The 46,094-nt window shown below is 74.5% G+C and carries 40 protein-coding genes and 3 tRNA genes; 23 read left to right on the plus strand and 20 right to left on the minus strand.

Going from position 1 to position 46,094, the window contains the following annotated elements:
• Nucleotides 1–226, minus strand: a 226-nt coding sequence (locus tag AB0L34_RS13190; protein WP_363704589.1) for a GntR family transcriptional regulator, incomplete at its 3' end; no start/stop codon positions are given.
• On the opposite strand from AB0L34_RS13190, the gene AB0L34_RS13195 reads away from it, so the two are divergent.
• Nucleotides 129–2,486 (plus strand): pyruvate dehydrogenase, encoded by a 2,358-nt coding sequence (locus tag AB0L34_RS13195; protein WP_363704591.1) that lies wholly within the window; start codon nucleotides 129–131, stop codon nucleotides 2,484–2,486. The two genes, AB0L34_RS13190 and AB0L34_RS13195, sit on opposite strands and share 98 nt — an antisense overlap.
• Nucleotides 2,487–2,538: 52 nt before the next feature.
• Here AB0L34_RS13195 and AB0L34_RS13200 read toward each other — a convergent pair whose 3' ends face one another.
• Both AB0L34_RS13200 and AB0L34_RS13205 read right to left on the minus strand, forming a co-directional pair.
• Nucleotides 2,539–4,098 (minus strand): metallophosphoesterase, encoded by a 1,560-nt coding sequence (locus tag AB0L34_RS13200; protein ID WP_363704593.1) that lies wholly within the window; start codon nucleotides 4,096–4,098, stop codon nucleotides 2,539–2,541.
• Nucleotides 4,099–4,156: 58 nt separating this feature from the next.
• The gene (locus AB0L34_RS13205) at nucleotides 4,157–5,332 is read right to left on the minus strand and encodes a PQQ-dependent sugar dehydrogenase (protein WP_363704595.1); all 1,176 of its coding nucleotides are present in this window, start codon (nucleotides 5,330–5,332) and stop codon (nucleotides 4,157–4,159) included.
• A 112-nt stretch (nucleotides 5,333–5,444) separates the two neighbouring features.
• Between AB0L34_RS13205 and AB0L34_RS13210 the strand changes: the two genes are divergently transcribed.
• On the plus strand, nucleotides 5,445–6,371 hold the full coding sequence (locus AB0L34_RS13210) for a 2-hydroxyacid dehydrogenase (RefSeq protein ID WP_363704597.1): 927 nt from the start codon (nucleotides 5,445–5,447) through the stop codon (nucleotides 6,369–6,371).
• Between the two features lie 19 nt (nucleotides 6,372–6,390).
• On the opposite strand, the gene AB0L34_RS13215 is transcribed toward AB0L34_RS13210, so the two are convergent.
• On the minus strand, nucleotides 6,391–6,768 hold the full coding sequence (locus AB0L34_RS13215) for a PH domain-containing protein (protein ID WP_363704599.1): 378 nt from the start codon (nucleotides 6,766–6,768) through the stop codon (nucleotides 6,391–6,393).
• Between the two features lie 205 nt (nucleotides 6,769–6,973).
• Here AB0L34_RS13215 and AB0L34_RS13220 point away from each other — a divergent pair, with 205 nt between their 5' ends.
• Nucleotides 6,974–9,340: a bifunctional diguanylate cyclase/phosphodiesterase gene (locus AB0L34_RS13220; RefSeq protein WP_363704601.1), complete on the plus strand. Its 2,367-nt coding sequence runs from the start codon at nucleotides 6,974–6,976 to the stop codon at nucleotides 9,338–9,340.
• A gap of 45 nt (nucleotides 9,341–9,385) precedes the next feature.
• On the opposite strand, the gene AB0L34_RS13225 is transcribed toward AB0L34_RS13220, so the two are convergent.
• The 6 genes from AB0L34_RS13225 to AB0L34_RS13250 are packed head-to-tail and all read right to left on the minus strand — an operon-like array spanning nucleotide 9,386 to nucleotide 14,367.
• Nucleotides 9,386–10,129 carry a copper homeostasis protein CutC gene (locus tag AB0L34_RS13225; protein ID WP_363704603.1) on the minus strand — a complete coding sequence of 248 codons (744 nt, stop codon included), beginning with the start codon at nucleotides 10,127–10,129 and terminating at the stop codon, nucleotides 9,386–9,388.
• Nucleotides 10,129–11,142 (minus strand): asparaginase, encoded by a 1,014-nt coding sequence (locus AB0L34_RS13230; protein ID WP_363704605.1) that lies wholly within the window; start codon nucleotides 11,140–11,142, stop codon nucleotides 10,129–10,131. The genes AB0L34_RS13225 and AB0L34_RS13230 overlap by 1 nt, the downstream gene beginning before the upstream one ends.
• Nucleotides 11,139–12,011, minus strand: a complete 873-nt coding sequence (locus AB0L34_RS13235) for an amino acid ABC transporter permease (RefSeq protein WP_357453581.1) — start codon at nucleotides 12,009–12,011, stop codon at nucleotides 11,139–11,141. Before AB0L34_RS13235 ends, AB0L34_RS13230 begins: the two co-directional genes overlap by 4 nt.
• Nucleotides 12,008–12,652 (minus strand): amino acid ABC transporter permease, encoded by a 645-nt coding sequence (locus AB0L34_RS13240; RefSeq protein ID WP_357453578.1) that lies wholly within the window; start codon nucleotides 12,650–12,652, stop codon nucleotides 12,008–12,010. The genes AB0L34_RS13235 and AB0L34_RS13240 overlap by 4 nt, the downstream gene beginning before the upstream one ends.
• Nucleotides 12,653–12,667: 15 nt before the next feature.
• Complete coding sequence (locus AB0L34_RS13245) at nucleotides 12,668–13,621, minus strand: glutamate ABC transporter substrate-binding protein (protein WP_363704607.1); 954 nt, start codon at nucleotides 13,619–13,621, stop codon at nucleotides 12,668–12,670.
• Between the two features lie 17 nt (nucleotides 13,622–13,638).
• Nucleotides 13,639–14,367 (minus strand): amino acid ABC transporter ATP-binding protein, encoded by a 729-nt coding sequence (locus tag AB0L34_RS13250; protein ID WP_363704609.1) that lies wholly within the window; start codon nucleotides 14,365–14,367, stop codon nucleotides 13,639–13,641.
• A gap of 194 nt (nucleotides 14,368–14,561) precedes the next feature.
• Here AB0L34_RS13250 and AB0L34_RS13255 point away from each other — a divergent pair, with 194 nt between their 5' ends.
• Complete coding sequence (locus AB0L34_RS13255; protein ID WP_363704611.1) at nucleotides 14,562–15,755, plus strand: ROK family transcriptional regulator; 1,194 nt, start codon at nucleotides 14,562–14,564, stop codon at nucleotides 15,753–15,755.
• A gap of 136 nt (nucleotides 15,756–15,891) precedes the next feature.
• Here AB0L34_RS13255 and ilvD read toward each other — a convergent pair whose 3' ends face one another.
• Nucleotides 15,892–17,739, minus strand: coding sequence for a dihydroxy-acid dehydratase (gene ilvD, locus AB0L34_RS13260; RefSeq protein ID WP_363704613.1), 1,848 nt, complete (start codon nucleotides 17,737–17,739; stop codon nucleotides 15,892–15,894).
• Nucleotides 17,740–17,850: 111 nt separating this feature from the next.
• Between ilvD and AB0L34_RS13265 the strand changes: the two genes are divergently transcribed.
• The 5 genes from AB0L34_RS13265 to serA all read left to right on the plus strand — a co-directional run bounded on the left by AB0L34_RS13265 (nucleotide 17,851) and on the right by serA (nucleotide 26,085).
• Nucleotides 17,851–20,313, plus strand: coding sequence for a bifunctional diguanylate cyclase/phosphodiesterase (locus tag AB0L34_RS13265; RefSeq protein WP_363704615.1), 2,463 nt, complete (start codon nucleotides 17,851–17,853; stop codon nucleotides 20,311–20,313).
• Between the two features lie 188 nt (nucleotides 20,314–20,501).
• Nucleotides 20,502–22,388: an acetolactate synthase large subunit gene (locus tag AB0L34_RS13270; protein ID WP_350704741.1), complete on the plus strand. Its 1,887-nt coding sequence runs from the start codon at nucleotides 20,502–20,504 to the stop codon at nucleotides 22,386–22,388.
• 73 nt (nucleotides 22,389–22,461) lie between these two features.
• Nucleotides 22,462–22,977, plus strand: coding sequence for an acetolactate synthase small subunit (gene ilvN, locus AB0L34_RS13275; protein ID WP_363704617.1), 516 nt, complete (start codon nucleotides 22,462–22,464; stop codon nucleotides 22,975–22,977).
• A gap of 123 nt (nucleotides 22,978–23,100) precedes the next feature.
• Nucleotides 23,101–24,114 carry a ketol-acid reductoisomerase gene (gene ilvC / locus AB0L34_RS13280; protein WP_363704619.1) on the plus strand — a complete coding sequence of 338 codons (1,014 nt, stop codon included), beginning with the start codon at nucleotides 23,101–23,103 and terminating at the stop codon, nucleotides 24,112–24,114.
• A 372-nt stretch (nucleotides 24,115–24,486) separates the two neighbouring features.
• Nucleotides 24,487–26,085, plus strand: coding sequence for a phosphoglycerate dehydrogenase (serA, locus tag AB0L34_RS13285; RefSeq protein WP_357453554.1), 1,599 nt, complete (start codon nucleotides 24,487–24,489; stop codon nucleotides 26,083–26,085).
• A 160-nt stretch (nucleotides 26,086–26,245) separates the two neighbouring features.
• Here the strand turns inward: serA and AB0L34_RS13290 are convergent, their stop codons facing one another.
• Nucleotides 26,246–26,602 carry a hypothetical protein gene (locus AB0L34_RS13290; RefSeq protein ID WP_357453551.1) on the minus strand — a complete coding sequence of 119 codons (357 nt, stop codon included), beginning with the start codon at nucleotides 26,600–26,602 and terminating at the stop codon, nucleotides 26,246–26,248.
• A gap of 383 nt (nucleotides 26,603–26,985) precedes the next feature.
• Nucleotides 26,986–27,831: an FAD:protein FMN transferase gene (locus AB0L34_RS13295; protein WP_357453548.1), complete on the minus strand. Its 846-nt coding sequence runs from the start codon at nucleotides 27,829–27,831 to the stop codon at nucleotides 26,986–26,988.
• A 221-nt stretch (nucleotides 27,832–28,052) separates the two neighbouring features.
• Here AB0L34_RS13295 and AB0L34_RS13300 point away from each other — a divergent pair, with 221 nt between their 5' ends.
• Together AB0L34_RS13300 and AB0L34_RS13305 are read left to right on the plus strand one after the other, a co-directional pair.
• The gene (locus AB0L34_RS13300; protein WP_363704622.1) at nucleotides 28,053–29,084 is read left to right on the plus strand and encodes a 3-isopropylmalate dehydrogenase; all 1,032 of its coding nucleotides are present in this window, start codon (nucleotides 28,053–28,055) and stop codon (nucleotides 29,082–29,084) included.
• 193 nt (nucleotides 29,085–29,277) lie between these two features.
• Nucleotides 29,278–30,375, plus strand: coding sequence for a branched-chain amino acid aminotransferase (locus AB0L34_RS13305; protein WP_363704624.1), 1,098 nt, complete (start codon nucleotides 29,278–29,280; stop codon nucleotides 30,373–30,375).
• A 72-nt stretch (nucleotides 30,376–30,447) separates the two neighbouring features.
• Here the strand turns inward: AB0L34_RS13305 and AB0L34_RS13310 are convergent, their stop codons facing one another.
• The 4 genes from AB0L34_RS13310 to AB0L34_RS13325 all read right to left on the minus strand — a co-directional run bounded on the left by AB0L34_RS13310 (nucleotide 30,448) and on the right by AB0L34_RS13325 (nucleotide 33,024).
• Nucleotides 30,448–31,185: a tyrosine-protein phosphatase gene (locus tag AB0L34_RS13310; protein ID WP_363704626.1), complete on the minus strand. Its 738-nt coding sequence runs from the start codon at nucleotides 31,183–31,185 to the stop codon at nucleotides 30,448–30,450.
• Nucleotides 31,186–31,239: 54 nt separating this feature from the next.
• Nucleotides 31,240–31,698 (minus strand): PRC-barrel domain-containing protein, encoded by a 459-nt coding sequence (locus AB0L34_RS13315; RefSeq protein ID WP_357695361.1) that lies wholly within the window; start codon nucleotides 31,696–31,698, stop codon nucleotides 31,240–31,242.
• A 232-nt stretch (nucleotides 31,699–31,930) separates the two neighbouring features.
• Nucleotides 31,931–32,461, minus strand: coding sequence for a carboxymuconolactone decarboxylase family protein (locus AB0L34_RS13320; protein ID WP_350704754.1), 531 nt, complete (start codon nucleotides 32,459–32,461; stop codon nucleotides 31,931–31,933).
• 2 nt (nucleotides 32,462–32,463) lie between these two features.
• Complete coding sequence (locus AB0L34_RS13325; protein ID WP_350704756.1) at nucleotides 32,464–33,024, minus strand: peroxiredoxin; 561 nt, start codon at nucleotides 33,022–33,024, stop codon at nucleotides 32,464–32,466.
• Between the two features lie 340 nt (nucleotides 33,025–33,364).
• Between AB0L34_RS13325 and cimA the strand changes: the two genes are divergently transcribed.
• Nucleotides 33,365–34,945: a citramalate synthase gene (gene cimA, locus AB0L34_RS13330; protein WP_357453533.1), complete on the plus strand. Its 1,581-nt coding sequence runs from the start codon at nucleotides 33,365–33,367 to the stop codon at nucleotides 34,943–34,945.
• A gap of 82 nt (nucleotides 34,946–35,027) precedes the next feature.
• Here cimA and AB0L34_RS13335 read toward each other — a convergent pair whose 3' ends face one another.
• Nucleotides 35,028–36,023 (minus strand): endonuclease/exonuclease/phosphatase family protein, encoded by a 996-nt coding sequence (locus AB0L34_RS13335; RefSeq protein WP_363704629.1) that lies wholly within the window; start codon nucleotides 36,021–36,023, stop codon nucleotides 35,028–35,030.
• A 413-nt stretch (nucleotides 36,024–36,436) separates the two neighbouring features.
• Here AB0L34_RS13335 and AB0L34_RS13340 point away from each other — a divergent pair, with 413 nt between their 5' ends.
• The 7 genes from AB0L34_RS13340 (at nucleotide 36,437) to arfB (ending at nucleotide 41,956) form a co-directional block, all read left to right on the plus strand.
• Nucleotides 36,437–36,964 carry a hypothetical protein gene (locus AB0L34_RS13340; RefSeq protein ID WP_363704631.1) on the plus strand — a complete coding sequence of 176 codons (528 nt, stop codon included), beginning with the start codon at nucleotides 36,437–36,439 and terminating at the stop codon, nucleotides 36,962–36,964.
• Nucleotides 36,965–37,182: 218 nt separating this feature from the next.
• Nucleotides 37,183–38,232 carry a MoxR family ATPase gene (locus AB0L34_RS13345; protein WP_357453526.1) on the plus strand — a complete coding sequence of 350 codons (1,050 nt, stop codon included), beginning with the start codon at nucleotides 37,183–37,185 and terminating at the stop codon, nucleotides 38,230–38,232.
• Between the two features lie 29 nt (nucleotides 38,233–38,261).
• Nucleotides 38,262–39,248, plus strand: coding sequence for a DUF58 domain-containing protein (locus tag AB0L34_RS13350; protein ID WP_363704643.1), 987 nt, complete (start codon nucleotides 38,262–38,264; stop codon nucleotides 39,246–39,248).
• A complete protein-coding gene (locus AB0L34_RS13355) occupies nucleotides 39,245–40,204 on the plus strand; it encodes a VWA domain-containing protein (RefSeq protein ID WP_363704633.1) in 960 nt (319 codons plus the stop codon). Before AB0L34_RS13350 ends, AB0L34_RS13355 begins: the two co-directional genes overlap by 4 nt.
• 43 nt (nucleotides 40,205–40,247) lie before the next feature.
• The gene (locus AB0L34_RS13360; protein WP_363704635.1) at nucleotides 40,248–41,108 is read left to right on the plus strand and encodes a trypsin-like peptidase domain-containing protein; all 861 of its coding nucleotides are present in this window, start codon (nucleotides 40,248–40,250) and stop codon (nucleotides 41,106–41,108) included.
• 110 nt (nucleotides 41,109–41,218) lie between these two features.
• Nucleotides 41,219–41,521, plus strand: a complete 303-nt coding sequence (locus AB0L34_RS13365) for a hypothetical protein (RefSeq protein WP_363704637.1) — start codon at nucleotides 41,219–41,221, stop codon at nucleotides 41,519–41,521.
• Between the two features lie 9 nt (nucleotides 41,522–41,530).
• Entirely contained in the window at nucleotides 41,531–41,956 is a 426-nt protein-coding gene (gene arfB, locus AB0L34_RS13370; protein WP_357453514.1) for an alternative ribosome rescue aminoacyl-tRNA hydrolase ArfB, read from the plus strand.
• Between the two features lie 63 nt (nucleotides 41,957–42,019).
• Here the strand turns inward: arfB and AB0L34_RS13375 are convergent, their stop codons facing one another.
• Together AB0L34_RS13375 and AB0L34_RS13380 are read right to left on the minus strand one after the other, a co-directional pair.
• Nucleotides 42,020–42,889: a 3-methyladenine DNA glycosylase gene (locus AB0L34_RS13375; RefSeq protein WP_363704639.1), complete on the minus strand. Its 870-nt coding sequence runs from the start codon at nucleotides 42,887–42,889 to the stop codon at nucleotides 42,020–42,022.
• A gap of 33 nt (nucleotides 42,890–42,922) precedes the next feature.
• Nucleotides 42,923–44,242, minus strand: a complete 1,320-nt coding sequence (locus AB0L34_RS13380) for a hypothetical protein (RefSeq protein WP_363704641.1) — start codon at nucleotides 44,240–44,242, stop codon at nucleotides 42,923–42,925.
• Between the two features lie 286 nt (nucleotides 44,243–44,528).
• On the opposite strand from AB0L34_RS13380, the gene AB0L34_RS13385 reads away from it, so the two are divergent.
• From AB0L34_RS13385 to AB0L34_RS13400, 4 genes are all read left to right on the plus strand, one after another.
• Entirely contained in the window at nucleotides 44,529–45,332 is an 804-nt protein-coding gene (locus AB0L34_RS13385; protein ID WP_357453505.1) for a fumarylacetoacetate hydrolase family protein, read from the plus strand.
• Between the two features lie 107 nt (nucleotides 45,333–45,439).
• Nucleotides 45,440–45,511, plus strand: a tRNA-Gln gene (locus tag AB0L34_RS13390).
• 136 nt (nucleotides 45,512–45,647) lie between these two features.
• Nucleotides 45,648–45,720 (plus strand) — tRNA-Glu (locus AB0L34_RS13395).
• A gap of 264 nt (nucleotides 45,721–45,984) precedes the next feature.
• Nucleotides 45,985–46,057, plus strand: a tRNA-Glu gene (locus tag AB0L34_RS13400).
• Nucleotides 46,058–46,094: the final 37 nt, after the last annotated feature.

The following is a 46,094-nucleotide window of genomic DNA, read 5'->3' on the forward strand; positions in this document are numbered from 1 at the left end:
CGTGCTCGACCCGGGGTTCGGCCACGTACGTACCGTCGCCCTGCCGCCGGTTAACGAGCCCGTCGCGTTCGAGGCGGGTCAGCGCCTCGCGGACCCAACGGTGACGTGCCGGACCCCTGGAGCCGAACGTGAACCGAACCGACCTCGACCTCCTCGACGAGATCCAACAGCGGGTGCTCTGGCTCGCCACCCGGATCGTCGACGCGGCCAACCACGACCGCGACACCGGCGACGGGGTGAAGGTCGGCGGGCACCAGGCGTCCAGCGCCTCGCTGGTCACCGCGATGACGGCGCTGTGGTTCGCGCACCTGGACGCCGAGGACCGGGTGGCGGTCAAGCCGCACGCCTCGCCGGTGTTCCACGCCATCCAGTACCTGCTCGGCAACCTGGACCGGTCGTACCTGACGACGCTGCGGGCCCGGGGCGGGCTCCAGTCGTACCCGTCGCGTACCAAGGACCCGGACGAGGTGGACTTCTCCACCGGCTCCGTCGGGCTCGGCGCGGCGGCGCCGCTCTTCGCCGCCGCGACGCGGCGCTACGTCGACGCGCACTTCGGCGCCCGCCCGCACTCCCGGTTCGTCGCGCTGATCGGCGACGCCGAGCTGGACGAGGGGAACATCTGGGAGGCGGTCGCCGACCCGGCCACCACCGGCCTGGGCAACGTGATGTGGCTGGTCGACTTCAACCGGCAGTCGCTCGACCGGGTGGTGCCCGGGGTGCGGATCAACCAGTGGCGGGGCCAGTTCGAGGCCGCCGGCTGGCACGTGGTCGAGGTCAAGTACGGCCGCCGGCTCGCCGAGGCGTACGCCCGGCCGGGCGGGGAGCGGCTGCGCGACTGGATCGACGCGATGCCGAACGAGCAGTACCAGTCGCTGTTCGGGCTCGCCGGGCCGGCGCTGCGCAAGCAGTTCCTCGACGGCGCGCCCGACGGGATCGAGGCGTTCATCGCCGACATCGGCGACGACGAGCTGGGGCCGCTGGTCACCGACCTGGGCGGGCACGACATGGCGGCGATGCTCGACGCGTACGCCCAGTGCGACGCCGTCACCGACCGGCCCAGCGTGGTGTTCGCGTACACGGTGAAGGGCTGGGGGCTGCCGATCGCCGGCAACCCGCGCAACCACTCGGCGCTGCTCACCACGGAGCAGGTCGACGCGCTGCGCGCCGCGCACGGCCTGACCCTGCAGACCGAGTGGGACCGCCTCGACCCGGCGTCCCCGGCCGGCATCCGGGCCGGCGAGCGCCGGGAGGCGCTGTCCCGCGCGCCCCGCGAGCGGGCGCTGGGGGTCACCGTCCCGGAGGGCACGCGGGTACGCGCCAACAAGCCCATCTCGACTCAGGAGGTCTTCGGCCGGGTGCTGGTCGAGTTGGCCCGCAACCCCGAGGTCGGCCGCTACCTGGTCACCACCGCGCCGGACGTGGCCACCTCCACGAACCTCGCCGGGTTCATCAACAAGACCGGCGTCTTCGCGCCCACCGAGCAGCGTTCCTGGACCGAGGACCGGATGCTGCGCTGGACGGAGAGCCCCGCCGGCCAGCACATCGAGCTGGGCATCTCGGAGATGAACCTGTTCCTGCTGCTCGGCCAGCTCGGCCTGGCCTGGGACCTGTCGGCCCAGCCGCTGCTGCCGGTCGGCACGGTCTACGACCCGTTCGTGCTGCGCGGGCTCGACGCGTTCCTCTACGGCACCTACTCCGGCTCCCGGTTCGTGGTCGCCGGCACCCCGTCGGGCATCACCCTCGCCCCCGAGGGCGGGGCGCACCAGTCGACCATCACCGCGTCGGTCGGCCTGGAGCTGCCGGGGGTGACGTTCCTCGAACCCGCGTACGCGGCCACGCTGGACTGGCTGCTCTGCGACGCGCTCGGCCAGATCGCCGGCGGGTCGGCCCCGTCGGCGACGGCCGCGCCGGCCGAGGACGGGGCGTACTACTTCCGGCTCAGCACCCGCCCGATCGACCAGGCGCCCTTCGAGGCGGCCCGGGCCCGGCTCGGCGACGCGGTGCTCCGCCGGCAGGCGGTCGCCGGGGCGTACCGGCTGGTGGACGCCCACCAGGCGTACCCGCACCTGGCCGACGCCCCGGTCGTGCAGCTCGCCGCCTCCGGCGCGGTGCTGCCGGAGGTGCTCGTCGCGGCGGCGGAGCTGGCCGAGGAGGGCATCGCCGCGCACGTCGTCGACGTCACCTCGCTGGACCGCCTCTACCGGGCCTGGCAGCGCACCCTGCGCCAGGGCGTCCGTACGGCGACCGTGCCGAGCGTGCCCGGCGCGCTGCGTTCGGCGTTCGCCGACCGGGTGCCGGTGGTGACCGTGCACGACGCCGCCTCGCACGCGATGGCGTGGCTCGGCTCGGCGGTCGGCGCCCCGGCGGTGCCGCTCGGGGTGGACGAGTTCGGCCAGTCCGGCAGCGTCCACGAGCTGTACGAGCTGCACGACCTGCTGCCCGGCAGCATCGTCAACGCCGCTCTCGCCGCCCTGTCCCTGCGCTGATCCGGCCCGGGTCGGGTGTCGCGGGCGGTCGTCCGGCACCCGGCCCGGCGGGTCAGCGGGTCGGGGTGGGGGTGACGGGGGCCGGGACGCCCACCTTCGGGTTCTCCACGATGTGCCGCTCCAGGTTCACCTGCGCCTGGCCGGTGCCGCCCACGGTGATGTCGTCGTACGCCTGGAGCAGCTTGTCCTTGTCGAAGTAGAGGACGCTCATCGTCAGCGGGGTGGGCTTCTCGCCCTCCAGACCGCGCAGCCCGGCACCGCCCGTGGAGCCCTGCACGAGCAGCTGGGTCGGCATCTGCCCGGGCGCCTCCGGCAGCTTCGACACCTGCCGGCTGTGGGTGTGCCCGGCGAGCACCAGCGGGCAGGCGCCCGACAGCGGGCCGGCCGAGGCCGGGTCGTGCACCAGCGCGATGTTCACCGGCTGCGGCGAGCTGCGCACCGTGGCGGCGAGCTGGTCGCCGGCACCGATCACCTGGTCGGCGACCTGCTTGGTGAGGCCGCTGCCCGCCGGCGAGGTGTTCTTGTCGGGCGTGAAGCGCGGGTCGCCGATGCCGGCGATGGTCAGCCCGGCGACCGTGGTGGTGGTGTTGTTGAGCACGATCGCGTTCGGCTGGCGGGCCACCGCCGCCGCCGTCCGGCCCGAGTCGTGGTTGCCGCGGATGTAGACGTACGGCTTCTTGAGCAGGCCGATCGAGCCGACGTAGGAGGCCTCCGGCTCGCTGCCCCAGTCGGTGATGTCCCCGGTGTCGATCACCACGTCGATGCCGAACTGCTCCACGACGGTGCGGATGAGCTGCCAACCGGTCGGGTTGAGGTGCATGTCGGAGACGTGCAGCACCCGGGTCGTGCCGGGGGCCGGCTCGTAGACCGGCAGCGACGACACGGTGGTGTAGAGCTGGCTGACGTTGCCGACGATGTGCTGGAGCTGCTCGGCGTAGCGGGTGTAGTCGTTGGCGATCCGCCGGGCGTCGCCGACGATCGCGGGGGCGTTGACCAGCAGCCCCTCGTAGCGTGGCTCCTCGATGGCCTGCGGCCGGAGGGTCGCCGCGGCGGCGCCGAGGCCGCCGGCGGTGATCACCAGCGCCAGCCCGCCGGCCCAGGCCGCGCGGCGGGCGTCGCGGAAGACCAGCAGGGCCAGCAGCAGGGTCACCAGCACGGCCGACGCGAGCGTACGCAGACCGAGCCGCATCACCCCCTCGCGGACGTCGTCGACGGCGGTCTGGCTCGCCCGGTTGATGCTGGCCGGGTCGTCGATCAGCGCCTGGACGCGGCTCTGGTCCAGCGCGCCCAGCTCGACCGTCAGGTGCGTCGGCCCGTCGTGGCTGTCGAGCAGCAGCGCGCCCAGCGGCGGGATGTCGACGGTGGTGCTGCCGCTGACGGCCGGGGCCACCGTGAGGTCCGCCTGGAACGGGCCGATGTCGGTGCTCACCCGGCCGCCGGCGAGCACGCCGACGACCACCCCGACCAGGGCGACGACCAGGACCGCCAGCGTCACCCCGGTCGCACGGAGCGCGCGCCGGCCGGCCCGGTCGGGGTCGCCCCGGCGGGCACCACCGGTCACCGGGGCGTCCTCGTCCCGGTGCTCGTGCTGCTCGTTCTCCTGCCCGTCCATGTTGAGATTCTGACCTGCCCAGTGAGGGATCTTGGTAAACCCGGCCGAGCCCGTCGGGTCAGCTCCGGCCGGCGCCGCCGTCGGCGAAGACCAGACGCAGCAGCCGGTCGTCCTCGGGCGCGGGGTCGCCCCGCCCGTCGTGGTTGGAAGTGCTCACCCAGATCGAGCCGTCGGGCGCGGCGGCCACGGCCCGCAGCCGCCCGAACCGCCCGGTCAGCAGCTCGCGCGGCTGGCCGAGCACCGTGCCGGTGTCGGTCAGCTCGACCAGCCACAGCCGCTTGCCGCGCAGGCACGCGGTGACGAGCAGCCGGTCCGCGGCGGCCAGCCCGGAGCAGGAGGCGTCCGACGTCGGCCACTGGGTGATCGGGTTGACGTAGCGCTTGTCGTCGTCGCGCCCCTCGACCTGCGGCCAGCCGTAGTTGCGCCCCTTGGTGACCTGGTTGATCTCGTCCCAGGTGTTCTGGCCGAATTCGACGGCGTACATCCGTTTGCCCGGGTCCCAGGCGAGCCCCTGGACGTTGCGGTGGCCGAGGGACCACACCGGGGACTTCGGGAACGGGTTGCCGGGCGCGGGCTTGCCGTCCTTGGTGATCCGCAGGATCTTCCCGCCGAGATGCTTGACGTCCTGCGCCTGCGGCCGGTCGCCGGCGTCGCCGGTGCTCGCGTAGAGCAGGCCGTCCGGGCCGAAGGCGAGGCCGCCACCGTTGTGGATGCCCGCCTTGGGGATGCCGGTGAGGATCGGGGTGGGCGTGCCGCCGAGTTCCAGCCGGGCGATCCGGTTGTCGCGCTCCGTCGTGTAGTAGACGAAGACCGACTTGTCGCGCTGATAGTCGGGGGAGACGGCGATGCCCATCAGCCCGCCCTCGCCGGACGCGGCCACGTCGGGGACGGTCTGCACCGGGGTGACCTTCAGCCCGTCGGGCCCCGACTCGGGGCCGACCCGCAGGATCCGGCCGCTGTCCCGCTCCGTGACCAGTGCGGCGCCGTCGGGCAGGAAGGCGATGCCCCACGGCACCCGCAGGCCCTTGGCCAGCACGGTGGTGACCACCTCACTGCCGGCGCCGCCAGCGCTCGCCGTCGTCGAGGGGGTCGGGAAGGTCGGCGGCTCGCCGGCCGGGTCCGGCTCGGGCTCGCCGAAGCTGCAACCGGCGGCCGCGAGCAGCAGCGCCGCGCACGACGCCGCCAGGGCCGCCCGGAGGCGGCGGGTGCGAGGGTACGGGGGACGGGCGCTCACCCGGCCCAGGGTAGCCCGCCGGGGCGCCGTACCGGGGCCGACGGATCGGACCGGGTGACGCGATGCGCCCCGCCCGGCCGGCGGCCCGGCCGGGGGCCTATCGTCGGCGGGCGTGAAGGTATGGATCCCGCACGAGTCCGGCCGCGCGCTCCTCGGGGAGCTGCCCCGGGACATCACCGTCGAGGTGGTCGAGGACCCTGCCCGGCTCCCCTCGGAGGCGGCCGGTGTCCGGTTCTGGGTGCCGCCGTTCCTGGCCGGCGGCGACGCCACCGCGCTGCTGGGCGAGCTGCCCGACCTGGCGGTGGTACAGCTCCTCTCCGCCGGGGCGGACGCCTGGGCCGGCCGGATCCCGGAGGGGGTGACGCTCTGCGACGCCCGGGGCGTGCACGATCCGTCCGCCGCCGAGTGGGTGGTCGCGGCGATCCTGTCCCAGCTGCGGGCCTTCCCGGCGCTGGCCCGGGCGCAGGCCCGGCGCGAGTGGGCGTACGGGGAGGTGGCCCCCACCGACGAGCTGGCCGGCAAGCGGGTGCTGATCGTCGGGGCGGGCTCGATCGGCTCGGCGGTACGGGACCGGCTCGCGCCGTTCGAGGTGAGCTTCACCCTGGTGGCCCGGACCGCCCGCCCGGATCAGGGGGTGCACGGCGTCGAGGAGCTGCCGGGCCTGCTGCCCGAGGCCGACGTGGTGGTGCTGCTGGTGCCACTGACCGAGCAGACCCGGGGGCTGGTCGACGAGACGTTCCTTGCGGCGATGCGGGACGGCGCGCTGCTGGTGAACGCCGCGCGCGGGCCGGTGGCCCGCACCGAGGCGCTTGTCGCCGAGCTGCGGACCGGCCGGATCTCGGCCGCGCTGGACGTCACCGACCCGGAACCGCTACCGGCCGACCACCCGCTGTGGGCGATGCCGAACGTGCTGCTCACCCCGCACGTGGCGGGCTCGGTGCGCGGCCTGCTGCCACGGGCGTACCGGCTGGTCGGGGAGCAGGTCCGGCGGTTCGCGGCCGGCGAGCCGTTGGTCAACGCGGTCGTGGACGGCTACTGACCGGCGGCGGCGTGGCGGGTCAGCCGGCCGCGTCGGGCAGGTCCTGGCCGGTGGCCTCGACCAGCCGCGGCAGGTCGGCGCCGCGGACGGCCGGCAGCAGCACCGCCTGGCCGTCGTCGAGTCGGGCCACCGCCCGGCCCCGTGCGTCCGGGGCCAGCTCCACGACCCGGTCCCAGCTGATCCGGCGCTGCCCGACCAGCGCCCGCAGGCGCAGCTCGCGGGCGTCCACGTCGGTGCCGGCCCGCCACGCCCAGACCCCGACGGCGAGCGGGACGAGCAGCACCGGCAGCAGGTACCACCGGGCGCCGGCCAGCGGCAGGGCGCCGATGAAGGCGATGATCGCGGCGGCCAGGATCGCCTGGTTGTGCCGGAAGCGGACGGTGTCGGAGCTGCTCACCTCCCGATGATCCCACCCCCGCCGCCCCCGGTACGCGTCGGGCGGCGCCGGGCCCCACCCGACGGCTGGCAGTGACGAGGGCCACTGTCGCCTCGGCGTCACCGCGCGCCTGCGCGCTCGTTGGCGATAGATGGGCAGCGGACCCACCTCGTTCCGGCGCCCCGCACCGCCGCACCGCCCGTGCCCCCTCACGAAGGCGACCGCCGTGCCCCTCGCGTACCCGTCCCACGCCCCCGCCCGCCGTCCGGCCGTGCCGGAGACCCTCGTCCTCGCCGCCGTCGCGCTGCTCCTGCTCGCCGGCGCGACCGGTCGCATGCCGGCCCCGGCCGTCGTGGCGCTGGCGGGCGCCGCCGGCTCCGCGCTGGCCGGCGCGCGGCTGTCCCGGCTGGCCGCCGGCCCGCCCACGCCGGCGCCCAGCCGTTCCCGGGCGGCCCGCCGCGCGGCGCCGCCCCGTCGCGTCGCCGTGCTGCTCGACGCCGCCGTGGTGACGGCGGGGCTGGCCGCCGCCGTCCTCCCGCTCGCCGACCCCCGCCACCGGCCCGCCGTCGCCGTGGCGGGGCTGGTCGTCGCCGCCCCGCTCTTCGCCGCCGGGCTGCCTTCGCAGGCACGGACGCCGCACCCGGCCGCCCGGGTCCGGCTGCGGCGGGCCCTCGACGCGACCGCCGCCGGCCTCGGGCTGGTCCTCGCCGGTTGGCTGCTGCTGCCCCGCGACCGCCTCGACCCGCCGGCCCGGCTCGCGGCGGCGGTGGCCCTCGGCGGGCTCGCGATCGCGGTGCTCACGGCGCTGACCGGGCCGCACCGGCGCTCCGGCGCCGCCCGGTGCCGGGGCGGCGCGGCGCTCACCCTGCTCGGGTTGGCGTTGCTGGCCGCGCTTCCGGTCGGGACGTCGCCGGTCCGGGCGGCGCTGCTGGCCGTACCGCCGCTGGTGGGCGGGGTGCTGCTGACCGCGGCGGGGGCGCGGCGGACGGCCCGGCCGCAGCCCGACCCGCCCGCTCTGCCCACCCTCGTGTGGCCCCGGGCGGTGGTCCCGGCCGCCGCGGCCGTGGCGGCCACCGGCTGGGAGCTCCGCTCCGACGGGCCGCCGGACCTCACCGCCGTGCTGCTCGCGCTCGCGGTCGCGCCGCCGCTCGTGCTCCGCGACCTGCTCCGGGCGGGCGAACCGCCACCGTTGCCCCCCGCTGCCGTCCCGCCGGGGCCCGCCGAGGCGCCGGGGCCCGCCGACGCCGCGGCGACCTGCGCCGGGGCGGCACCGGCCCGCGTCGACACCATGCCCACCTGCGCCGAGGCGCCGGCGGCCCGGCACCGTTCGCCGGGGACCGGCCGGTCCGGCGGGCCGGCGGGCCGCGCCGAGCTGCTGCGGGCCCTCGCCGCGCTGCGGGACGCGCCGTCTCCCCGCGGCGCGCTGCTCGTCGTTGACCTGCACGTCCCCGGCGCCACCGCCGAGGGGCCCGGCCACGCTGACCGGGAGGCCGTGACGGCCGAGGTCGCCCGTCGCGCCCGCGCCGTCGTCGGCCCCGGGGACCTGCTCGCCGACCTCACCGCCGCCGGCTTCGCGGTGGTCACCGGGACCGGTTCCGTGCTGGCGTACGCGCTGGGCACCCGGCTGCTCGCCGCGCTCACCCAGCCCTACCAGGTGCCGGGCGGGGTGCTGCGGCTGCGGGCCAGCATCGGGCTGGCCGAGGTTGCCGGCACCGCCCCGGAGGACCTGCTGCGCCAGGCCGACCTGGCCCGGCGGCGGGCCGTGCAGCTCGGCCGGGACCGGGTCGAGTGGTACGACGCCTACCTGGAGGAGCAGCTCGTCCGCCGACTGGACCTGGAGCGGGAGCTGCCCGGGGCGGTCGCCCGGGGCGAGCTGGACCTCGTCTACCAGCCGGTGCTCGACCTGGCCGACCGGCAGCCCGTCGGCACGGAGGCGCTGCTGCGCTGGCGCAGCCCGGTGCTCGGCACGGTGCTCCCGGCCGAGTTCCTGCCGGTGGCGGAGGACCTCGACATCGTGGGCGAGCTGGGCTGCTGGGTGCTGGACCGGGCCTGCCGGCAACTCGCCGCCTGGTCGGCGGGGAGCCGGCAGCTCTGGATGGCGGTCAACGTGACCGTCCGGGAGCTGGCCGCGCCCGACTTCGTGCCCCGCACGGCGGCCGTGCTGGACGCGTACGGGGTGCCGCCCGACCGCCTGGTGGTCGAGGTGGCGGAGCCGAGGGTGGCCGGCGAGCTGCCGACCGTGGTGGCCCGGCTGGCCGGGCTCCGTTCGCTGGGCATCCGCACCGCGCTGGACGACTTCCGGGCCGAGCACGCCTCCCTCGCCCAGCTCCGCCGGCTGCCGATCGACCTGCTCAAGGTCGGCCCGCAGCTGGTGGACCCGGCGGACCCGCAGCGCCCGCTGATCGACGTGGTGGTGGCCGTGGGGGACCGGTTGGGGTTGGACATCGTGGTGGAGGAGCTGGAGTTGCCGGGCCTGGTCGACGGCGCGCGCCGGGCCGGCTGCCGGTACGGGCAGGGCTTCGCGCTGGCCCGCCCGGCCACCGCGGAGCGGGTGGAGGCGTACTTCGAGGAGTTCCCGTCGGCGTCGCGCTGACCGCTGGCCGGCGGGAAGGGGCGCCTGGCGGCGCCCCTCACCACGTCACGCCCGCGCGGCCGCCAGCACCCGGCCGACCAGTTCGCCGGAGGTGCCGGAGCGCTCGTACTCGGAGCGGTGCAGGGAGCCGCCCATCCGCGGCGCCGGGTTGCGGTGCACCGCCGGGCCGTCCGAGGTCACCAGCGCCGCGAAGTGGTACTCCTCGGCGTTCGTCGCCTCGATGATCCGGGCGATGTTGCGCGGCGTGATGCCGCCGCCCGGCATGATCACGATCCGGCGTTCCGCCCGGCGGACCAGCTCGGCGATGAGCGGGGCACCCTCCAGCACGCTCACCTCCTGACCCGAGGTCAGCACCCGGTCCACGCCCAGCCCGACGAGCTGCTCCAGCGCCTCGAACGGGTCCCGGACCATGTCGAACGCCCGGTGGAAGGTGACGCTGGCGCTGCCGGCCGCCTCGATCAGCTTCCGGGTGGTCGGTACGTCGATGTCGCCCTCGGCGGTCAGCGCCCCGATCACCACGCCGTGCGCACCGGCGGCCACCGCCGCCCGCACGTCGCGCACCATCGCGTCGACCTCCGCCGGGGAGTAGATGAAGTCCCCCGCCCGCGGCCGGACGATGACGTGCACCCGGATCCGGTCCACGCTGCGCAGGGCCGTCTCGATGGTGCCGATGCTGGGGGTCAGCCCGCCCTCGAAGAGCGCGGAGCAGAGCTCCACCCGGTCGGCGCCGGCCGCCTCGGCGGCGACCGCCCCCTCGACGCTGTCGATGCAGATCTCGAATGTCGTCATCAGTCTTCCTTCTCCTTGCGGGGTCCCGCGGTCCAATCGATGGCGGCGGTGATCGCGCCGACCGGTTCGCCCCCGCCGAGCACCGGCACCCGGCGCAGTTCCCCGGCGCCGTCGACCGGTACGCCGGCCGCGTCCAGGGCGGCGAGGGCGATGGCGGTGGTGGCCCGGGGGCTTCCGTCGACCACCTTCACGGCGACCGCGTACCCGTCCGGGGCGGCCACCCCGAGCACGCCCTCGGCGCCGCCCTTGGCGAGCACCCCGGGCAGCGCCCGCATCAGGTCGGTGTTCGGGTGGCCGTGCCAGCCGCCGACGTGTTCCGGATGGCGGAGCATCGCCTCGGCGACCCGCGCCTCGTCGCTGCCCGGCTCCGCCAGGACCAGGGCCTGGAACGTGCGGGCCAGGCCGGTCAGCGGCAGCCCGAACAGCGGCGCGCCGCAGCCGTCCACCGCCACGGTGGTGACCGGGGTGCCGGCCAGCCGGCCGATCGTGGCGGCGATCTCGCGCTGCATCGGATGTGCCGGGTCCAGGTAGTCGTGCGTGGACCAGGACCGGGCGGCACAGGCGACGAGCATCGCGGCGTGCTTGCCGGAGCAGTTCATCCGGATCCGGCTCCGCCGGTCGCCGTCGCGGATCAGCCGTTCCCGGGTCGCCTCGTCCTCCGGCCAGTCCACCGGGCAGCCGAGCGCCTCCTCGCCGAGCCCGGCGGCGGCCAGCAGTTCGCGTACGACGGCCACGTGGCGGTCGTCGCCGGTGTGGCTGCCGGCGGCGATGGCCAGCCCGGTGCCGGTCAGCGCGCGGGCGGCCGGCGACGGGGCGGCGGTCGCGGCGGTGAGGCAGGCCAGCGCCTGCGCCGGCTTGAGGGTGGAGCGCGGGAGCACCGGCTCGTCGGGTACGCCCGCGGCGAGCGCGACCGCTCCGGACGGGTCGAGCACCACCACGCTGCCGAAATGCCGGCTCTCCACGAAACCGTTGCGGGTCACCCGGGCCAGTTCGGCGTACGGGACAGTGGTCACCGGGCGGTACCCCCTTGGACGAGAAGTGACGTCGCCGGATCCGGTTCGGCCGGCTTGCGGCGTCCGGTGAGGCGACCGTTGCGGGCCTGCAGCACCCGGGCGAACTTCGACAGCGAGGCGTTGACCACGAGGTAGATCAGCGCCACCACCAGGAAGGTCTGGATCAGCAGGTTGGTGTACGAGGAGAGCACCTGACCGCTGTAGAGCAGTTCGGTGTAGCTCACCACGAAGCCGAGCGAGGTGTCCTTGAGCAGCCCGACCAGCTGGCTGACCAGGGAGGGGGCGAGCTGCAGCAGGGCCTGCGGCAGCACGACCAGCCGCATGACCTGTCCCCGCCGCAGCCCGACGGCCAGGCCGGCCTCGGTCTGGCCCCGGTCCAGCGCCTTGATGCCGGCCCGGAAGATCTCGGCGAACGCCGCCGAGTTGGAGACCACCAGGGGCACCACGAGCTTCCAGAACAGCGGAAAGTTCAGGCCGTACTGCGGGAGCGCGAAGAGCGTCACGTAGATCAGCAGCAGCGCGGGTACGGTCCGGAAGACCTCCACGTACGCGCCCGCCAGCCAGCGCACCGGCCGGTGCACCGACAGCCGGCCGAGCGCGAGCAGCAGGCCGAGCGCGGCGCTGAGCACGGCGGTGGCCGCGGCGGCGCGCAGCGTGGCCCAGAGCCCGTCGAGCAGGTAGCGCCAGATCGGCCAGGTGGTGAAGGGCTGCCACCTGTCGGCGGCCAGTTCGCCGTAGCTCGCGAACCGGTGGACCGCCCAGGCGAGCCCGCCGAGGACGGCGAGCGCGCCGAGCACGGTGGCGATCCGGATCCGCCGGCGGGCCCGGGGGCCCGGCTCGTCGAAGAGGATCTGTTGGGTCGGGTTCATCGGACGATCGCCAGCCTTCGTTCCAGCGCGCCGGTGAGCCGACCGATCAGCAGCGCCAGCAGCATGTAGGCGAGGCCGGCGCCGGTGAAGACGGCGATCGGCTGGGCCTCGACGAGGTTCACGTTGTTGGCGGCCTGGGTCAGCTCGACCACCCCGACGGCGGCGGCCAGGGAGGTGTTCATCAGCAGCGCGATGCAGATGTTGCCCATCGGCTGGATCACCGCGCGCAGCCCCTGCGGCAGGATGACGTACCGCAGGGACTGGCTGAAGGTGAGCCCGATGGCGCGCGCCGCCTCGGCCTGCCCCACGCCCACCGTGTTGATCCCGGCGCGGATCGCCTCGGCCAGGTACGCCCCCTCGTAGGCGGCGATCACGATGGCCGCCGAGGTGAACAGCGGGAACGAGATGCCGATCGTCGGCAGCGCGAAGACGAAGAGCACCAGCAGGGCCAGCAACGGCAGGTTCTGGAGCCCCTCGACGTAGACGGTGCCGACGGTGCGCAGCAGCGGTACCGGGCAGATCCGCAGTGTCGCCACGACGATGCCCAGCAGCATCGCGCCGATGGTGGTCACGACGGTCAGGTGGACCGTCGTGACCAGCCCGTGGCCGAGTACGTCGAGGTGTGCGGTGAGGGCGTCCATGTCGGGGAGGGATCCTCAGGAGCCCTCGACGGACCCGATCGCCGGCGGGGTGGGCGCGCCGCCCTCCACCACCGAGCCGAGGGTGCTCTCCCACACCTTCGCCCAGGTGCCGTCGGCCTGGATCTTCTTGAGCCAGTTGTTGACGAACTCCTTGAACTGGGCGTCCTCGCGGTTGAGTCCGATGCCGTACGCCTCGGTGGTGAACGGCTCGCCGACCACCTTCATCCCGGGGTTCGCCTTGGCGCCGGAGGCGAGCAGCGTGAAGTCCTGCACGTACGCGTCGCCGCGCTTCTGCAGCAGCGCCTGCACGGCCTGCGGGTCGGTGGCGAACGCGACCTGCTTCGACCCGGGCGCGGCGGCGGGCAGCGCGGTGACCGCCGGGGTGTTCGCGCCGACGATGACCGTCTTCCCGGCCAGGTCCTGGACGCCCTTGATGCCCGTCTCGTCCTTGCGTACCGCGACCGCCAGGCCGGAGGTCAGGTACGGCCCGGCGAAGGCGACCTGGGTGGCCCGCTGCGGGGTGATGGTGTACGTCTGGAAGACGGCGTCGACCGACTTCGCCTGGAGCATCGCCTCCCGGGTCTGGGTGCCGATGGTCACCGTCTTCACCTCGGGCTTGCCGATGATGTACTTGGCCAGCAGCTTGGCCATGTCGGCGTCGAAGCCCTCGATCTGGCCGCTGACCGGGTTCTGCTGGGACAGCAGCGGGGCGTCCAGCGAGCCGCCGATGGTCAGGTAGCCCTGCTTGCGGATCCGGTCCATGGTGGAGCCGGCCGGGATCTCGGCGTCGGAGGCCACGGGAGCGGCGTCGTACACCGACTGGGCGACCTTCTCGCCGCCCGGCCCGCCGGGCACCGTCGGCCCGGAGCCGCCGTCGCCGCAGCCGGCGGCGGCCAGCGCCACGGCCACCGCCGTGGCGGCCATCGTCACCGCGCGGCGTCGCGTGAGGTTCCTGTGCAGAATCGACATGCCACCCTCCTCGGGGGTCAGTGCTGGAGGATCTTGGAAAGGAAGTCGCGCGCCCGCTCGGTACGGGGGGCGGCGAAGAACTCGTCGGGGGCGCCGGACTCGACGATCCGGCCGTCGTCCATGAAGACGACCCGGTCGGCGGCGCGGCGGGCGAAGCCCATCTCGTGGGTCACCACGATCATGGTCATGCCCTCGGCGGCGAGGGAGACCATCACGTCCAGGACCTCGTTGACCATCTCCGGGTCCAGGGCCGAGGTGGGCTCGTCGAAGAGCAGCACCTTGGGCCGCATCGCGAGGGCGCGGGCGATCGCCGCCCGCTGCTGCTGGCCGCCGGAGAGCTGCGCGGGGTAGCGGTCGGCCTTGTCGGCGATGCCGACCCGGTCGAGCATGGCCAGCGCCTGCTCGCGGGCCTCGGCCTTGGCCATCCGGCGGACCTTGGTGGGGCCGAGCGTGACGTTGTCGAGCACCGTCCGGTGGCCGAACAGGTTGAACGACTGGAAGACCATGCCGACGTCCGCGCGCAGCCGGGCCAGCTTGCGACCCTCGGCCGGCAGGGGCTCGCCGTCGATCTCGACGTCGCCGTCACCGGCGACCTCCAGCCGGTTGAGGCACCGGCAGAGGGTCGACTTGCCGGAGCCGGACGGGCCGACCACGACCACCACCTCGCCGGCGGCCACGGTCAGGTCGATGTCCTTGAGCACGTGCAGCGGGCCGAACCACTTCTGCAGGCCGCGGACGGCCACCATCGGCCGGTCCGGGCGCGCGGACCCGGTCCGCCCGGCGAGACCGGTTGCCGTCGTCGGTGCCACAGCTCGCCCCACTTTCTGCGATGTCCGAACAAAGATTTGTGCTGGCCGAACCAACGCGGCTCATCTAATGCGAGCGACCAAACCAAGTCAACAGGTTGCCGGAAGAAAGTTGGGATGCTAAGAAACCTGGCGTGACGATTGACGACGCCCCGCGTGACGGTCTCCGCGGCGGGCCCCGCGATCTGCTCCGGCTGGTGGCCAGCGGGGCGGCGGTCAGTCGTGCGGACCTCGCCCGGCTCTCGGGGCTGTCCCCGTCCACCGTCTCCCAACGGGTCGAGGCCCTGATCAGCGAAGGGCTGCTCCAGGAGACCGGGGCGGGCAAGTCACGGGGTGGACGACGGCCCCGTCAGCTCGCGGTGCCCACCGGTGGCGCGCTGATCGGCGCCGTCGACCTCGGGGCGCACCACGCCCGGCTCGGCACCCTCGACCTCTCCGGCCGGGTGGTCGAGGCCCGGTCCCGGCCGGTCCGCATCGAGGACGGCCCCGAGGCCGTACTCGGCGCGTTGCTCGACGACCTCGCCGCGCTGGTGCCCCCCGCCGACGCGGTGGTGCCCGGCCAAAGGGGAGGCTCCGCCGCCGGCGTCGACGGGCTGCGGGGCATCGGGATCGGCATCCCCGGGCCGGTGCAGTCCGGCACCGGCCGGATCGTCAGCCCCTCCCGGATGCCCGGCTGGAACGGCTTCGACGTCGGTGCCTTCTGTGCACAGCGCACGGACGTACCGGTCATCGTGGACAACGACGCCAACCTCATGGCGCTCGGCGCGCACCGGGCCGCCCACGCCCATCTGGACCACGCGGTCTACGTCAAGGCCGGCACCGGCATCGGCGCGGGGGTCATCTCCGGCGGGGTGCTGCACCGGGGCGCCCAGGGCTCCGCCGGGGACATCAGCCACTGCCGGGTGGTGGCCGACGCGGCGCCGCTGTGCAGCTGCGGCAACACCGGCTGCCTGGAGGCGGTGGCCAGCGGGGCGGCCCTGGTCGCCGCCCTGCGGGAGCAGGACGTGCCGGTCGACGACCTGACCGGCGTGATGCGGCTGATCGAGGACGGTGACCGGCACGCCACCGCACTCGCCCGCCGCGCCGGCCGGGCGATCGGCGAGATCCTCGCCGTGGTGGTCAACTTCTTCAACCCGCAGGTCGTCGCGATCGGCGGCCGGCTCGCCGAGTGCGAGCCGTTGTTGGCCAGCATGCGGGCGACCCTCTACGAGCGCTGCCTGCCGCTGGCCACCGAGGCGCTGCTCATCGAGCGGGTGGTCGCCGGCCCGGACGTGAGCATCATGGGCGCGGCGCACCTGGTCATCGACCGGGTCGTGGACCCGTCCTGACGCCGGTTTCGAACCCGGGCGGGTCGGCGTGAGCCGGGCGTCGCCCGGAACGTCGGTCCGCGCGTGGTGAGCACGTGCTCCGGCGCCCGGCCGACCAGCTCGGCCGGCCGGGCGCCGCTGCCGGCACGGGCCGGCGCTACTCCGGGACGCGGCGGTAGGCGCCGTCGCTGGCCGAGGTCGCCATCGAGGCGTACGCGCGCAGCGCCGCGGAGACCGGCCGCTGCCGGTCGACCGGGGTGTACGGCCGGTCGCGCTTCTCCTGGGCGACCCGGCGGGCCTGGAGCACGTCCTCCGGCACGTTCAGCTCGATCGAGCGGCCCGGGATGTCGATGACGATCTCGTCGCCGGGCTCGACGAGGGCGATCAGCCCGCCGGAGGCGGCCTCGGGGGAGACGTGCCCGATGGAGAGGCCGGAGGTGCCGCCGGAGAAGCGCCCGTCGGTGAGCAGCGCGCAGGCCCGGCCCAGCCCCCGGCCCTTGAGGAAGGAGGTGGGGTAGAGCATCTCCTGCATGCCGGGGCCGCCCTTCGGCCCCTCGTAGCGGATCACCACCACGTCGCCGGCGACGACCTCCTTGGCGAGGATCGCCGACACGGCGTCGTCCTGGGACTCGTAGACCTTGGCGGGGCCACGGAAGGTCAGGCACTCCTCGGGCACCCCGGCGGTCTTCACCACGCAGCCGTCCGGGGCCAGGTTGCCGTGCAGGATGGCCAGCCCGCCGTCGGCGCTGTAGGCGTGGGCGAGGTCCCGGACGCAGCCGCCGGCCGCGTCGGTGTCCAGCGACGACCAGCGGTTGGTGGTGGAGAACGGCTCGGTGGTGCGCACCCCGCCGGGCGCGGCGTGGAACAGCTCGACCGCCTCCGGCGACGGCGAGCCGCCCCGGACGTCCCAGTCGGCCAGCCAGCGTTCCAGGCTGGGGGAGTGCACCGCGTGCACGTCCCGGTTGAGCAGGCCGGCCCGGTTCAGCTCGCCGAGGATGGCCGGGATGCCGCCGGCCCGGTGCACGTCCTCCATGTGGTACTGCGGGGAGTTCGGCGCGACCTTGGCCAGGCAGGGCACCCGGCGGGAGATCGCGTCGATGTCGGCGACGTCGAAGTCCAGCTCGGCCTCGCGGGCGGCGGCGAGCAGGTGCAGGATCGTGTTGGTCGAGCCGCCCATCGCCACGTCCAGGGCGACGGCGTTCTCGAACGCCGCCCGGCCGGCGATCGCGCGGGGCAGCACGGAGGCGTCGTCGCCGTCGTACCACCGCTTGGCGATCTCCACGGCGGTGCGGCCGGCCTCGACGAAGAGCGACCGGCGCGCGGCGTGGGTGGCCAGCGTCGAGCCGTTGCCCGGCAGGGCCAGCCCGATCGCCTCGGTGAGGCAGTTCATCGAGTTGGCGGTGAACATGCCGGAGCAGGAGCCGCAGGTCGGGCAGGCCGACCGCTCGATGGCGCCGAGCTGGTCCTCGGTCACGGCCTCGTTGGAGGCCGCGACCATCGCGTCGATCAGATCGATCTTGGAGTGCACCACGCCCTCGATCGCCACCGTCTTGCCGGCCTCCATCGGCCCGCCGGAGACGAAGACGGTCGGGATGTTCAGCCGCAGCGCGGCCAGCAGCATGCCCGGGGTGATCTTGTCGCAGTTGGAGATGCAGACCAGGGCGTCGGCGCAGTGCGCGTTGACCATGTACTCGACGGCGTCGGCGATCAACTCCCGGCTGGGCAGGGAGTAGAGCATGCCGCCGTGGCCCATGGCGATGCCGTCGTCCACCGCGATGGTGTTGAACTCGCGGCCCACCCCGCCGGCCTCGGCGACCGCCTCGGCGACCAGGCCGCCGAGGTCCTTGAGGTGCACGTGACCGGGTACGAACTGGGTGAAGCTGTTGGCGATGGCGACGATCGGCTTGCCGAAGTCGTCGTCGGTCATCCCGGTGGCCCGCCACAGGGCCCGGGCGCCGGCCATCGTCCGACCGTGCGTGGAGGTCTTCGACCGCAGCTCAGGCATGCCTACCAGTGTTGCACCGCCGCCGGAGCACCCGCCGGGGGCGCGCGCCGTGTCCCAAAGGATGCACACCCGGGGCCCCACGCGGGACCCTCATCCGGCACAGTTGGGGACGTGCATCTCCCCCCGGGCGTGGTCGCGGCAGCGGTGCTGTGCGGGCTGGTCGCGGCGGCGGCCAGCGCGCTGTCGGCCGCCGACGCCCGGCGGCGGTCCGGGCCGCACCGGCAGGCGCACGCGCTGCTCGCCGCGGCGTCCGCGGTCGCGCTGGCCGGCCTGCTGGTCGGGCTCGCCGTGGCGTTCGCCGCAGCCGGGCACGGGGCGCACGGGCCGGACCAGCGTACGGGCTGGGCCACCGTCGTCGCGGTCGGCACGACGGTCAGCGGGCTGCTCTTCGCCGCGGGGCTGCTCCGGCTGCCCGGCGTGGCCGCGTCGGCGGCGGCCGCGGTGCGGCTGGCGCTCGACGGCGTGGTGATGGCGGCCGCGTTCTGGTTCGTCGGCTGGGTGCTGTTCTCCGAGCCCACCCGGCTGCTCGGCGACGCCACCCCGCTGGCCTGCCCGCCGATCCTGCTGGCCACGGTCAGCGCGGCCCTGACCGCCGGGACCGCCCTCGTCGTGGCGTTCCGCGCCCCGCCCCCGCGCCGGTTCCTCGCCGGTCTCGGCGCCGGGGCCACCATGGTGACCTGCGGCGGGCTCGGCGTCGCCACCGGCCTCTGCCAGGCCGGGCCGGAAGTGGCGCTGGCCGGGGCGGGGGCGCTCGCCGCCGGCCTGGGCGCCGCCGCGCTGGCCGCCCGACGGGTGGACGCGGCCGGCCAGGCCGACCTCGACCTGATCCGCCGCGACGGCGACCACGCGTTCGTCCCGATGTTCGCGATGGCCGCCTCGGCGATGTACCACCTCCTCCACGACGGCCGGTTCGACGCGCTGGGCATCGTCGCCGGCAGCGTCGAGGGCTTCGCCCTGGTGGCCCGGCAGTACCTGACGCTGCACGACGTGCGCGGCTACGCCCGGCGGCTCGTGGAGCGCGAGGCGCACTTCCGTGAGTTGGCGCACACCGACCCGCTGACCGGCCTGGCCAACCGGCGGGGGCTGCTGCGGGCGCTGCACCGCTGCGCCGAGGCCGGCACGCCCTGCGTGCTGCTCGGCCTCGACCTCGACGGCTTCAAGAACGTCAACGACATGCGCGGCCACGACGTCGGCGACGCAGTGCTGGCCGAGGTGGGCCGGCGGCTGCGCGGCAACCTGCGCCCCGGCGACGTGGCGGCCCGGCTCGGCGGCGACGAGTTCGCGGTGCTGATGCACGGCTGCCCGGCCGACGCGGACCGGGTCGCCGAGCGCCTGCTCGGCGTGCTCGGCCGCGCCTACGACCAGCCCGAGGGGCCGGTCTTCCTCTCGGTGAGCATCGGGTTGGCGGGCTGGGCCGGGGAGCCCGACGTGGAGCTGCTGCAGCGCCACGCCGACCTGGCGCTGCGCTACGCCAAGCAGCGCGGCAAGAACCGGATCGAGCGCTACGACGCCGAGTACGACCAGCTGCTGCGCCGGCGCACCACGCTCGAACACGAGCTGCGCGGCGCGATCGAGCGTGACGAGCTGCGGCTGGTGTTCCAGCCGGTGGCCTCGCTGCCCTCGGTGCGTCCGGTCGGCGCGGAGGCGCTGCTGCGCTGGCGCCACCCGACGCTGGGCAACGTCCGCCCCGACGAGTTCATCCCGCTGGCCGAGGAGTGCGGGATGATCGCCAAGCTGGGCGCCTGGGTGCTGCACCAGGCCTGCTACCAGCTCTCCCGCTGGCTGGCCGACGGCCACGACGTCTGGGTCTCCGTCAACGTCTCGCCGCGCGAGCTGCACGCCCCGGAGTACGTGGTCCAGGTCGCCGAGGCGCTGCGCGCTCACCACGTGCCGCCGCAGCGGCTGGTGCTGGAGGTCACCGAGCACGCCGTCGCGACCGACCTGGACGAGCTGATCCGGCGGCTGACCGCGCTGCGGCTGACCGGCGTCCGGATCGCGCTGGACGACTTCGGTGCCGGCTATTCCTCGCTGGGGCAGCTGCGGCGCCTGCCGATCGACATCCTCAAGATCGACCACAGCCTGGTCGCCGAGCACGAGCCGGTGCGGCCCGTGGACCGGGACGGCCCGGCCTTCGCGCCGATGGTCGACATCGTCATGCGGCTCGGTCACCAGCTCGGCCTGGAGGTCATCGCCGAGGGGGTGACCACGCGCACCGAGTTGGCCGCCGTGGTCGCCGCCGGCTGCCGCTTCGGCCAGGGCGCGCTGTCCGGCTGGGGCGTACCGGCCGAGCACCTGGGGGCGATGCTGAAGGCGGCCACGTCCCCCGGCGCCCGGCCGGCCCCCGCCCCGGCCCCGCCCGTGTCGCCGCCCCGGCGGCTGCCGACGGCCCCCACCTCCGTCTCGCCGGCCCCGCCGCCCCGGCGGCTGCCGACGGTGCCCGCCCCGCGCCCGCCCGAGCCCGAGTCCGGGCAGGTGGAGCGGGGTGCGCATGCCCCCCGGACGGGTGAATCTCCGCCCTCCGTTAACCAACATGTGGGATCAGTTGACTCATCGCGTGAGATGCGTCAGGCTTGACCGCATGTCGTCGTACCGGTCGCTGCGAGTACTTACCTGAGCGCACTCTCCCTGTCGAGAGTGCGCCGGCCCCGTGCAACCTGCACGAGGGCTTTTTTGTTGCCGTCGAACCCATCGACGGGGGCCCCGTGCCCCGCGTCACACCGCTCGAACAGCCGCACCCACTCCAGCCGAGGGGCTGAACCGCAATGACGAGACCCACGCCAGAGACACTCGCCCACTCCGCCCGGCGCGCCCGCCCGGCCGCCGAGCCCGCGACCGACGCCGACCACGCCGGCGCCACCCGCGCCGCGGCCACCCCGGCCGTCCCGGGGGTACGCACACCCGCCACGGCCCAGGTCTCCGGAGCCGGCTCGCTCGTGCGGTCCCTCGAGGCGCTCGGCGTCGACGTCGTCTTCGGCATCCCCGGCGGCGCGATCCTGCCGGCGTACGACCCGCTCTACGACTCCACGGTCCGGCACATCCTGGTCCGTCACGAGCAGGGCGCAGGGCACGCGGCGACCGGCTACGCCCAGGCGACCGGCCGGGTCGGCGTGTGCATGGCCACCTCCGGCCCCGGCGCGACGAACCTGGTCACCCCGATCGCCGACGCGTACATGGACTCGGTGCCGATGGTGGCGATCACCGGCCAGGTCGCGCGGCCGGCGATCGGCACGGACGCCTTCCAGGAGGCGGACATCCAGGGCATCACGCTGCCGATCACCAAGCACAACTTCCTCGTGCAGAACGCCGAGGAGATCCCGCGGGTGCTGGCCGAGGCGTTCCACCTGGCCGCCACCGGCCGGCCCGGGCCGGTCCTGGTCGACATCCCCAAGGACGTCCTCCAGGCGCCCACCACCTTCACCTGGCCGCCGACGCTGGACCTGCCGGGCTACCGGCCGACCCTGCACCCGCACGGCAAGCAGATCCGCGAGGCCGCCCGCCTGATGACCTCCGCCCGCCGCCCGGTGCTCTACGTCGGCGGCGGCGTGCTCAAGGCCGGCGCCACCGAGGGGCTGCGCCGGCTGGCCGAGCTGACCGGGATCCCGGTGGTCACCACGCTGATGGCGCTGGGCGCGTTCCCCGACTCGCACCCGCAGCACCTGGGCATGCCCGGGATGCACGGCACCGTCGCCGCCGTCTACGGGTTGCAGAAGGCCGACCTGATCGTGGCCCTGGGCGCGCGCTTCGACGACCGGGTCACCGGCAAGCTGGACTCGTTCGCCCCGGACGCGACGGTGGTGCACGCCGACATCGACCCGGCCGAGATCGGAAAGAACCGCCACGCCGACGTCCCGATCGTCGGGGACGCCCGGCACGTCATCGACGAGCTGATCGCGGCGGTGACCACCGAGCAGTCGGCCGGCCACCGCGCCGACACCGCCGACTGGTGGACCCAGCTCGACGACCTGCGCCGGCGCTACCCGCTGGGCTACGAGGAGCCGGCCGACGGCACCCTCTCCCCGCAGTACGTGATCAAGCGGCTCGGCGAGATCGCCGGCCCGGACGCGATCTACGTCGCCGGGGTCGGGCAGCACCAGATGTGGGCCTCCCAGTTCATCTCGTACGAGAAGCCGTACACCTGGTTGAACTCCGGCGGCCTCGGCACGATGGGCTACGCGGTGCCGGCGGCGATGGGCGCCAAGGTCGGCAAGCCGGACACGGTGGTCTGGGCGGTCGACGGCGACGGCTGCTTCCAGATGACCAACCAGGAGTTGGCCACCTGCGCGCTGGAGGGCATCCCGGTCAAGATCGCCCTGATCAACAACGGCAACCTCGGCATGGTGCGGCAGTGGCAGACCCTCTTCTACGGGGAGCGCTACTCCAACACCGACCTCGGCACCCACAAGCACCGCATCCCCGACTTCGTGAAGCTCGCCGAGGCGCTCGGCTGCGTCGGCCTGCGCTGCGAGAACGCGGAGGACGTCGACAAGACCATCGAGGCCGCGATGGCCATCAACGACGCCCCGGTGGTCATCGACTTCGTGGTCGGCAAGGACGCCATGGTGTGGCCGATGGTCGCCGCCGGCACCAGCAACGACGAGATCATGTTCGCCCGGGGCGTCCGCCCCGCCTTCGACGAGGACGAACTCTGACCATGAGCGAGCGAATCATTCGGTTCCGCCCCCACCCGCGTCAGGACGCGACCGTGCGCAGCGAGGTCGTGGCATGACGATGCACACCCTGTCCGTGCTGGTGGAGAACAAGCCGGGCGTCCTGGCCCGCGTCTCCGGCCTGTTCTCCCGGCGCGGCTTCAACATCGACAGCCTCGCCGTCGGCGAGACCGAGAACCCGGACGTCTCCCGGATCACCATCGTGGTCAACGCCGAGTCGTCCCCGCTGGAGCAGGTGACGAAACAGCTCAACAAGCTGGTCAACGTGCTCAAGATCGTCGAGCTGGACCCGCAGGTCTCGGTCGCCCGGGAACTGCTCCTGGTCAAGGTGCGCGCCGACCGCGCGGCCCGGGCCCAGGTCCTGGAGACGGTCGGCCTGTTCCGGGCCCGGGTGGTCGACGTGGCACCGGACACGCTGACCATCGAGGCCACCGGCACGCCGGACAAGCTCGACGCGCTGCTGCGCGACCTCGAGCCCTTCGGCATCAAGGAGATGGTCCAGTCGGGGCTGGTGGCGATCGGGCGCGGCTCGCGTGCCATCACCGCCGGACCCTCGCTCCGGGCCGCCTGACCCCGGCCGCCCACGCGACGCGCCGCCCGACCCGCCCGCCTGGCCGGGCAGCGCGCCGCCGGAAACCGCCATTCGCACAGATCCACGACGGGCCGCCCGGGCCGCCGTACGAAAGGGAAAATCATGAGCGTTGAGGTGTACTACGACGACGACGCCGACCTGGGCCTGATCCAGGGCCGGAAGGTCGCCGTGATCGGCTACGGCAGCCAGGGCCACGCGCACGCGCTGTCGCTGCGCGACTCCGGCGTCGACGTGGTGATCGGTCTGCCGGAGGGCTCCAAGAGCCGGGCCAAGGCGGAGGAGCAGGGCCTGCGGGTGGTCACGCCGGCCGAGGCGGCGGCCGAGGCCGACGTGATCATGATCCTGGCGCCGGACACGGCCCAGCGCCGCCTCTACGCCGACTCGATCGCGCCGAACCTGAAGCCGGGCAAGGCCCTCTTCTTCGGCCACGGCTTCAACATCCGCTACGGCCTGATCAAGCCGCCGGCCGACGTCGACGTGGCGATGGTCGCCCCGAAGGGCCCCGGACACCTCGTGCGCCGCCAGTACGCCGACGGCAAGGGCGTGCCCTGCCTGGTCGCCGTCGAGCAGGACCCCAGCGGCAACGCGCTCGCCCTGGCCCTGTCGTACGCCAAGGGCATCGGTGGTACCCGGGCCGGCGCGATCAGGACCACCTTCACCGAGGAGACCGAGACCGACCTCTTCGGCGAGCAGGCGGTGCTCTGCGGCGGTGCGGCGGCGCTCGTGCAGACCGGCTTCGAGGTGCTCACCGAGGCGGGCTACGCCCCCGAGGTGGCGTACTTCGAGTGCCTGCACGAGCTGAAGCTCATCGTCGACCTCATGTACGAGGGCGGCATCGCCAAGATGCGCTACAGCATCTCGGACACCGCCGAGTACGGCGACCTCTCCCGCGGCCCGCGCGTCATCGACGCCCGGGTCAAGGAGGAGATGCGCAAGATCCTCAGCGAGGTCCAGTCCGGCGAGTTCGCCCGGGAGTGGGTCGCCGAGGACGAGGCCGGCCGGCCGAACTTCAGCAAGTGGCAGGCCGAGGGCGCGGCGCACCCGATCGAGGAGACCGGCCGCAAGCTGCGCGGCATGATGAGCTGGGTCGACCGCCCGATCACCGAGACCGCCTGACGAACACCCCCGGCGGCCCGGCCCGGGCGCTCTCCCTGGCGTCCGGCCGGGCCGCCGCCTTTCCGCCACCCACCGACACCGCTCGCCGCGCCGACGCCACCCGGCCGATCCGAGCCGGAGCCACCCGCCCGAACGGACCCCGCCCGCCTCGCCGAGGCGGCGCGGGCGCCCCGTCGTGCGCCGTTCACCGGCAGGTCGTCACCTGTTGTGAGGGCACTCACCCCACGGTCCGGGACATGCCGGCCGGCCGGCCCCCTACGATCGCGGGTAGGTGCGTAGCCGGCACCTGACGGCCATGGCACGGATCAGTGCAGGGCGCAGCGCGGCGTCCCGCAGCCCGGCCTACCGCTCTGACGACAACTACGAGGACCAATGACTCCTGTCGTACTGATCGCCGAAGAACTCGCTCCCGCCGCCATCGAGGTGCTCGCCCACGACTTCGACGTCCGCCACGTCGACGGCACCGACCGTCCGGCCCTGCTCTCGGCGCTCTCCGAGGCCGACGCCGTCATCGTGCGCAGCGCCACCCAGATCGACGCCGAGGCGATCGCCGCCGCGCCGCGGCTGAAGGTCGTCGCCCGGGCGGGTGTGGGCCTGGACAACGTCGAGGTGCCGGCCGCCACCGCGCGGGGGGTCATGGTCGTCAACGCCCCCACCTCCAACATCGTCTCCGCCGCCGAGCAGGCCGTCGCGCTCCTGCTGGCCGTGGCCCGCAACACCGCCAGCGCCAGCGCCGCGCTGAAGGCGGGGGAGTGGAAGCGGTCGAAGTACACCGGCGTGGAGATCCAGGGCAAGACCGTCGGCGTGGTCGGGCTCGGCCGCATCGGCGTGCTCTTCGCGCAGCGGATCGCCGCCTTCGGCACCCGGCTGATCGCGTACGACCCGTACATCCAGCCGGCCCGCGCCGCCCAGCTCGGCGTCCGCCTGGTGGGCCTGGAGGAGCTGCTGCGGGAGAGCGACTTCATCTCCATCCACCTGCCGAAGACCCCGGAGACCGTCGGCCTGATCGGTGAGAAGGAGCTGGCCGTCGTCAAGCCCGGCGTCCGGATCGTCAACGCCGCCCGCGGCGGGCTGGTCGACGAGCAGGCCCTGGCCGACGCCATCGCCGAGGGCCGGGTCGCCGGCGCGGGCGTGGACGTCTACGCCAAGGAGCCCTGCACCTCCTCGCCGCTGTTCGCCTTCGACAACGTGGTGGCCACCCCGCACCTGGGTGCCTCCACCGCCGAGGCGCAGGACAAGGCCGGTCTGGCCGTGGCCAAGAGCGTCAAGCTGGCGCTCCAGGGCGAGTTCGTGCCGGACGCGGTGAACGTACAGGCCGGCGGCGTCGTCGCCGAGGACGTCCGGCCGCTGCTGCCGCTGGCCGAGAAGCTCGGCCGGGCCTTCACCGCCGTCGCGGGCGGGGTCGCCGCCAGCGTCACCGTCGAGGTGCGCGGCGAGATCGCCAACCACGACGTGTCGGTGCTCAAGCTCGCCGCCACCAAGGGGCTGTTCAGCTCGGTGGTCGAGGAGCAGGTGACCTACGTCAACGCCCCGCACCTGGCGGCCGAGCGCGGCGTCGAGGTCACCCTGGTCGCTCAGGCCGAGGCGGTCGACCACCCCGACCTGGTCACCGTCCGGGGCGCGCTGCCCGACGGGCGTACGGTCAGCGTCTCCGGCACGGTCACCCAGGCGGGTACGCGGGACGTCCTCAAGCTGACCGAGGTGGACGGTTTCGACGTGGAGATCGGCGCGGAGGGCATCCTCGTCTTCCTCCGCTACGTCGACCGGCCGGGCGTCGTGGGCACCGTCGGCACCCTGCTCGGCGAGGCCGGCATCAACATCGCGGCGATGCAGGTGGCCCGCCGGGAGGCCGGTGGCGAGACGCTGATGACCCTCACGGTGGACCAGGCGCTCGGCGCCGACCTGCTCACCTCCGCGGCGGACTCGATCGGGGCGGTCGCGGCCAGCGCCGCCGACCTGCGCGACGAGTGAGCTGAACGCACGACAACGGGGGCCCGGCGATTCCGCCGGGCCCTTTGTCGTCCGCCGGGGCGGCGGGCCCGTCGTCGCGCGCGGGCCGCTCCGTGGCGGCGGGCCGTTCGTCGTCCGTCGGGCGGTCAGCCGGCGGCGGGGACGTCGTGGTGCCGGGCGGTCAGCCGGGCAGGCGCGCCGGCGGCGGGTAGACCGAGCCGTCCTGGGCGTCGAAGAGCATCAGGTCGTGCTCGCCGGCCAGCCGCTCGATGTCGAGCAGCACCTGGTCCGGACAGGTCGGGTGCAGGTTCAGCTCGACGTGGTCGTTCGCCGCGTGCAGCGGGGCCACCGCCCACGGGGTGTCCCGCCCGGTGGGCCGGTCCGGATAGCTGGTGGTGATCGCCCGGTAGAACGCCACCACCCGCGGATCCGGGTGGCGCTCGACGTGCTGCCCCTGCCGGCAGCGCCGCACCGCGGCCCGCACGTCCTCGGGTGTCGCCCCGTCCGCCAGGGCCCACACGCTCAGATCGAAACTCACGGCGGACAGCGTGCCATCCGCCGTTCACCCCGTCGAAATCGCCCCGCCGACGGGCCTTTCCGTGCCGCGACGGTCCGGTGTGGAGACCCTTGCGTCGAGTTACGTCGATTCGCTAGCGTACCGGTGCGGTCACTGGCCGAGCTCGCGGCGTAGGCCCGTCTTCGGGTGGCGAGGTCGACGTCCGGCCGACCGGCCCGCACCCCTCGATTGCGCGAGCCACGCGCATTCGTCGCTGACCGGCCCTCACGGTCGTTGCCGAGACCGTGGGGGCCGATCGCGCTCACCGGGCCTCCGCATCGCCCGCCGCCGGGCGGCTCGGCGCGCCGCGCGGCACCCGGCCGACCGGGCGGCACCCGGCCGACCGCACGGCACCGGGCGGCGGCTCAGCGGCGGTGGGCGAAGAGCGCGCGGTAGTCCGACCCGTTGCGGAACCAGACGAGACCGGCCGGCCCGGCGGCGTAGAGCGCGGTGGCGTAGGCGTCGGCGACGGCGAGGTCGGGGCCGACCACCGTCGCGGCGACCAACTGCTCGGCCGGCTCGCCCGTGTGCGGGTCCACCACGTGCCCCTGCCGGCCGCTCACCCCGGACGTGCCGACCGCGCCCGCCGTCATCTCCAGCACCAGCGGCGCGCGGCGCCGGTCCGTCGGGTGGTGCACCGCCACCCGCCACGGGCCGCCGTGCGCCGCGTGCCCTCGTACGACCAGGTCGGCGCCGGTGAGCACGGCGTAGTCGTGGATGCCGGCGGCGCGCAGCCGGGCGGCGGCGCGCTCGACCGCCCACCCGCCGAGCAGGCCGCCCGGGTCGAAGCCGCCGGGCACCGCCCAGGCGTCGAACCAGCCGTCGGTGGCCGCCCGCATCGCCGCGCAGCGGTCGACCAGGTCGGCCAGCGGCGGGTACGACTCGGGGCTGATCTCGCCGCGGCGCAGCCGGGAGACCAGGCTCTCGGGCCGGCTCGGGCCGTAGGTGAGGTCGATGGCCCGTAGTTCCGCCACCGCGTCGCGCAGCGCGTCCCCGACGCCCCGGCGGCCCAGCCACTCGGGCGCGTTGAGCAGCAGCGAGTATTCCGCCGTCGAGGTCCGCACGGTGTGCTGGACGGCGATCCGGTCGCCGGTGGCCGCGCCGGGGCGGTCGACGCGGTGGCTGCGGGCGCCGAGCCGCAGGTCCGGCCGGCGGGGCTGGAAGGCCGGCTGGTCCACCCAGCGGGTCCGTGGCTGCTGGTCGATCCGCATGACAGTGCTCCCTCGCTGCCGGCGGGCCGCGTCGTCGCGGTGCCGTCGCGGGCCCCCGTGACCCGCTCGTCACCACGCTAGGCAGCGGAGATGACCCCACCATGAATGTCACCTGAGAGCCTCCTGTGCATTCCGGTTTCCCGAATGGTGGAACCTTCGTACCGGGAGGCGGGACAGCGGCGTACGGTCGGACCCAACGGCGAGGCGAAGGAGCGCAGGACGTGGCACGGATCGCGGTGGTGGCCGGGGACGGGATCGGACCCGAGGTGGTCGCGCAGGCCCGCAAGGTCATCGACGCCGTGCTCCCGGGGGTGGAGATTACCGAGTACGACCTCGGCGCCGCCCGCTGGCACCGCACCGGCGAGGTGCTGCCCGACTCGGTGCTGGCCGAGCTGGCCGGGCACGACGCCATCCTGCTCGGTGCGGTCGGCGATCCCACCGTGCCGCCGGGCGTGCTGGAGCGGGGCCTGCTGCTCAAGCTGCGGTTCGCCTTCGACCAGTACGTCAACCTGCGTCCGGCGCGGCTCTGGCCCGGCGTGGCCGGGCCGCTGGCCAGCGTCAAGCCCGGCGAGGTCGACATGGTGGTGGTGCGCGAGGGCACCGAGGGCCTGTACGCGGGCGCCGGTGGCGCGCTGCACCGCGGCACCCCCGCCGAGGTCGCCACCGAGGAGAGCCTGAACACGCGGCACGGGGTGGAGCGGGTGATCCGCGACGCCTTCGCCCGCGCCGCGCGCCGCGAGCGGCGCAAGGTCACCCTGGTGCACAAGACCAACGTGCTCACCCACGCCGGCTCGCTGTGGGCGCGCGCGTTCGAGGCCGTCGCCGCCGAGCACCCCGACGTGTCCACGGAGTACCAGCACGTCGACGCCGCCGCGATGTTCCTGGTCACCCAGCCCCAGCGCTACGACGTGGTGGTCACCGACAACCTGTTCGGCGACATCCTCACCGACATCGCCGCGGCGGTCACCGGCGGGATCGGGCTGGCGGCCAGCGGCAGCATCAACCCCGAGGGGGCCTACCCCTCGATGTTCGAGCCGGTGCACGGCTCCGCGCCGGACATCGCCGGGCGCGGCGTGGCCGACCCGGTGGCGGCCGTGCTCTCGGCCGCGCTGCTGCTCGACCAGCTCGGGCACGCCGACGCCGCGGCCCGGGTCACCGCCGCGGTCGGCACGGAGCTGGCCGGCCGGGCCCCGGGCGTACCGCTGCGCACCGAGGAGGTCGGCGACCGGCTGGCCGGGTACGCCGCCTCCTGACGCCGGCGGGCCCGCCCACCGGGGCGCCCCTCCCTCCCGCCGACGCCACCGGCGCCGCAGCGGGTCACCCGTCCGGCGCCGTCGATGCGCCGGGCGTAGCTACCCCCTGAACGACCGTTCGGGGTAAGTTTCTCGCACCATCTTTCTCGGCATGCGGACCCGTGTGCCGTCCGTCCCCAGGGAGGTCAGCGCGATGAGCGGTGGTGACAAGCTCGACTTCGAGATCCGTCCGAATCCCGCGCCGGTATCCGTCGCCGACCGGGCCGCCCTGCTGGCCAACCCCGGGTTCGGGCGGGTCTTCACCGACCACATGGTCACCATCCGTTACGCCGACGGCAAGGGCTGGTACGACGCCCGGGTCGAGGCGCGCGCGCCGATCCCGATGGACCCGGCCGCCGCGGTCCTGCACTACGCGCAGGAGATCTTCGAGGGCCTGAAGGCGTACCGGACGCCCGACGGCGGGGTCACCATGTTCCGGCCGGAGGCCAACGCCGCCCGGTTCGCCGCGTCCGCCCGGCGGATGGCGATGCCGCCGCTGCCCGAGGAGTCGTTCGTCGACTCGCTGCGCCGGCTCGTCGAGGTCGACCGGGACTGGATTCCCGAGGGCGAGGACGGCAGCCTCTACCTGCGTCCGTTCATGTTCGCCAGCGAGGTGTTCCTCGGCGTCCGCCCGGCCAACGAATACCTCTACGTGGTGATCGCCTCGCCGGTCGGCGCGTACTTCTCCGGCGGGGTCAAGCCGGTGACGGTCTGGGTCTCCCCGGACTACACCCGGGCCGCCCCCGGGGGCACCGGCGCGGCGAAGTGCGGCGGCAACTACGCCGCCTCGCTGGTGGCCCAGGCCGAGGCGATCGAGCACGGCTGCGACCAGGTGGTCTTCCTCGACGCGGTGGAGCGCCGCTACGTCGACGAGCTGGGCGGCATGAACGTCTTCTTCGTCTACGACGACGGCACCGTGGTCACCCCGCCGCTGACCGGCACGATCCTGCCCGGCATCACCCGGGAGTCGGTGCTCGAGCTGGCCGCCGGCGCGGGGCACCGGGTCGAGGAGCGGCCGGTGAGCTTCGCCGACTGGCAGGCCGACGCGGCCAGCGGCCGGCTCCGCGAGGTGTTCGCCTGCGGCACCGCCGCCGTGATCACCCCGATCGGGCAGGTGCGCTTCCCCGACGGCGAGTTCCTGGTCGGCGACGGCGGGCCCGGCCAGGTCACCATGGCCCTGCGCCAGCAGCTCGTCGACCTCCAGCGGGGCGTGGCCGACGACCCGCACGGCTGGGTCCGGCGCATTCTCTGACCCGTACGCCCGAGCGTGCCGCCCCCGTGCCGTTCCGGCGCGGGGGCGGCGTCGCCGTCGGCCGCGCCCGCGTCAGTCGAGCAGGTGGTCGCGGAGGGCGGTGAGCTGGGCGTCGGTGACGCCGGCGTGGCGCAGGTAGCCCTCGACCGAGCCGTGGGCCGCCCGCAGCTCGGCGAGGAAGAGCGTCATGGCCTCGGCGGGACAGGTCAGCACCGGCAGGGTGTGCCCCGCCTGCTGCCCGGTGGCCTCGAACCAGGCGCGGTACCGCTCGCCGGCCTCGGTGCTCAGCGCGTAGTCGGCGGCGATCTCGTCGTCGTCGACGCCGAGCACCGCGAGGGTGAGCCCGCAGACGATGCCGGTGCGGTCCTTGCCGGCGACGCAGTGCACCACCACGGGCGCGTTGGCGCTGTCGGCGATCAGCCCGACGGCCTCGGCGAGCCCGGCCGTGCCGGTCTCCGCGAGGTCGGCGTACCGGTCGGCCAGGTAGCGGGCCAGGTCGCTGCCCGGCTGGTAGGGCCGCTCGCCCCACTCGGCGTGCTCGGGGTGGATGTTGCGCCAGGTCAGGCCGTCGAAGTGGGGAATCCGGCCGTCGCGTTCCACCTCGTAGGGGCGGCGCAGGTCGATGACCGTGCGCACGCCGAGGGCGGCGAACGCCTCCCGGTCGGCGTCGTCGATGCGGTGCGGCGAGTCGGAGCGGTAGAGCCGGCCCCGGCGGACGGTGCGCCCGTCGTGGCCGGAGTGGCCACCGACGTCGCGGAAGTTGAACATCGTGGCGAACGGGATCCTGCGGTTGACCTCGGGGGCGTCCACGTTGACACGGTAACGGTCTCCCGCGGGTGGCGGGAGACTGTCGCGCGCCGGTGACTACCGGGCGGTGCCGGGCGGGATCGCCGAGTACGTCTCGCCGTAGTAGCCGCCGAGCCGGTCCCGGTAGGTGGGGTCGGTGTCGGCGGTCTCGTCGTACTCCGGGGCGGCCTTGATCTGGTCCTTGCTCCGGTCGACGTGGACCTTGCGCTCGTCGTGGTCGACGTGGTTCACCGTGCCGGCCGGGATCATGACCTTCCGGCCGAAGATCCACGGTCCGGTGTCCACCACCAGGTAGCTGTCGTTGACCTCGTGGCTGGCGTTGTCGATCTTGCCGATGCCGCCGTCGGTGGCCTCGACCTTGTAGCCGACCAGGTCGGCGTCGGCCACCCGCGCCGTGTCCCGGTAGCGCCACGGGTCGAACGTGCCGGCGGGCGCGCCGCCGGCGAACTCGCCCTGGCCGCCGTGGCGCACCGGGTCCGGGCTGCCGTGCGTGCTGTGCGGGTCGAGCCTGTCCATGTGACAACTCCTGCCCCGACTGTCGCCAGTCGTCTCGCCGGATCGAGTCCTCGTCCGGGGAGGAGCTACCCGGGCGGTCGCCGCCGGAAACGGCGGGGGACCGGCGGTGGGCCGGTGCCGGAGACGGCGGTGGGGGGGGGGCGGCGGCGGGGGGCGCGGCCCCCGCGGGGGGGGGGGCGGGGGGCGGGGGGGGGGCGCGGTGGGGGGCGGCCGCCCCACCGGGGCGTACGCGTCAGGCGAGCGCGGCCTGGGCGTCCAGGGTGACCGCGGCGGCGTGCACGACGGCGGCGATGCGCAGCCCCTCGTGCACCTGCTCGCGGCTGAAGCCCGCGCCCCGCAGGGTCTTCTCGTGCGACTCCAGGCACACGCCGCAGCCGGTGATGGCCGAGACGGCCAGGCACCAGAGCTCGAAGTCGGCCTTCTCCACGCCCGGCTTGGCGATGATCTGCATCCGCAGCCGCGCCGGGATCGACTGGTACTGCTCGTCGCCGATCAGGTGCTTGGCCCGGTAGTAGACGTTGTTCATCGCCATGATCGCGGCGGCGCCCTTGGCCGCCTCGATCGCCTCCGGCCCGAGGTGGGTGGCCGCCTCGTCGGCGATCTCCCGCAGCACCACCGGGTTGCGCGCGGCGACGGCGCAGGCCAGGGCGGTGCCCCACGCCTGCTCCGGCTTCAGCGTGCTGGTGCCGATGGTGGAGCCGAGGTTGAGCTTGATGTCCTTGGCGTACTCCGGCAGAGCCGCCTTGACCGCGTCCAGACCCACGGTCAGGCCCCGGCGCCGGCGAGCAGCTTGGTGGCGTCCAGGGTCTCGCCGCCCTTGTTCCAGTTGCATGGGCAGAGCTCGTCGGTCTGCAGGGCGTCGAGCACCCGCAGCACCTCGGAGACGTTCCGGCCGACCGAACCGGCGGTCACCATGACGAACTGGATCTCGTTGTTCGGGTCGACGATGAAGGTCGCCCGCTGGGCCACGCCGTCCTCGCCGAGCACGCCGCAGGCGGCGGTCAGCTCGCGCTTGATGTCGCTGAGCATCGGGAACGGCAGCTCGCGCAGGTCCGGGTGGTCCTTGCGCCACGCGTAGTGGACGAACTCGTTGTCGACCGACACGCCGAGGACCTGGGCGTCCCGGTCGGCGAACTCGTCGTTCAGCCGCCCGAACTCGGCGATCTCCGTCGGGCAGACGAAGGTGAAGTCCTTCGGCCAGAAGAAGACGACCCGCCACTTGCCCTCGTGGGACTTGTGGTTGATCGTCTCGAACGCCTTCTCGGCGTCCAGCGACACGCAGGCGGTGAGTTCGTACTCGGGGAAGCGGTCACCGACAGTGAGCACAGGTCCTCCTTGACAGTGGCACGAGGCCGGTAAAACTGGATCGGTTCCAGATACTTCCTCAGCGCTGTTTCCGCCTGGCGGCGGCCGGGTTACTTGTGAAGTGGATCACCGGCTTCCGGTTCCGCCCGCGTGCGGGCGCCGGCCGGGGTATCGCGACCCTCCGTCACCGTCCCGTCATGTGGACTATGCCTCCCAAAACCAGTGCCCGGGTGGCAGAGTGGCGATCGTGACCAGCACCTACCTGATTATTCGCACCTAGCGCGCCGGCCTCCCCTCCGCCGAGCGCGCAGACCTCCCGCATCCGCGGGGGGTCTTTTTGTTGCTCTCGAAAGGATCCCTGATGACCTTCCAGGTGTACGACACGACGCTGCGCGACGGTGCCCAGCGCGAGGGGCTCAGCTATTCGGTGGTCGACAAGCTCGCGGTGGCGCGGCTGCTCGACGAGCTCGGGGTCGGCTTCATCGAGGGCGGCTGGCCGGGCGCGGTGCCGAAGGACACGGAGTTCTTCCGCCGGGCGCGCAGCGAGCTGGACCTGAGACACGCGCTGCTGGTGGCGTTCGGGGCCACCCGCCGGGCCGGGGTGCAGGTCGCCGACGACCCGCAGGTGCGCGGTCTGCTCGACGCGCAGACCCCGGCGGTCGCCCTGGTCGCCAAGGCCGACCTGCGGCACGTCGAGCGGGCGCTGCGCACCACCGCCGGGGAGAACCTGGCGATGGTCCACGACACCGTGGCGCACCTGGTGGCGGAGGGCCGCCGGGTCTTCGTCGACGGCGAGCACTTCTTCGACGGCTACCGGTCCGACCCGGCGTACACGGCCTCCGTGGTGGAGACCGCGCTCGCCGCCGGCGCCGAGCGGTTCGTGCTCTGCGACACCAACGGCGGCATGCTGCCCTCCCAGGTGAGCGCCGCCATCGCCGACCTGACCGCCCGGCTGGGCGTGGGCCCGGAGCTGCTCGGCATCCACTGCCAGAACGACACGGCCTGTGCCGTGGCGAACACGATCGCCGCCGTCGAGGCGGGGGTGCGGCACTTCCAGGGCACCGCGAACGGTTACGGCGAACGCCCCGGCAACGCCGACATCTTCGCCGTGGTCGCCAACCTCCAGCTCAAGCTCGGGCTGCCCGTCCTACCGGAGGGCTGCCTGGGGCAGATGGTGCGGGTCTCCCACGCCATCGCCGAGATCGCCAACATCGCCCCCGACACCCACCAGGCCTACGTCGGGGCCGCGGCCTTCGCCCACAAGGCGGGGCTGCACGCGAGCGCGATCAAGGTGGATCCGCTGCTCTACAACCACGTGGACCCACAGGTGGTGGGCAATGACATGCGGATCCTCGTCACCGAGATGGCCGGCCGGGCCAGCGTCGAGCTCAAGAGCCGCGAGCTCGGCCTGGACCTGGCCGGCCATCCGGAGGCGCTGTCCCGGGTGACCGGGCGGGTCAAGGAGCTGGAGGCCGACGGCTGGTCGTTCGAGGCCGCCGACGCCTCGTTCGAGCTGCTGGTCCGCGCCGAGCTGGACACCGCGCCGCCGAGGCCGTTCACGCTGGAGTCGTACCGGGTGCTGGTCGAGCACCGGGAGGACGGCGCGGTGGTCTCCGAGGCAACCGTCAAGATCCGCGTACGCGGGGAGCGGGTGATCGCCACCGCGGAGGGGAACGGCCCGGTCAACGCCCTGGACGAGGCGCTGCGGGCCGGGCTGGCCCGGCACTACCCGCAGCTGCGCGACTTCGAGCTGGCCGACTTCAAGGTGCGGATCCTGGAGGGCAGCAGCGGCACCGGAGCGGTGACGCGGGTGCTGCTGGAGACCGCCGACCGCAACGGCCGCGACTGGACCACGGTCGGCGTGCACCCCAACGTCGTCGAGGCGAGCTGGCACGCCCTCGTCGACGCCCTCACCTACGGCCTCGACCGCGCCCGGGTCTGAGGCGGCCCGCTCCCGGCGCCGCCGGCCACGCCGGACGCCGGTGGACACCGCGCGGGCACCGGCCAGCGTGGCGGCCGGCGGGTCAGCCGGCCGGCAGGCGCAGCTCGGCCAGGACGGCGCGGTGGTCGCTGCCCGGCACCCGGTGCACGGCCACCGCCCGTACGGCGATCCGGCGGTCGACCAGCACGTGGTCGATGGTCACCGGCGGGATCGGGTCGCCGTCGTAGGGGCCCCAGGTACCGGTGAGGCCGGCGCCGACCTCGTCGGCGGCGTCGACGTAGCCGGTGGCCAGCAGGGCGCGCAGCGGGGCGTGGTCGAGGGTGGCGTTGAAGTCGCCGGCCAGGATCCGCAGCGGCCCGTCCGGCGTCGCGGGCGGCTGCGCGGCCAGGTCGGTGCGCCAGTGGCCGACCTGGTCCACCGCGTACGGCGCCGCCGGGTGCGCCGACTCGACCCGCACCGGCGGCGCCCCGGGCACCGTCACCGTGCCGTACGCCTGGTCGAAGCCCCAACCGCCGCGATTGCGCCGGACGCCGCCCTCGTCGACCGGGAACCGGGCGTAGAGCCCGGAGCCGACCGTGCCCGGCTGCGGGTCGAGGTGCCGGTGGGGGAGCAGCCGGTCCAGGCCGAGCCGGTCCAGCTCCGCCGCGGCCCCGGGGGTGAACTCCTGCACGGTCAGCACGTCGACGCGGTGCCGCTCGACCAGGTCGACCAGCGCCCGCGCGTCGGCGGCCCCGGCGAGCAGGTTGGCGGTCAGCACCCGCACCGTCGGCCCCGCGGCCGAGGGCTGCCCGGCGGGCAGGGCCCGGGGCGTGACCACGGCCACCAGCGCCGTCGTGACCATCGCCGCGACCACCGCGGGCCACCGGCGCCGCAGGGCGAGCGCGAGCACCAGCGGCAGCAGGCTCCCGGCGGCCACGTACGGGGTGAAGGCCAGCAGTTGGACCAGCGGCCCATGGTCGAGGCCGGCCAGCCGCAGGGCTGCCCAGGCGGCCCCGGGCGCGACGGCCGCCCAGCAGAGCGCGGTGCCCGATCGTCCCGCCCGGCTGCCCGTCACCCGTTCCGCCGCCCCGGTGGTCATGCCCGCGCCCGGGTGGTCATGGGCGGGCCTGGCGTGATCATGGCTGGAGAATAGCCCGGCCCCCCGCGCGCCGCGGCCCCGTCGCCTCCGTCACGCCCATTCGTGAATGCGGGGCCATTCGCTTTTCACAAATTGTCGACGGCTGCCGACTGATTTGGTGGGGCGTGATCAACTATTGACGTCCGGCTTTTTGCGATGCTACGTTCCAGTGGGTTGAGACGTCGAAACTCTGAGTAGTAACACCTGCTCAAGGCCGGTGGAAATCGTCGAGACGGCAACATCTATGGTGCGGCCTGAAGTGCGGGCTTCCGGCGGTTGTCGCTCATTTTCCCGGCCCCAGAATGGAAATCTGCCGCCCCATGGCAACGCGGGAGCGGCCGAATCCGAACGGTCAACAAAAGGGAGACCCTGTCATGACCACACTCTTCCGACGCAAGGCGGTGGCGGTGGCCTTCGCCGCCCTGGCGCTCACCCTGGCCGGGGGCGGCATCGCCGTCGCCCAGCCGGCGGCGAAGGCGCCCGCCGAGGTCACCGCGCCGTCCGCCCGCCAGCCAGGCGACGGCGCCCAGCCGGCGGTGACCCCCGCCGAGGCCCGCAAGGCCAAGGCCGCGCTGGCGCAGGGACCGTCCACGCAGGCGACCGCGCCGGGCACCATCTCCTTCGCCGTCGTCAGCAGCGGCGGCACGCTGCTCCGCGGCTCGCCCGAGGTGGTCTCCGCCACCAGGTACGGCCCCGGGCAGTACCAGGTCCTGTTCACCTACAACGTCACGCTGAAGGGCTACCAGGCCACCATCGGCACCACCGACCCGTACAACGTGCCGCCGGGCGGGGAGATCTCGGTGGCGCCACGGCTCCAGACGCCGAACGCGGTCTTCGTCCAGACCCGCAACTCGTCCGGCAGCCCGTCCGACCGGCCCTTCCACCTGGCCATCACCAACTGACGCACCGCTGACGCGCCGGCCCCCACCGCCCGTGGGGGCCGGCGCCACGCGGCGGACCACCGGCGGTCGAGTCGGGTACGCGGGTGCCCCCGCCAGTGTGTGGCCGGCCGCGTCGTCGCTGCCGGCCCGGGAGGCTCGTCCCGGTTCGGGCCGGTAAGGACCGCCCAGGCGCTGATAATCCGACGTTTGTCCGAGGGCCGCCACGGGAAGCAAGCACCGTGACGGACATCTCGGACACCCTGGCCAGCGTGCCCAGCCCGGCCGATCCCGACGCGAGTTCCGCCGAGCTGGAACAGACCCTCTTCGAGGTCAAACGCGTGATCGTCGGGCAGGATCGGCTCGTCGAGCGCCTGCTCACCGCCCTCGTCGCCGACGGGCACTGCCTTCTGGAGGGCGTGCCCGGGGTGGCCAAGACCCTCGCCGCGCAGACCCTCGCCACCGTGGTCGGCGGCACCTTCTCCCGGATCCAGTTCACCCCCGACCTCGTCCCGTCGGACATCGTCGGCACCCGGATCTACCGGGCGTCGAAGGAGACCTTCGACATCGAGCTGGGCCCGGTCATGGCCAACCTGGTGCTCGCCGACGAGATCAACCGCGCCCCCGCAAAGGTGCAGTCCGCGCTGCTGGAGGCGATGGCGGAGCGCCAGGTCTCCATCGGCGGGCGCAGCTACGCCGTGCCCGACCCGTTCCTGGTGCTGGCCACCCAGAACCCGATCGAGTCCGAGGGGGTCTACCAGCTGCCGGAGGCGCAGCGCGACCGGTTCCTGATGAAGATCGTGGTCGACTACCCGAGCGACGCCGACGAGCTGGCCATCCTCTACCGGATGAGCGCCGACCGGCCCACCGCCCGGCGGGTGCTCGACCCGCAGCGGCTGCGCGACCTCCAGGCCCGCGCCACCCACGTCTTCGTGCACCACGCCCTCGCCGAGTACGTCGTCCGGCTCATCCTCGCCACCCGCGACCCCGGCCGGTTCGGCCTGCCGGAGATCGCCCCGCTGCTCGCGTACGGGGCGAGCCCCCGGGCCACGCTCGGGCTGGTCGCCGCCGCCCGGGCCCAGGCGCTGCTGCGCGGCCGGGAGTACGTGCTGCCCGAGGACATCCGCGAGCTGGCCGTCGACGTGCTGGCCCACCGGCTGGTGCTCTCCTTCGACGCGGTCGCCGACGGGGTGTCCGCCGAGTCGCTGGTGCACCGGCTGGTCGAGGCGGTGCCGCCGCCCCGCGTCGCCACCGGCCACCCCGAGTTCGCGACCGACCTGGCGGCGGCATGAGGTGGCGCGGGGCCACCGCGCCGGCGTCCGTGCCGGCCGACCCGGGGCTGGCCGACCTCGCCCCGGACCGGCGGCTGCGCCGGCTGGAACTGACCGTCACCCGGCGGCTCGACGGCCTGCTGCACGGCCGGTACCGCGGCCTGCTCCCCGGGCCGGGCAGCGAGCCGGCCGGCAGCCGGGAGTACCGCCCCGGTGAGGACGAGGTGCGCCGGATGGACTGGGCGGTGACCGCCCGGACCACGGTCCCGCACGTCCGCGAGGTCGACGCCGACCGGGAGCTGACCACCTGGCTGCTGGTGGACGCGAGCCCCAGCATGGAGTACGGCACCGCCGAGCTGGACAAACGCGAACTGGCCGTGGCGGCCGTGGCGGCGGTCGGCTTCCTCACCGCCGGGGTCGGCAACCGGCTCGGCGCGCAGGTGCTCGGCCCGGCCGGGCTGCGTCGCTTCCCGCCCCGCAGCGGGCGTACCCACCTGCTCGGGCTGCTCCGGGCCCTGCTGACCGCGCCGCGCGCCAGCGCGTACGACGAGCGCCGCCCGCCGCCCGGCGGCCCCGACCTGGCCGACGGGCTGGCCGCCGTGCACCGGGTGGCGCTGCGGCGCGGCCTCGTCGTGGTGGTCTCGGACTTCCTCGACGGCCTGCCCGACGACCCCCGGCACGCGCCGTCCTGGGAGGCGCCCCTGCGCCGGCTCGCCGTGCGGCACCAGGTGCTCGCCGTGCAGGTCACCGACCCGCGCGAACTGGAACTGCCGGACGTCGGCCTGATCACCCTGGTCGACCCGGAGACCGGCCGGACGCGGGAGGTGTGGACCGGCGACCCCCGGCTGCGCGAGCGGTACGCGGCCGCCGCCGCCGCCCAGCGCGACCAGGTGGGCCAGGCGCTGCGTCGCAGCGGGGCGACCCACCTGCCGCTGCGTACCGACCGCGACTGGAGCGCGGACATCGTGCGCCACGTGCACGCCCAGCGGCGGCTGGTGGCGGCCCCGGCGGGCGCGGCCCGGGGAGGTGCGGCGTGATCTGGCAGTCACCCGCCCGGCTCTGGCTGCTGCTCGGAGTGCTCGCCCTGGCCGTCGGCTACCTGCTGGCGCAGCGCCGGCGCAGCCGGTACGCCGTCCGCTTCACCAACCTGCGGCTGCTCGACCGGGTCGCGCCGCAGCGGCCGACCTGGCGGCGGCACCTGCCGGCCGGGCTCTTCCTCGCCATGCTGGCGCTGCTGGTGGTCGGCTTCGCCCGGCCGACGGCGGAGGTGCGGGTCCCCCGCGAGCGGGCGACGGTGATGGTGGCCGTGGACGTCTCGACCTCGATGCTCGCCGGCGACGTGGAACCCGACCGGCTCAGCGCCGCCAAGGAGTCCGCCCGGCGCTTCGTCGACAGCCTGCCCGACGAGTTCAACGTCGGGTTGGTCGCCTTCGCGGGCAGCGCGGCGGTGCTGGTGCCGCCGAGCACCGACCGGGAGGCGCTGCACGAGGGGGTCGAGCGGCTGGTCGAGGGGGCCACCGGGGTGCAGGGCACCGCCATCGGCGAGGCCATCAGCACCTCGCTCGGCGCGGTGAAGGGCTTCGACAGCCAGGCGGCCAAGGACCCGCCGCCGGCCCGGATCATCCTGCTCTCCGACGGCGCGAACACCTCCGGCATGGACCCGATGGAGGCGGCGGCCGACGCGGTGACCATGAAGGTGCCGGTGCACACCATCTCGTTCGGCACCCCCGGCGGCACGGTGGACCGGGGCGGCCGGCCGATCCAGGTGCCGGTGGACGGGCAGACCCTGCGCGCGGTCGCCGAGGAGACCGGGGGCGGGTTCCACGAGGCCCACACCAGCGACGAACTGCGTGCCGTCTACGACGACATCGGCACCTCGGTGGGCTACCGCACCGAACGGCAGGACGTCTCGGCCCGCTTCATCGGCCTGGGACTGGTGTTCGCCATGGGCGCCGCGGCCGGCTCGATGCGCTGGTTCTCCCGACTGCCCTGACCCGTACGGCCACCGCCGAGAAGAACACGTGAGGAGCGTACGCATGGCAGTGCAGACCGGGTTGGGCGAGCCGCGCGGCCCCTGGTTCATCTCTCCGGAGCTGGACCCGGACGGGCGCTCCCGGTGGGACGGGCCCGGGTCGGACCGTGGCCCGGCCGGGTGGCGCCGGCACGGGCGGCTGCTGGCCGGGCTGGTGGTGGTGGCCCTGTCCACCGCCTCCGGCGCGGTGGCCGGCGGCGTGGTGGCCAGCCGGGACGCCGCGCCCGGCCCGGCGGCGGCCTCGGCGGCCCCGGTCCCGGCGGAGCTGGTGACCGCGGCCGAGAAGACCGTGCCGGGGGTCGTCTCGGTGCTCGTGGGGGGCGGCGGGGCCTCGGCGACCGGCTCCGGCTTCGCCGTCGACGACCAGCAGCACATCATCACCAACGACCACATCCTGACGAAGGGCGGTGGCGGCTCGGTGACGGTGGAGCTGCCGGACGGGCGGCGGTTCGCCGCCGAGGTGGTCGGCCGGGAGCCGCGCAGCGACCTCGCGGTGCTCCGGGTGCCCCCGTCGGCCGGCCTGGCGGCGCTGCCGCTGGCCAAGCCGGGGTCGACCCGGGTCGGCGAGCCGGTGCTGGCGGTCGGCTCGCCGCTGGGGCTGGCCGGCACCGTCACCGCCGGCATCGTGAGCGCCCTGGACCGGGAGGTGCGCCTCGGCGACAACCGGCACACCGCGGTGCAGACCGACGCCTCCATCAACCCGGGCAACTCGGGCGGCCCGCTGGTCAACGCGCGCGGCGAGGTGGTGGGGGTGAACACCGCGATCGCCACCATCGACGGCAACGGCTCCATCGGGATCGGCTTCGCCATCCCCATCGAACAGGTGCAGAAGACCGCCGACACGATCATCGGAAAGGGCGGCTGAGCTGCCCTCATGCCCGCCCGGGCCGCGGTGGGAACGTGAGAACTGTCGGATACCCGGCGCGGAATGATCGGACAATGGAAATATCACGCTGAGTGTGGATACTGGCGTGGGTGGAGCGTCCTGTCATCGTGGCCCTCCTGCTGGCGGGCCTGATCATCGGAACCGGTGTCGGGTCGGCGTACGCCCGGGCGCGACGCGGGTGGGCCGACTACCAGACCGTCAAGAAGACCGTGCCCGGTGCCCGGCGCACCGCGTGGCTGCTGATCAAGGTGGCCACCACGAAGATCGGGGTGATCGCCCTGCTGCTCGTCGGGGCGGTCGCGTACGCCGCCGTCGACTCCGACGCCGAGCCCGCGCCACCCGGCCCGACCCCGAGCCCGTCCGCCACCCCGAGCACCTCGCCGGGGCGTTAGCCTCGGGGTGTGGACGACGGACTGCGGGTGACCGACCGGTGGGTCGTCCCCGCCGCTGAGCTGCGGGAACGCTTTTCCCGCTCGTCCGGCCCCGGCGGCCAGGGCGTCAACACCACCGACTCCCGGGTCGAGCTGAGCTACGACCTGGGCGCCTCGCCCGGGGTGCCCGAATCGCTGCGGGCGCGGGCGCTGGACCGGCTCGCCGGGCGGCTCGTCGACGGCGTGCTGACCGTCACCGCCAGTGAGCACCGGGCGCAGTTGGCCAACCGGGAGGCGGCCCGGGAACGGCTGGTCGCGCTGCTGCGCGAGGCGGCGGCCCCGCCGCCCCCGCCCCGCCGGCCGACCCGGCCCTCGCGCGGGGCCAAGGAACGCCGGCTGGCCGAGAAGAAGCGCCAGTCGCAGCGCAAGCGCGACCGCCGCGTCGACGGCGACTGACGGACGACCGCGGCGACCGGCGGGCAGGGCGGCCGAGGGGCCGGAGGGCCGCGACCGGCGGATCTACGCCGGCAGGGCGTCCAGCAACCGGGCTCGCAGCACGGCGGCCCGGTCGGCGAACCCCCGCTGCGCGGCGGCGTACTCGGCCCGCCCCTCCGGGGTCTCGACCCGCACCGGCGGGTAGCCCAGGTCGGACAGGTCGTACGGGGAGGCCCGCATGTCCAGGGTGCGGATCTCCCTGGCCAGCTCGAAGCAGTCCGCGACGAGTTCGGCGGGCACGAGTGGCGACAGCTTGTACGCCCACTTGTAGAGGTCCATGTTGGCGTGCAGGCAGCCCGGCTGCTCGTGGGCGTGCTGCGTCTCCCGCGTCGGGGTGAGCAGGTTCAACGACCGGGCCGGCGCGGTGAAGAACCGGTACGCGTCGAAGTGGCTGCACCGCACCCCGCGCTCCTCCACCACGGCCGCGGTCCGCTCCGGGCTCAGCCGCAGCGGCCAGGCGTTGTGGCGTACCTCCGCCTGGGTCTGCCGGTAGACCATGGCCCACTCGTGCATCCCGAAACAGCCGAGGTGCGCCGGCCGGCCGGCGGTCGCCACCAGCAGCGTCCGGATCCACTCGACCGACTCGGCGCGCCGCGCGCGTACCCCCTCGGTGTCGAGGGTGACCCCGGTGGCGGTGGCGCGGTAGTCCCGGCCGAACTCGGCCGGGTCCGCGTCGCGCAGCGCCACCCCGGCCCCCGGGTGCCACCGGCGCAGCTGGGCCGGCCGGTGCGAGTAGTAGGTGAAGAGGAAGTCCTCCACCGGGTGCTTCCCGCCCCGGCGGCGGCGCGCCAGGTGCGGGGTGAGCCAGGCGTCGACCCGCTCCTCGTGCGCCCGGCGCCGGGCCCGCCAGCACGCCGCGTCGAGCACGGCGGTCGGGGCGAGGGCGGCGGTCACGGACCCAGGGTACGACCGCCGCCCCGCCGCCGGTCAGGGCACGTCCACCCGGACCCCGGCGGAGAACACCCCGCTGCGCAGCTCCAACTGCTCCGGCGGCGCCTGCCCGTCGACCGTGAAGACCAGCGGCAGCACCATCCGGCTGCCGCCCGCCATCGGCTGGGCGAAGACGTCGCGGCCCTGGTTGGCGGCCCGGGTGGCCTGCTCGTCGGTGCTGACGAAGTTGCCGTCCGGCAGGTACGCCCGTTGCAGGCGGCCGTGCCAGCTCTGTTTCTCCGGGGTGAGGTTGCGCACCCCGATCGTGGCCTGGCACTGCCGCGCGCCGCGGCCCGGCTCGCACGCGACCCGGAAGACGGTGAACTCGAACGCCGACTCGCGCAGCGGCTCGCCGATGGCGCCGTTGGTGCCCCGGCCGATCCACGCGCCGCTGGTCGGCTGGCTGTCGGTGTCGATGGCCGCGACCTCCCGGGTGGCCGTCCAGGCGGCGGTGCCCACCGTGCCGGCCAGCACCGCGGCGGCCACCGGCACGATCAGCCAGACGGACGGCGTGCGGCGGGTCTGCGCCGGCCGGGGCGTGGCGGGCCGCGGGTAGACGGTCCCCCGCCCGCCGGGCGCGAGGGCCGCGGCGACGGGCCGGCGGCGTCGCCGCCGCCACGTCCAGACGCCGCCGAGCGCGAGCACCGCCACCGCCACCGCGGCCAGCCCGGCCAGCAGCACGGGCGTCCGACGCCACGCCGGCGTCTCCGGGGTCTCCTTTGCCGCCGCCGGCGCGGCCGCGTTCCAGGTCGCCGTCGCGCAGTCGTACGGCCGGCTGCCGTCGCGGGCGAAGGCGCAGGCCGGCGCGGTCAGCGGCCGGTCCGGGGCGGCCGTGGTCAGCGTCGTGCCCAGGGTGGTGGTGCTGCGGGCGGGCAGCTTGAGCTGCCAGGTCACCGCGGTGGCGGACTGGCCGGTGGCGCGGGTGGCCCGGCCGCCGGTGGTGATGGCGGTCGCCGAGGCGCCGGGCGGCAGCTCCTGCCGCACGGTGGTGTCCACCGGCGTGTTGCCGGCGTTGCGGACCTGGATCCGGTAGCGCGGTGCCGGCGTGCTCTCCGGCGCCACCGCCACCGTGACCGGCGGCTTCGCCACCGGCGGGGCGGCCCGGGTCGGGGTGGGCACCGCGGGCGGCACCGACGGCATCGCCGGCGCCGGGGTCGGCGCGGCCGCCGCCGGTGGTGGCTGCGCGGCCGCCGCCGGTGGTGGCTGCGCGGCCGCCGCGGGTGGTGCCGCCGTGGGCAGTGCCGGCGCGGCGGCGAGGATGCCGAGGCAGTGGACGAACACTGCGAGGGCCCTGTGGTGTCGTGTCGATGCAGGCATACGAACGAACCTCCGGAGCCGACGCTAGGGGCGGGGCGACGCCGGGCGGGTACGAAGTCGCGAAGTCCGCCCCGGGACGCGCAACGTGGCGTAGGGTGCGCGGTCCCGGCGGCACGCCCGGGGCTGCGCGGGCCGGTCGGTGCCAGGGCGCGCGGGCCGGACGGCGCGCCTACGGCGCCTCGGGCCGGGCGGCGCGCCGCCGCGCTGCTGCCCGCCGGCCGGGATCCGCCTGGGGCGGGTCGTGGCCTGGGCCGGCGTGCGGGTCGTCCGGGACTAGATTGGCCTGGTGCGTATCGCTCGTTTTGCTCATGCCAAGGGAATGTCGTTCGGGGTCGTCGAGGGCGAGCCGGAGGCGGGCCCGCAGGGCCTGACCGTCGCCGAGATCGAGGGCCACCCGTTCGGCCAGATCCAGTTCTCCGGCGCCCGCTGGGCGCTCTCCGACGTCCGGCTGCTCTCGCCGATCCTGCCCAGCAAGGTCGTCTGCGTCGGGCGCAACTACGCCGAGCACGCCGCCGAACACGGCACCGAGGTGCCGAAGGAGCCGCTGCTGTTCCTCAAGCCGTCCACGTCGGTGATCGGGCCCCGCGACGCGATCCGGCTGCCGATCTTCTCCAAGCACGTCGAGCACGAGGCGGAGCTGGCGGTGGTGATCGGCGCGCCGGGCGCCCGGCGCGCCGACCGGGCCGCCGCGGAGCGGGCCATCTTCGGCTACACCTGCGCCAACGACGTCACGGCCCGGGATCTCCAGCGCTCCGACGGCCAGTGGACCCGCGCCAAGGGCTTCGACTCGTTCTGCCCGATCGGGCCGTGGATCACGACCGGGCTCGACGTGCGGGACCTGGAGGTCCGGTGTGAGGTGGGTCGCAATCCCGAGGAGATGGAGGTCCGCCAGCTCGGCCGTACGCGGGACATGGTCTTCGACGTGCCGGCCCTGGTGTCGTACGTCTCGCACGTGATGACGCTGCTCCCCGGCGACGTGGTGCTCACGGGCACGCCGGCGGGGGTTAGCCCGCTCACGGACGGGGATACGGTCACCGTGCGGATCGAGGGGATCGGGGAGCTGACCAATCCGGTGGTGCCCGTCGCCTGATCCGGGTCGAGGTCCGGTTTTCGCAGCTCAGAGGCGGTTCCGGGGGGTCGATTTGGCCTGTCGGCACCGGGAGGGTAAAGTTTGTTCCCGGCGCCGCAAGGGGCCAATGGGGTATGGGGTAATTGGCAGCCCGACTGATTCTGGTTCAGTTAGTCTAGGTTCGAGTCCTGGTACCCCAGCGCAGCCGAGGTTCGAGAGAGCCTCGGGCGCTGGATCTCGATGGAGAGCAGCTCCGATTCCCGTCAGGGAGTCGGAGGTTCTCTCTGATAGAGTCCAGCAGCGCCGCTCGGGAGAGCGGTGTGGCAAGGAAGTTCTGGCCCCGTCGTCTAGCGGCCCAGGACGCCGCCCTCTCAAGGCGGTAGCGCCGGTTCGAATCCGGTCGGGGCTACAGCATGATCGGCCCGTCTCATCCTGGTGAGGCGGGCCGTTTCGCGTTCCCGGCCGGGTCCGGTGCCACCCGCCCGGTCTTCGCCGATCCTGCCCGCCCGGCCGTCTCTGCCCGGTTTCCTCCGGCGACCGCGTGCCGGCCGCCCGGCACCCCGGCGTCGCGGAGGCCCGCGCGCCCCGCCCGACCCGGTGCCGGCCCCCTCAGGGGACGCCGCTAGACTACAGCGGCACCGCTCGCAGGGGCGGTGGAAGCAGGGAAAGTCTTGGCCCCGTCGTCTAGCGGCCCAGGACGCCGCCCTCTCAAGGCGGTAGCGCCGGTTCGAATCCGGTCGGGGCTACAACACGAATGGTCCGCCTCGCTCCGGCGAGGCGGTC

Source organism: Micromonospora sp. NPDC052213, from assembly GCF_040679695.1.
GTDB lineage: Bacteria > Actinomycetota > Actinomycetes > Mycobacteriales > Micromonosporaceae > Micromonospora.

Bases quoted from the DNA above. Each gene is read 5' to 3' on its own strand.
- AB0L34_RS13200 (WP_363704593.1), bottom strand. From the start codon at position 4,098: ATGGACGGGCAGGAGAACGAGCAGCACGAGCACCGGGACGAGGACGCC.
- AB0L34_RS13225 (WP_363704603.1), bottom strand. From the start codon at position 10,129: ATGACGACATTCGAGATCTGCATCGACAGCGTCGAGGGGGCGGTCGCC.
- AB0L34_RS13235 (WP_357453581.1), bottom strand. From the start codon at position 12,011: ATGAACCCGACCCAACAGATCCTCTTCGACGAGCCGGGCCCCCGGGCC.
- AB0L34_RS13240 (WP_357453578.1), bottom strand. From the start codon at position 12,652: ATGGACGCCCTCACCGCACACCTCGACGTACTCGGCCACGGGCTGGTC.
- AB0L34_RS13245 (WP_363704607.1), bottom strand. From the start codon at position 13,621: ATGTCGATTCTGCACAGGAACCTCACGCGACGCCGCGCGGTGACGATG.
- AB0L34_RS13250 (WP_363704609.1), bottom strand. From the start codon at position 14,367: ATGGTGGCCGTCCGCGGCCTGCAGAAGTGGTTCGGCCCGCTGCACGTG.
- ilvD (WP_363704613.1), bottom strand. From the start codon at position 17,739: ATGCCTGAGCTGCGGTCGAAGACCTCCACGCACGGTCGGACGATGGCC.
- AB0L34_RS13270 (WP_350704741.1), top strand. From the start codon at position 20,502: ATGACGAGACCCACGCCAGAGACACTCGCCCACTCCGCCCGGCGCGCC.
- ilvN (WP_363704617.1), top strand. From the start codon at position 22,462: ATGACGATGCACACCCTGTCCGTGCTGGTGGAGAACAAGCCGGGCGTC.
- ilvC (WP_363704619.1), top strand. From the start codon at position 23,101: ATGAGCGTTGAGGTGTACTACGACGACGACGCCGACCTGGGCCTGATC.
- serA (WP_357453554.1), top strand. From the start codon at position 24,487: ATGACTCCTGTCGTACTGATCGCCGAAGAACTCGCTCCCGCCGCCATC.
- AB0L34_RS13295 (WP_357453548.1), bottom strand. From the start codon at position 27,831: ATGCGGATCGACCAGCAGCCACGGACCCGCTGGGTGGACCAGCCGGCC.
- AB0L34_RS13305 (WP_363704624.1), top strand. From the start codon at position 29,278: ATGAGCGGTGGTGACAAGCTCGACTTCGAGATCCGTCCGAATCCCGCG.
- AB0L34_RS13315 (WP_357695361.1), bottom strand. From the start codon at position 31,698: ATGGACAGGCTCGACCCGCACAGCACGCACGGCAGCCCGGACCCGGTG.
- cimA (WP_357453533.1), top strand. From the start codon at position 33,365: ATGACCTTCCAGGTGTACGACACGACGCTGCGCGACGGTGCCCAGCGC.
- AB0L34_RS13335 (WP_363704629.1), bottom strand. From the start codon at position 36,023: ATGACCACCGGGGCGGCGGAACGGGTGACGGGCAGCCGGGCGGGACGA.
- AB0L34_RS13340 (WP_363704631.1), top strand. From the start codon at position 36,437: ATGACCACACTCTTCCGACGCAAGGCGGTGGCGGTGGCCTTCGCCGCC.
- AB0L34_RS13360 (WP_363704635.1), top strand. From the start codon at position 40,248: ATGGCAGTGCAGACCGGGTTGGGCGAGCCGCGCGGCCCCTGGTTCATC.
- AB0L34_RS13380 (WP_363704641.1), bottom strand. From the start codon at position 44,242: ATGCCTGCATCGACACGACACCACAGGGCCCTCGCAGTGTTCGTCCAC.